The sequence below is a fragment of the Falsiroseomonas tokyonensis genome, assembly GCF_019024325.1.
GTDB lineage: Bacteria > Pseudomonadota > Alphaproteobacteria > Acetobacterales > Acetobacteraceae > Falsiroseomonas > Falsiroseomonas tokyonensis.
In genome coordinates this window covers 1-54,088 of the sequence record NZ_JAFNJS010000010.1, presented here as the reverse complement: position 1 = coordinate 54,088, position 54,088 = coordinate 1, and the positions used below count along the sequence as shown (strand labels likewise).

The window sequence follows — 54,088 nt, the reverse complement described above, 5'->3', positions numbered from 1 at the left end:
AGCGATTTCATGGCTGGCCCCGCAACCGCACCAGCTCCGGCGTCAGCGCCAGGGCGCAGGACAGATGCTCGGCCAGCAGGTGGGAAGCGCGGGGGCGGTCGTCCTGCTCCAGCGCATCGAGGATCGCCAGGTGCTCCGTCGCATTCTGCCGCACGCGGCCAGGGCCGAGCACCCAGCCGTAATTGGTCAGGCGGCGCAGCTGGTTGTGCTGTTCCGTCGCCGCCTGGAAGAACCGATTGCCGGAGGCGGCGACGATGCCGAGGTGGAAGGCGGCGTTCAGCTCGAAGAACTCCACGGCGCGGGAATCCTGCCACGCCTCCTCCAGGAACTGCTGGTGCCCCTCGCGCATCTCCCTGGCGAAGCCCCGGGGCAGGGCATAACCGGGCTCCAGCAGGGCGGCGGGTTCCATGACGATGCGGAAGCGATAGGCGGCATCGCGCTCGGCCGGCGTCGCCAGGTCCGGCGCGAAGCGCCAGCCATGGCCACGGTTGCGGCTGACGATGCCCAGCTCCTCCAGCCGCCGCAAAGCGCGGCCGAGGTCGCCGCGGGCGGCGCGCGTATGGCGCTGCAGCTCCGCCTCCGTCATCGAATCCGGCAGGCGGCCGGCGGCGCGGTCGCGGGCGATGGCGACCATCAGCGCCGCCACCGGATCCTCCGCCGCCGGCTGCGGGATCGGCACCTGGGCATCGCGCAGCACCAGGGTGCGGCCACGCTGCTCTACGCTGCCGGCGGCCGCCAACACCGCCAGCGCGCCGCGGATCGGGGTGCGGGAGACGCCGAGTTTCGCTGCCAGCGCGTCCTGCCGCAGCGGCGTGCCGGGCACCGCGCCTTCCTGCGCCAGCAGGTCCAGCACGGCGCGGGCCAGGTCGTGATGCAGGGTCGGGGTCGGTTCCAGGGGGCGCTCTTTTCGCTTGCGGGGCGTAATCTGCCGCCCTACCGTATTTTCCGCAACCAAAAACCAAATGGAGTGCTCGGGCTTGGCCACACCCGCCCCGCTGATCGAGGTTTCCGGCCCGCCGCGCGAACGCGGCCGGCAATACGGGGCGCAGGCGGCCGCCCGGATCCGCCTCGGCATCGCGCATTATTCCGAACAGCTCGGCGCCACCGGCCTGGATACCGCCGGCATCCGCGAGATCGCCCTGTCCTTCGAGCCGCAGATCGCCCGCTTCGACGCCGATATGGCCGAGGAGATGCGCGGCATCGCCGAGGGTGCCGGCCTGCACCCGGCCGATATCCTGCTGCTGAATGCGCGGACCGAGATCCTCAAGCTGGCGAAACGCAAGAAGGATCCGGACCCGGATGGCTGCACCGGCGTGGTGGCGCTGCCGGGCATCACCGCGGATGGCAAGCTGATCCATGCCCAGAACTGGGACTGGAAGCTGGAATGCGCCGAGACCGCGGTGGTGCTGAAGATCCGCCGGGATGACGGGCCGGATGTGCTGACCTTCACCGAGGCCGGTGGCCTGGCGCGATCCGGCATGAATGCCGCCGGCATCGTGGTGACCGCGAACTACCTGGAGAGCGACCGCGACTATCGCAGCGCCGGCGTGCCGCTGGCGCTGATCCGCCGCAAGGCGCTGATGGCGGGCCAGCTCGCGGTGGCCATGCACGCCGTCTACACCACGGCGAAATCGGCCTCGAACAACATGATCGTCAGCCATGCCGGCGGCATCGCGATCGATTTCGAATGCGCCCCGGATGAGAGTTTTCAGGTGCATCCCGACAATGGCCTGCTGGTGCACGCCAACCACTGGGTGAGCCCCGTCGCGTTGTCAAAGCTGCGCGACACCGGAATTTTGGCGACGCCGGACAGCCTGTACCGCGACCTGCGCGTGCGCGACCTGCTGGCGCCGCAGCGCGGAAGCATCACGGTGGATGCGGTGAAGGCCGCGCTCTTCGACGACTACCAGACGCCCTGGTCCGTCTGCCGCCCGCCGCGACCCAACCTCTCCAACAACCTGTCCGCCACCGTCGCGCAGGTCGTGATGGTGCCGGCGGATGGGGTGATGGAGGTGGCGATGCTGCCGGCGCTCGATCGCCGCTTCACCACCTATCGCCTGGAACCCATGGAACTGAGGAGCGCCGCATGAAGTTCTTCGCAGTTGCCCTCGCGACACTGCTCGCAGCGGCACCCGTGGCCGCGCAGGAAACGCTGCTGCGCGCCAGGCTGAATTCGGACATCCGCTCCACCGATCCCGGCACCAATCGCGATGCGAATACCGATGCGGTGGTGCTGCATATCGTGGAAGGCCTGGTCGCCTACCGCGAAAACACCTCGGTCGGGCCGCTGCTGGCGGAGCGCATCGACATCGCGCCAGACGGGCTCAGCTACACCTTCACCCTGCGCAACGGCGTGCGCTTCCACAATGGCGCGATGCTGACCTCGGCCGATGTGAAATTCGCCTGGGACCGCTACCTGCGGCGCGAGACCAATTGGCGCTGCCTGCCGGAATTCGATGGCCGCGGCGCCACCAAGGTCACCGGCATCGAGACTCCGGATCCGCGCACCGTGGTCTTCCGCCTGGAACGGCCGAGCGCGCTGTTCCTGGCCAATATGGCGCGCGCGGATTGCGGCGGCAGCGGCATCTGGCACCGCGATTCGCTGAACGCCGATGGCAGCTGGAACACGCCCATCGGCACCGGCCCCTTCCGCATGGGCGAATGGCGCCGCAACCAGTTCGTGGAAGTCACGCGCTTCCCCGACTACAGCGCACGGCCGGGCGAGGTGGATGGCTATACGGGCAACAAGACCGCCTATGTGGACCGCGTGCGCTGGCTGGTGATCCCCGATGCCTCCGCCGCCAAGGCCGCGCTGCTCTCCGGCGCCATCGACATCAACCCCGATATCGCCAACCAGGATCTGGAGGAGCTGCGCGCGCGGCCCGATATCCGCCTTTCCGCCACCACCACCATGGGCATGATGGCGCTGCTGATGCAGACGCGCGATCCGCTTCTGCAGGATGTGCGCATCCGCCGCGCCATCGCGCTGACGCTCGACTACCCCGAGCTGGTGCGCGCGCTGTCCGACGGACAGTCCACCTACAACCCCTCCGTCATCCCCACCGCCAGCGGTGCGCATGGCGCCGTGCAGCAGCAGGGCTTTTCCCGCAATATCGAGGAGGCGCGGCGCCTGCTGCGCGCCGCGGGCTATCGCGGCCAGACCATCCGCATGCTGACCACGCGGCGCTACAATTCGCTGCTGGAAATGGCGACGCTGACCCAGGCCATGGCGCAGGAGGCCGGCCTGAACATCGAATTCGAGGTGCTGGACTGGGCGACGCAGCTCGACCGCTACACGCGCGGCGACTACCAGATGATGGCCTTCACCTATTCCGCCCGCCTCGACCCGTCCCTGTCCTTCGAGATGGTCTCCGGCCCCAAGGCGACGCAGCCGCGCAAGGCCTGGGACAATGCAGAGGCCCTGGCCCTGCTGCAGGAAAGCATGCAGGTGACGGACCCCGCGCGCCGCCAGGCGCTGTTCGATGAGCTGCACCGCCGCTTCATCGCGGAGGTGCCGATGATCGTGCTCTACAACGACGCCAATATCGCCGCGCATCGCACCAGCATGACCGGCTTCCGGTCCTGGGCCACCGGCCAGCCGCGCTTCTGGGGCGTCCGCCTCCAGTGATCGGCTACGCGGCCCGCCGGTCCCTCGCCGCGATCCCGACCCTGCTGCTGGTCGCGATCGCGGTCTTCCTGCTGATGCGCCTGATCCCGGGCGATCCGGCGCAGCTGATGCTGGGCGACGCGGCATCCGCCGAGGAAGTCCAGGCGCTGCGACGGAGCATGGGGCTGGAAGCGCCGCTGCCGCTGCAATTCCTGCACTGGGCGGGTGCCGCGCTCGGCGGAAATCTCGGCCGCTCGATCACGAATGGCGAGCCAGTCCTGCCGCTGATCCTCTCCCGCTTCTCCGTCACCGCCGCCATCGTGCTGCTGGCGGTGGCGCTGGCCACGCTGGTCGCGGTGCCGCTCGGCATGCTGGCGGCCTGGAAGCAGAACCGCGCGACGGATCTCGCCGTGGTCGCCTTCGCCACGCTGATGCTCTCCATCCCCTCCTTCTGGCTCGGGCTGATCCTGCTGCTGGTCTTCGGCGTGAAGCTGGGCTGGCTGCCGGTGGTGGGCTTCGTGACCTTCGCCGAGGACCCCTGGGCGGCCGCCGCCTATATCGTGCTGCCGGTGGCCACCCTGGTGCTGATCGAGCTCGGCGGCATGACCCGCATGGCGCGCGCGGCCACCATCGACGTGCTGCGGCTGGATTACATCAGCCATGCCCGCGCCAAGGGCCTTTCCGAATTCACCGTCATGCGCCGCCACGCGCTGCCCAATGCCTTCGCGCCGACGCTCACGCTGATCGGCCTGGTGCTGGGCAATCTGCTCGGCGGCATCGCGGTGATCGAGACGGTCTTCACCCTGCCCGGCCTCGGCCGCCTGCTGGTCGAGGCGATCTTCCAGCGGGACTATCCCGTGGTGCAGGGCGTCATGCTGTTTGTCGCGGGCATCTATGTGGTGGTGAACCTGCTGGTCGACCTGGCCTATCCGATCTTCGATCCGCGCGTGACCGCCGAATGAGACTTCGCGCCAATCTCGTCATCGGCGGCACGCTGCTGACGGCGGTCACCGCCATCGCCGTCACCGCCGCCTTCTGGACGCCCTATGCGCCGCGCGCGGTCAATCTGCGCCGGCGGCTGAACCCGCCTTCCGACCTGCATTGGCTCGGCACCGACGAATTCGGCCGCGACGTGCTCTCCCGCCTCATGGTCGGCGCGGAGACCAGCCTGACGGTGGCCGCCGTCACCGTGCTGGTGGCCATGGCCATCGGCGTCGCCATCGGGCTGCTCGCCGGCTTCTTCCGCGGCTGGACGGATCGCGCGCTGATGGCGCTGAACGATGCGCTGCTGGCCTTCCCGGGCATCCTGCTGGCGCTCGGCCTGCTGACCGTCATCGGCCCGTCCAAATGGGGCATCGTGCTGGCGCTGGGCCTCGCCTATGCACCCGCCGTCGCGCGCGTCGTGCGCGGTTCCGTCCTCTCGCTGCGCGAGCGCGAATTCATCGAGGCCTCCCGCGCGCTGGGCAATTCGGAGCTCTATACGCTGTGGCGGCATGTGCTGCCGAATTGCGTCTCGCCGCTGACCGTGCTCGCCACCTCCATGTTCGGCTGGGTGATCCTGTCGGAAAGCGCGCTGTCCTTCCTCGGCCTCGGCGTGCCGCCGCCGGCGCCGAGCTGGGGGAACATGCTCTCCACCGCGCGGCCCTTTCTCGAATCCGCCACCTGGCTGTCCATCGCGCCGGGGGTGATGATCGCGCTCTGCCTGCTCGGCACCAACCTGCTCGGCGATGCGCTGCGCGACCTGCTGGACCCGCGGACATGAGCGAGCTGCTGCGCATCGACCGGCTGCGCATCGGCGCGAAGCCGGATTTCACCGCGGTGCAGGATGTCTCCTTCACCCTGGCGCCGGGCGAGATCCTGGCGCTGGTCGGCGAATCCGGCTCCGGCAAGACCGCCACCGCGCGCGCCGTCATCGGCCTGCTGCCGCCGGGCCTCACCGTCACCGGCGGCGGCATCACCTTCGACGGCGCCGTGCTGACGCCGGAGAAGATGCGCCCGCTGCGCGGTCCCGGCATCGGCATGGTCTTCCAGGAACCGATGACCTCGCTGAACCCGGCCCTGCCGATCGGCCTGCAGATGTCCGAAGGCCTGGCGCTGCACACAAAACTGCGCGGCGCCGGGGTCACCAAGGCCTGCGAGGCGATGCTGGCCCGCGTCGGTATCGCCGACCCCGCCGCCTGCCTGCGCGCCTATCCGCACGAATTCTCGGGCGGCATGCGCCAGCGCATCATGCTGGCCTCCGTCATGCTGCTGCGACCCAAGCTGCTGATCGCGGATGAGCCGACCACGGCGCTGGATACGCTGACCCAGGCCGAGGTGCTGGACCTGATGGTGGCGCTGACGCGGGAACAGGGCAGCGCGGTGCTGCTCATCACGCACAACCTCGGCCTGGTGGCGCGCTATGCCGACCGCGCGCTGGTGATGCGCCGCGGCCGCATCATCGAACAGGGTGCCGCCCGCGCGCTGCTCGCCGCGCCGCAGGAAAGCTACACCCGCGCGCTGGTGGAGGCCCTGCCCCGCCGCGGCCCGCCGCCGCCCCTCCGCGCACCTTCCGAACCGCTGTTGCAGGCCCAGGCGCTGACCGTGGATTTCGCCGGCCGCCGCCGCTTCTTCACCCGCGGCCGCGCCGTGCAGGCGGTGCGCGGCGTCGATCTCGCGATCCATGCAGGCGAAGCGGTGGCGCTGGTCGGCGGCTCCGGCTCCGGCAAGACCACGCTCGGGCGCGCTTTGCTGCGGCTGGTCGATCCCAGCGGCGGGCGCATCCTGTTCCGCGGCCAGGATATCTCTCGCCTGAAGGGCGCGGCGCTGCTGCCCTTCCGCATGGCCTGCCAGATCGTCTTCCAGGACCCCTATTCCTCGCTCGATCCGCGCATGCGCGTGGCGCAGATCGTGGCGGAGCCGCTGCGCCACCTGCCACGCCTCGGCGCGGCGGAGCGCGACCGGCGCGTGGAGGCCATGCTGGACCAGGTGGGCCTGGCCGGCTTCGGCGCGCGGCACCCGCATGCGCTTTCGGGCGGCCAGCGCCAGCGCGTCGCCATCGCGCGCGCCTTGGTGCGGGACCCGGATTTCGTCATGGCGGATGAACCGGTCTCGGCGCTGGACATGACCATCCAGAAGCAGATCCTGACCCTGCTGCGGGACTTACAGCAGGCGCGCCGCTTCGCCTGCCTCTTCATCTCCCACGACCTCGCCGCAGTGGGGGAGATCGCCGACCGCGTGGTGGTGATGCAGAACGGGCTGGTGGTGGAGGAGGGCGACCGCGATGCCGTCTTCGACGCGCCGCGCCACGCCTATACCCGCGCCCTGCTGGACGCCGCGCCGCGGCTGGAGGCGTTGGTGTGATTGCGGGCGCGCGCCGCAACCGATAAGGGCCATGGGACGAGGTGGCCGTTCGAGCCGCCCGAATGGGGAATCGTCCGATGATGCTGCACCGCCGCGGCCTGCTGTCTGCCGTCCTTGCCACCGGCCTCGCCGCCCCTGCCCTCGCACAGACCTGGCCGGATCGCCCGCTGCGCGTCATCGTGCCCTTCCCGCCCGGCGGGTCGAACGACATCATCGCGCGGCAGATGGCGGAAGCGCTGCGCGAGCGCCTGGGCCAGCCCGTGATCGTCGAGAACCGCGCCGGCGCCGGCGGCAATGTCGGCGCCGATACGGTGGCCAAGGCCGCGCCGGATGGGCTGACCCTGCTGCTGACGGCGCCCGGCCCGCTCGCCATCAACGAGCATCTGTTCCGAAGCATTCCCTTCAACCCGCAGCGCGACTTCGCGCCCGTGGCGCTGGTGGCCAGCGTGCCGATCGTGCTGATGGTGACCAACAGCCTGACGGTGCGCTCGGTGGCGGAACTGGTGGCGCTGGCGAAGCGGGAGCCGGGGCGGCTGGCCTTCGGCTCCTCCGGCAATGGCAGCACCAACCACCTGGCCGGGGAGCTGTTCAAGTCGATGGCGGGCATCGAGATCGTGCACGTGCCCTATCGCGGCGCGGCGCCGGCAATGACGGACCTAGTCGGCGGCCAGATCCAGATGATGTTCGACAATATGCCCGCCGCCCTGCCGCAGATGCGCGGCGGCCAGGTGCGCGGCCTGGCGGTGGCCGGCGCGCAGCGGGCCGAAGCGGCGCCGGAACTGCCCACTGTGGCGGAATCGGGCCTGCCCGGCTTCGATGCGGAGGCCTGGTTCGGCCTCGTCGCCCCGGCCGCGACGCCGGAGGCGGTGCTGCAGCGGCTGCAGGCGGCCTGCGGCGAGTCGCTGGCCGATCCCGCCCTGCGCGCCCGCTTCGCCCAGGGCGGCGCGGTGCCCGGCGCCCGGCTTGGCGCGGCCTTCACAGCCTTCCTGGCGGAGGAGCGCGCCAAATGGGGCCGGGTGGTCGCATCCTCCGGCGCGCAGGCGAGTTGAGGCGGCGAATCCCCGAGGAAAAACTTTGCCGCGCAAGGCCTTTGCGCGGCACAAGGGCGCTTGTGCCGACACGGCATCACGTCCTAGTTACGTGACCATGACGAGCAGCGGGCGCGCCCTTCTGATCGTGGTCGTGGTCGGTGCCGGCCTCGCCACTTTTGTTGCCAGCCGGTTCGTCAGCCACGAGCCGATGCCGGGCGCCGAGACTCGCGCGGCGCCGGCCACCCCCCCGGCAAGCCAGACGCCCGCGCAGGCGGCAACGCAACAACCCGCCGCGCCGGCGGCGCCACAGCCCCGCGCCGCGCCGGCTGCCCCACAGCCCCGCACCGCATCGGCGGCGCCGCAGCTGCCAGCCGCACCGGCCCCCGCGCCCGGCGCCGCCGTCGCCCCCCCGGCCGCGACGCCCGGCCCACCCGCCGCCGCGCCGGAACCGCCGCGCTTCGATGTGGTGCGCGTCGGCCAGCGGGGCGGCGTAGTCGTGGCCGGGCGGGCGGCGCCCGGCGCGGAGGTGATCCTCTTCGAGGGCGGGCGGGAAGTCGGCCGCGCCCGCGCCGATGCGCGTGGCGAATGGGTGATCCTGCCGAACGACCCGCTGCGGCCCGGCGCGCATCAATTCTCCCTGGTCGCCCGCCTCGGCGGCGCGGAGCTCGCCGGCCCCGACACCGTCGTGGTGATGGTGCCCGAACCCACCGCCGTGGCGGAGGCGCCGCGCCCCGATGCAGGCGAGGCGCAGGCTCAGGCACAGGCCCAGATGCAGGCTGAAGCGCGCGCCCAGGCCGAAGCCACGCGGCTGGCCGCGGCGGAAGCGGCCGCCAGGGCCGAGCAGGCGGCGCAGCGCCAGGCCGCCGCCGCGGCGGAAGCCACCGCCCGCGAATCCGCGCGCCAGGCGGAGATCGCCGCCCGCGCCGAGGCCGCCGCGCGGGCGGAGGCCGCGTCCCTCGCCGAAGCCGCGCAGCAGGCCGAGCGACTGGCCCGCGCCGAGCAGCTGGCCCAGGCGGAACGCGAAGCGCGTGAGGCCGCCGCCGCCCAGGCCGAACGCGCCGCGCAGGAGGCCGCCCGCCAGGCCGAGGCAGCCGCGCAGGCCGAGGCCCTGGCCCAGGCCGAGATGGCCCGCCGCCAGGCCATGGCCGAACAGGCGGCGCGGGAGGCCGCCCGCGCCGCGGAAGCCACCGCCCAGGCCGAGGCCGCGCGCCGCGCCGCGGAGGACGAGACCCGCCGGCAGGCGGCGCTGCGCGCCCAAGCCCAGATCCAGGCCCAGATCCAGGCCCCGCCGCAACCCGCAGCGCCGCCCGCGCCGGAGGCCTCGCCGGCGCGGCCCCTGGTGGTGCTGCTGCCGCCCGCCGATGCGGCGCCGGCCCGCGTGCTGCAGGGCGCCGCGCCCGCCTCCGGCCATGCGCTGGGGCTGGAGGTGGTGGACTACACCGATGCTGGCGCCATCCGCTTCGCCGGCACCGCGACGCCGGGCACCGCCATCCGCGTCTATGTGAACGACCACCATGCGGGCGATGCCCAGGCCGATGCGGAGGGCCGCTGGTCCATGGCGCCGGCGGAGCATGTGACGATCGGCCGCCACCGGCTGCGGGTGGACCAGCTGGCCGCCAATGGCGCCGTCTCCGCCCGCATCGAACTGCCCTTCCAGCGCGACCAGCTGCCGGAGGGCAGCGTGCAGGAGGGGCGCGTGGTGGTGCAGCCGGGGAACAACCTCTGGCGCCTGGCGCGCGCCGCCTATGGGCGCGGGATCCGCTACACCGTGATCTTCGAGGCCAACCGGGACCAGATCCGCAATCCGAACCTGATCTTCCCGGGTCAGGTCTTCACGGTGCCCGCGGCCTCCGCGCCCGCTTCCATCCCGGCGGATTCCAGCCGGTCCAGATAGGGATCCAGCGCCAGGGCGAAGCCCACCATGGCGGAGACCAGCGTGGTGGCGGTGACGGTATCGGGCAGGTCCACCGCCGCCTCCAGCCGCACCTTGTGGTCCGGCATCAGCCGCAGCCGCCAGCCTGGCGGCAGTTCCCGCGGCATTTCCTCCAGCGCCGCGAAGGCGCCGGGCCGCGCCTGCGGCCGCTCCGCCGTGAAGGGCACCCAGCCGGCCTGTGCCGCAAGGTTGATCTGGCCGTCACCCAGCGAGGCCTCGCAACCACGGCCGCGCCAGGCGAAGCGCAGCGCATGCTCCCGCATGGCCGAGAGCGACCCGTCGAGTGCGACCAGGAACGGTCCGTGCGGAAGGTGGTCCATGGATGCATGTTGTCCGGGAAGGATGAACATACCATAACCGCGCGCATGGCCCTGATCTCCAGCCTCCGCCTCGTCCTGTCCAAGCCGCATCCGGCTGGGCGTCCCTTCATCTATGGCGGCCTGGCCGTCGCCGTGGTTGGCGGCCTGCTGCTGGGCGGCTGGCTGTTCTGGCCCGGCGCCATCTTCACGCTGTTCTGCCTGTATTTCTTCCGCGACCCGGAACGGGTGCCACCGTCCCGCGGCCAGGTGGTGCTGGCGCCGGCCGATGGGCGGGTGGTGCTGGCCGGCATGGCCGTGCCGCCGGAGGAGCTGGGCCTCGGCCCCGCCGCGCGCTACCGGATCTGTATCTTCCTGTCCGTGCTGGACGTGCATGTGAATCGCCTGCCGGTCGATGGCGTGGTCACGCGCATCGCCTATCGCGCCGGCGCCTTCCTGAATGCCAGCCTGGACAAGGCCAGCGTGGACAATGAGCGCAATGCGCTGGCCATCCGCATGCCGGATGGCCGCGACGTGGCGGTGGTGCAGATCGCCGGCCTGATCGCGCGCCGCATCCTCTGCCATGTGCGGGAGGGCGACCAGGTGCAGGCGGGCGACCGCTTCGGCATCATCCGCTTCGGCAGCCGCACCGATGTCTACCTGCCGGAGGGCAGCCGCCCCCTGGCGCAGATCGGCCAGCTGATGATCGGCGGCGAGACGGTGGTGGCGGAACTGCTGCCCATGTCGAACACCGCGGCGCCGTCGGCATGAGCGAGGAGCCCGGCCTGCCGCCGGCGCCGCCCCGCATCGGCCGGCTGCGCCGCTTCCGCCCGCGCAGCCGCCCGCGCTTCGAAGGCCTGTCCTTCAACCGGCTGATCCCGAATATCCTGACCATGCTCGGCCTCTGCGCCGGGCTGGTGGCGATCCGTGCCGCCATTGAGGACCGCTTTGCGCTGGCCGCCGCGCTGATCGTGGTGGCGGCGGTGATCGACGGGCTGGACGGGCGCCTGGCACGGCTGCTGAAGGCGACATCCCGCTTCGGCGCCGAATTCGACAGCCTGGCGGATTTCCTGTCCTTCGGCGTCGCGCCGGCCATGGTCCTGTACCTGTGGTCCATGCATACGGTGGGGCCGCTGGGCTTCGTGCCCTGCCTGCTGTTCGCCGTCTGCTCCGCGCTCAGGCTGGCACGCTTCAATGCCTCGCTGGATATCGGCCCGGCGCCGAAGCCCGCCTATGCCTACAACTTCTTCACCGGCGTCCCCGCCCCGGCCGGCGCCGGCTGCGCCCTGTTCCCGCTGTTCGGCGCCCTGGCCTTTTCCGAATGGGGCTGGCTGAACACCGGCGCCGCCATCCGCCACCCGATCCTGGTGGGCGTGGTGCTGGTGGCGGTCGGCGTGCTGATGGTCAGCACCCTGCCGACCTGGTCCTTCAAGAACTTCCGGGTGCCGCGCGCCATGGTGCTGCCGCTGCTGCTGGGCGTCGGCCTCTATGTCGCGCTGCTGGTGGCGGAGCCCTGGGCGGCGCTGGCGGCGGGCGGGCTGATCTATCTCGGCATGCTGCCCTTCTCCGTGCGGTCCTACATCCTGCTGAAACGGGACGCGGAATCGGGCGATGCGGCGGAGCCGGAGGCTGCCCCCGCCCCTTGACCTGCCCCGATCCCGCCGCATCTGCCAGCGGGGTCTCCGGCGAGGTTTGGGCATGGCACGCGCGATCTGGAACGGCACGGTGATCGCCGAAAGCGACCGCTTCGAACTGGTCGAGGGCAATGTCTATTTCCCGCCCGAGACGGTGCGGCCGGACCTGCTGCGCCCTTCCGCGAAAACCACGGTCTGCGGCTGGAAGGGCCTGGCGCGCTACCATGACGTGGTGGTGGACGGGCAGGTGAACGCCGCGGCCGCTTGGTACTATGCCGAGCCCAAGGCCGCCGCCTCGGCCATCAAGGACCATATCGCCTTCTGGCAGGGCGTGCGCATCGAACGCTGAGGCCGCGCCTCACGCCGAATTCACGGCGCCCGGACCCCGCCGGGGCGCGGCGGGCCTTTCTTGGAGCAGGCGAGACGCCGGTGGCCGCTTGTCGCTGCCCGGCCGCTGGGGCAGGTTTCGCGCCGGGATCGTATCATCCGGGGGAAGTTGTCCATGCGTGTCTCGCTGCGCGCCGCCGCCCTGGCGGCTGGCTTGCTGGCTTCAGGCCCAGGGCCGGCCCTGGCGCAGGATGCGGCGCTGCTGGAGCGGGGGCGTCACCTGGTGGAGGTCACCGGGGCCTGCGGCAATTGCCACACGCCGATGGGCCCGCAGGGGCCGGTGCCGGGCAAGACCCTGGCCGGTGGGTCGGTCTTCGACGAGCCGCCCTTCCGCGCCGTCGCCCCCAATATCACCCCGGACCCCGAGACCGGCATCGGCCGCTGGACCGATGCGCAGCTGGCCCGCGCGATCCGGGAAGGGATCCGCCCGGATGGCCGCCTGATCGGCCCGCCCATGCCGATGACGCTGTATCGCGGCCTGTCGGATCGCGACGTGGCGGCGATGGTCGCCTATCTGCGCACCGTGCCGCCGGTGCAGAACCGGGTGGAGCGCAGCGTCTATCGCATCACCCTGCCGCCGGCCTATGGCCCGCCCGTCACCAGCGTGCCGGAGCCTGCGAACACCCCCGTGGCGCGGGGCGAATATCTCGCCAATGCGGTCGCCCACTGCATGGAATGCCATACGCCGATGCTGCCCACCGGGCAGAATGACCGCAGCCGGCTGGGCGCCGGCGGCATGGAATTCCGCGGCCCCTGGGGCGTTTCCGTGGCGGCGAACCTGACGCCGCATGCCAATGGGCTGGGCGGCTGGACCGATGCACAGATCATCCGCGCGGTGACGCAGGGCATCTCCGCCACCGACCGGCCGCTGGCGCCGCCCATGGCCTTCTGGGCCTATCGCAACATGACGCAGCAGGAGCTTTCGGACCTGATCGCCTATCTGCGCAGCCTTCCGCCCCAGCCGTGACGGTGCGGGGACGGCTGCCGCTGACGGTCGCCGGTCGGGCCGTGACCATCACCGGCAGGCCTTTCGATTCCATCCCGCCGGGCGCCTACGGCGTCTGCCTGGAGATGGAGGCGCAAAAGGCCTGGCTGGCGGATGTGAAGCTGCCCACCGCGGATTTCGGCCTGCCGGATCCCGTGGCGCTGCGCCAGGCGGTGGGCGAGGTGCTCCGGCAGTTGGAGGCGGAGCCGGAGCGCCCCGTGCATATCGGCTGCCGCGCCGGTGTCGGCCGCACCGGCCTGTTCATGGGCTGCCTGGCCAAGGCGGCGGGGGTGCCCGGCGATGCGCTGGCGCATGTGCGCGCGCACTACCTGCCGCATGCGGCGGAGACGGCCGCGCAGGAAGCCTTCGTGCGCGACTTCCGCTGGCCCTGATCGATCAGACGTAAAGGTCGAGCAGCCGCTGCGGCACCCCGGCCGCGGCGGCGGCGGCCACCCAGGCGGGCTCCGGCTTCGGTGCCGCGCCCTGTTCGGGCTTCGCCGGGTCGATGTTCTTCTTCGCCCGCGCCACATCGGTGCAGTCGCGGCAGGGATAGCCGTTGACGATCTCCATGCGGGCCATGCTCGCAGGCCAGCCCTCAACGGGCGGTGAAGACGCGGCGCAGCAGCCGCCCATCGATCGCCAGCAAGCCGAGGCCGATCACCGCCATGCCGGCCAGGTGCCGCGGTGCCAGCGCCTCATCCAGCACCAGCCAGCCCAGCAACAGCGCCGTCACCGGCACCAGCAGCGTCACCAGCATGGTATTGGTGGCGCCGGCCCCGGCCAGGATGGCGAAGTACAGCGCATAGGCCAGCGCGGTCGCCAGCAGGCCGAGCGCCAGCAGCGCGGCCACCGCCTCCGCCGGCGGGGTGGGCAGGGTCCAGGGTCGGTCGAAGCCCAACGCCAGCGGCAGCATGATGAGGCTGGAGGCCAGGCACTGCCCCGCCGCCGCCGGCAGCGGCGCCAGGCCCGCGCGCTTCAGCCGACGCGACCAGACACCCGACAGGCCATAGGACAGGCAGGCGCCAAGACATAGCGCTATGCCCAGCGCCTCATTGGCCGCGCCGCGGCCGAAGGCGGCGGGGCCGGCCAGGATGGCCACCCCCACCAGGCCGAGCAGCGTGCCCGCCAGCCGGTTCGGCTTCAGCTTCTCGTCGGTGGTCAGCCAATGCGCCGCCAGCACGGCGAAGACAGGCGTCGCGGCATTCACCACCGCGGCGAGGCCGGAGGGGATGTACTGCTGGCCCAGCACGATCAGGGTGAAGGGGATGGCATTGTTCAACAGCCCCATCCCGGCGCAGGCGATCCAGGCCGAGCGCCCGGCCGGCAGGCGCAGGCCGAGGATGCGGCAGGCCAGCGCCAAGGTGAGGGCGGCCAGCGCCACGCGCACCAGCACGATGGTGAAGGGCGGAAAGCCGCGCAGCGCGACGGCCATGAAGAAGAAGGACCCGCCCCAGATGACCGAGAGCGCCAGCAGCAGGATCCAGAGGCGGGCGGTCATTTGGGTCGGCATGCGGCTGGATAGGCCGCGGCGCGGGCCGGACGCCATCCGGTGCTTGCGCGGGTCTGCCGCGCGCGCCCTCTCCCGGCTTGGGGAGAGGACTCACGATCGAAGCTACGGCAGAATTGCACGACCTGCGGCCGCCATCGGCGGCCGAGGCCGCGAATGCGGCGAGCCAAGGCCGCGGAGCGGCCGCCCGGCGCGTCAGGGCACGAAAAGAAGATCAACGCGCCGCCGAAGGCGGCCGTTGATCTCAGGCGAAGCCGAACTTCTCGGTCGCCGCCGTCTGGCGGGCGATGGCATCCGCGGTCTGCTGGCGGATCACCTCGGGCGTGGCGGAAAGATCCGCCACCAGCTGGTACAGCCGGCGTTCGGAGGGGGCGCCGCGATGCACGCCGGGGGTGACGTAGAAGGGCGCCTCCTCCGTCACCTGGGCGATCTCGGCGGCGGAAAGCGAGGCATCGGCCGGGGCCCGCTTCACATACCATTGCCGCAGCAGCACCGGGACGCCGTCCCGCATGGCCAGCGCGCCCTGGTTGCCGTGGTCGAGGCGCCAGCGCTCGGAGCTGACCTCCTCCAGGCAGATATTCATCTCCAGCCCCGAAACCTTGGCCTGCCACAGGGTGCAGCCGGCCTTGCGGCCGGTCGCGGCCGGGCGCAGCCGCGGCCTGGCGCGGGCCGGGATGGACTTCTCCTCGAAGGCGGCGGCCCAGAGGGCCAGCAGGCGCTCGATCTCGGCCGGCTGCTCGATGGCGCGCAGGCTGCGCGGGGCATCTGGTCTCGTCGTGCTCATGTCCGGCGTACCGCCACCACAATCCCCTTCGCTTTCAACGCATCCACCTCCTCCGCCGTGAAACCGTGGCGGGCGAGGATCTCTTCGCCATGTTCATTGAAGCGGGGCGGGGCGGCGCGGGTGCCGCCGGGCGTCCGGCTCATCTTGATCGGCGTGCCGAGGCCCCGGTAGCTGCCGAGCTCCGTGACCATCTGGCGATGTGCGGTATGGGGCGCATTCATCGCCTCGTCCACATGCATCACCGGCCCGGCCGGCACGCCGGCCTTCAGCAGCAGGTCACAGAGCGCGTGCCCATCCTCCGCCGCCAGCCGCGCTTCCAGTATTTCCGTCAGCGTATCGCGATGCGTCAGGCGGTCGCCATTGGTCTTGAAGCGAGGATCGTCCGGCAGGCTGTCCAGCGACAGGAACTTGCAGACCTTCCGGAAGGTGGGGTCATTGCCAACGGCCAGGAAGATCTCGCAGGTCTTGGTCCGATACTTGGAATAGGGCGAGATATTGGGGTGTGGATTGCCCGTGGCCTTCGGGCGCTTGTCATTCAGGAAGTAATTTGCGGCCTGGGGGTGCAGCAGGGCCATGCCGCAATCATGCAGGGACATGTCGAGGAACTGGCCCTGGCCGCTCTTCGTGCGCTCCTGCAGCGCCATCAGGATGGCGATGGCGGAATACAATCCGGTGGCCAGGTCGACGATCGGCGTGCCCATGCGCAGCGGGCCGGTCGTCTCATTGCCATTGATCGACATGAGCCCGACCATGGCCTGGATCACCGCGTCATAGCCCGGCAGGGCGCCGAGCGGCCCATCCGGCCCGAAGCCGGAGACGCGGCAATGCACCAATTTGGGAAAACGCTTAGACAGGACATCGGCATAGCCCATGCCCCATTTCTCCATGGCGCCGGGCTTGTAGTTCTCGATCAGCACATCGGCGCCTTCGAGCAGGCGCATCAGCACGTCCCGCCCCTCGGGCTTGCCGAGGTCCAGCGCCAGGGACTGCTTGTTGCGGTTCACGCCGATGAAGTAGCTGGCGGAGCCCTCCACGAAGGGCGGGCCCCAGTCGCGCACCTCGTCGCCCTGCGGCGGCTCGATCTTCACCACCTCCGCCCCGTGGTCGGAGAGGATCATGGTGCAATAGGGGCCGCCGAGGACGCGGGTGAGGTCGATGACCTTGAGGCCGGCCAGCGCGCCGGGGGACAGGGCCAGGCCCTTGCCCTGGGTCATGGGGACAGCGTCGGTCATGCCGCCAATTTCCTGTCGAACACGCGGGCACAGAACTCCGGATAGGTTTCCAGCATCTCGTCGCAGATCGGGCCGCGCAGCAGCGCCAGCTCGGCCTCGGTCGGATCGGGGGTCTGCGGCACATCGGCCGGCACATCGAAGTCGAAGCCGGTGGCGGCGCGGATGCCGTCGACCGTCTCGCCCGGATGCAGGCTGGTCAGCGAGAAGCGGGCGCGGTCCGGATGGAAGGCGAAGACGCATTTGCCCGTCACCAGCGCCTGCGCCGTGCCGCGCCGGAAGACGCCGGGCTCGGAGACGCCGGGGGCGGAGATATTGTCCACCTGCGGCACCAGCACGCGGGGCGAATGCTCCTCGCGGAACAGGATGGTGCGCGGTGTCATGAAGTACATGAAGGCGCTGCCGAAACTGCCGGGGAAGCGCACGCCGCCTTGGGGAGATCCGCCCGGCCATTCGCCGGTGCCAACCAGGTTCAGGTTCGCCTTCCCGTCGATCTGCCCGCCGCCGAGGAAGAACAGGTCGATCCGCCCCTGCCCGGTCAGGTCGAAGAGCTCGCGCGAGCCCTCGGAGAAGGGGTTGCCCGTGCGCTTGTGCAGCAGGGAGAGCCGCACCGGATGGCCCTGCTTCTTCACCAGCCAGCAGGCGGCCGCCGGAATCGGGCTGGCCGCCCCCACCGCGATGTGGCGCGCCGGCGGCGCCGCCGGGTCCAGGATCAGCCGCGCCAGGCTGGCGGCGAGGCGCTCTTCGAGCTTGATCATTATTCTGCCGCCTGCGCGCGGGCGTTGAAGACGTAGCGGTCCAGGTATTCGGCGAAGCCGGCCTCGGTCTTGGCCAGGCGCGCATATTCGGCGACATGCGCGGCGTCGAAGGCGTACTCGTCCAGCAGCGCCACGGGCCAGGCGCCACGCTCGGCCACCGCCACCTTCTCGATATAGGTGCCGCTGATGACGCCGGGGGCGAGGCGCTCATCCTCCAGCATGTCGCCCTTCACCAGGCGCTCCACCGTGGCCAGCACGCGCTGGCTGGCATGGGCCAGCGTCGCGCATTCGCGGCGGCGGCCGACCCAGACGTTGCCCGCCTCATCCGCCATCACGCCATGGATCAGCGCGACATCGGGCGACAGCGCCGGCAGCAGCACGATGGGGTCCGAGACGCCATCGCCCAACGGGTTCGGCACCACCTTCCAGTCGGGACGGTTTCGCAGAATGTCGCTGCCGATGATGCCGCGCAGCGGCATGAAGGGAATGCCCTTCTCCGCCGCCTGCAGCATGGAATGGATGGCCGGGCAGGTGGCGTCCCGCACCGTGATCTGGCCGGCCTTCAGCGCCGCGGTGAAGCGCGGCGCGAAGCCGGCCTCGCCGAGGGAGACGGCGCTGGTCTGCACCTCCGCCACGCAGCCGGCGCCGATCAGCAGGTCCGTCGCGAAGCCGGAGACCGGCACGCCGAGCAGCCGCAGATCCTTTGCACCGCGCCGCACCAGGGCGCGGGCCAGCGCCACGGAGGGCAGCGAATTGTCGGGGGGAAGCGCCACCAGCGCGCCATCCGGCACGCTGGCGGCCAGGCTGTCCGGGGTATGTGGGATCATGTGACGGTCCTCATTCCCCCCTACCTACGCCGGCTTGCCGCGAACGCGAAGAGGGCCGATGGCAAGCCCGTCATGCCGGCGATAGGATCGGCCCATGCATCTGCACGGCCCTCGCCTCACGCTCCGCCCCCTGGCTCCCAGCGATGCCGAGGCCGTCTTCGCCCTGAACGGCGACCCGGCCGTGATGCGCCACTTCGCCGCGCCCATGACCCGCGAGGAGAGCGATGCCTGGGTGGCGCGGCTGATCGCCCATCAGCGGGACCGCGGCTATTCCTTCGGCGCGGTGGAGCTGCCGGGGGCCGGCTGCATCGGCGTGGTCGGGCTACTGGAGATCCCCTGGCAGGCGCCCTTCACCCCCGCCGTCGAGATCGGCTGGCGCATCGCCCCCGCGTACCAGCGCCAGGGCTTCGCCGAGGAAGCGGCGCGGCTGGCGCTGGCCCATGGCTTCGGGCGGCTTGGCCTGGAGCGGATCGTGGCCTTCACCCCACCGGTGAACGAGCCCTCCTGGCGGCTGATGGAACGGCTGGGGATGCGGCGGCAGGGCGAATTCGACCACCCCCGCCTGCCGAAGGACCATCGGCTGCGCCGCCATCTCTGGTACCGGGTAACCCGCCCGGACTGGCTGGCCGTGCGCGGGCTGGCCGAGGGGGGCGCCCAGGGGACCGACTGACGGTTGCGCCCTTGTTTCAGGCGCCGGGGGCACTCACTTAACGAGACATGAAGCGTCTCGCCCTGGCGCTGGGCCTGGCCTGTGCCGCCCCCCTGCTCGCCGCCGCCATCGCCCCCGGGCGGACGGCGCCGGAGCTTGAGCGGCTGGGCTGGCGCAAGGTGCTGTGGCAGGGCATCCCGCCCGCGCGCTTCGAAGCGACGCCCACCGGCGGGGTCCGTTTGCTGGGCAGCGGAGAGGCCGCCTTCCTCTACCGGACGCTTAGCGGGCCGGCGACCTGCCTTGCCTGGCGCTGGCGCGTCGATGCCGGGCCGCCCGCGACCGACCTGACCCGCAAGGGCGGAGATGACCGGGCCGTTTCGCTGACCGTGGGCTTTTCCGACTACGGGCCCAATGCCGGCATCGCCGCGCGGGCGCAGATGGCGGTGGCGCAGGCGGTGGCGGGGGATCACCGGCTGCCGCGCAGCACCCTGTCCTATGTCTGGGGCGGCACGGGGCAGGAAGGGGCGGGCCGGTTCTTCGCCAGCCCCTACGGCCCTGCCATCTCCCGCGTCCGCATCCTGCGCCCGGCCAGCACGCCGCAGGGACGGTGGGTGGAGGAGCGGGTGGACCTCGGCGCCGATTGGCGCGCGGCCTTCGGCGGGGCCAATGTGCCGCCGCTGCAGGAGGTGGCGATCTCCACCGATGTGGACGATACCGGCAGCCGCATCGATGCGCAGGTCGAGGATATCCGCCTGGTCCCCTGCTGACCGCCGCTTCCCAATCCGACGACGGCAACCCATCTTGCGCGCTGACTGAAGGTGCCTGACCCCGATGACGACAAGCCGATGACCGTAAGCCGGGACGAATTTCGCGACGCCATGGCGCGGCTGGGCGCGGCGGTGAATGTGGTGACCTCGGCCGGCGTGGCGGGCCGCGGCGGCTTCACGGCGAGCGCCGTCTGCAGCGTGACGGACGACCCGCCCACCCTGCTGGTCTGCCTGAACCGGACCTCCTCCGGCAATGCGCTGCTGAAGGCGAATGGGGTGCTCTGCGTGAACACCCTGGCGGCCGGGCAGCGTCCGATCTCGGACGCCTTCGCCGGAATCGGCGGGCTGAAGGGCGAAAGCCGCTTCGTGCATGGCGACTGGTCCAGGCTGGTCACCGGCGCCCCGGTGCTGGAAGCCGCGGCGGTGTCCTTCGACTGCGAGATCGCCGATGTCGTGGAGAAGGGCACGCATAGCGTCTTCTTCGCGGAGGTGCGGGCCATCCGCCAGGGCGCGCCGGGCCGCGCGCTGATCTGGTACGGGCGCGGCTACCACCCCGTCGGCCATGACGAGGTGGTCGGCTAGCCTTTCACGGCCCCGGCGGTCAGGCCGGAGACGATGCGGCGCTGGAAGACCAGCACCAGGCCGATCAGCGGCAGGGTGACGATGACGCTGGCGGCCATGATGCGGCCCCAGGGCAGTTCGAAGCTGCTGGAGCCGCTGATCAGCGCGATGGCCACCGGCACCGTCCGCATCTCATCCGTCAGGGTGAAGGTCAGCGCGAACAGGAACTCGTTCCAGGCGGCAATGAAAGCCAGCAGGCCGGTGGTCGCCATGGCCGGGCCCATCAGCGGCAGGAAGATGCGGGTCAGCACCACGAAGGGGCTGGCGCCATCCATCATCGCCGCCTCCTCCAGCTCCATCGGCATCTCGCGCATATAGGTGGTCAGCACCCAGACGGTGAAAGGCAGGGTGAAGATCAGGTAGCTCAGCGTCAGGCCGAACAGGTTGTTGTAGAGGCCGAGCGCGCGGATCAGTTCGAAGAGGCCGGACAGCACTGCCACCTGCGGGAACATCGAGACGCCGAGGATCACCAGCAGAAGAAAGCCCCGCCCGCGGAACTGCACGCGCCCCAGCGCAAAGGCCGCGGTGACGCCGAGGAACAGCGACAGCGCGACGACCGAACCCGCGACAATGACGGAGTTCAGGATGTTGCGGCCGAAGGGCTGTTCCTGAAAGACGGCCGTGTAGTTCGACCATTCCGGCGCGCTGGGCCAGGCCTCCACGCTGAACAGCGCGGCGCCGCCCTTCAGCGAGGAGACGATGGCCCAGTAGAAGGGAAAGACGGTGTAGGCGACGATCGCCAGCACCAGCAGGAAGAAGCCGGCGCGACCGAGGATGCGCATCGGCTTCATCTGCTGCAGAGTCATCGGCCCGCCTCCCCGCCCAGCCGCACGCGACCGAAGGTGATGAACAGCGCGGTCACCACCGCGATCACCAGGAACAGTCCGGTGGCGGCGGCGGAGCCGTAGCCGACATCCTGGAAGTCCACCAGTTGCTGCCGCGCATAGACGGACATGGAGGCGGTGGCGCGGCTATTGCCGGTCAGCACGAACATCAGGTCGAAGACCCGCAGCGCATCGAGGGTGCGGAAGATGATGGCCACCATCAGCGCCGGCCAGATCAGCGGCAGGGTGATGCGAAAGAATTGCCCGACTGGGCCGAGGCCATCGATCTCGGCCGCCTCGTACAATTCATCCGGCAGCAGTTGCAGCGCGGCCAGCGTCAGCAGCGCCATGAAGGGCGTGGTCTTCCAGACATCGACGGCGATGACGGCGGCGAGCGCCGTCGAATAATTCGCTGTCCAGGCGCGGGGTTCCGCGATGAGGCCGACCGCCATGAGCATCTCGTTGATGACGCCGTACTGGTCGTGCAGCATCCAGCCCCACATCTGCGCGGACACCACGGTGGGGATCGCCCAGGGAATCAGCATGGCCGCGCGCAGCACGCCGCGGCCGCGCATCTTCGCATTCAGCACCAGCGCCACGATGATGCCGAGCAGCGTTTCCAGCGTCACGGAGACGCCCGCAAAGACCAGCGTATTGCGCACGGCGACCCACCATTCGGGATCGCGCGCGAGCCACAGGTAGTTCTCCAGCCCGATGAAGCGCGTGGCCTCCATCTCGTCCAGCCGCGCATCGGTCAGCGAGAACCAGATGGTGCGCCCCAGCGGCCAGCCGGCGATGGCGGCGATGGTGATCAGCACCGGCAGCAGGAAGATCCAGGCCGATCGCTGCCGCTGCTGCTGGATGGTGCCCGCGCGTTCTACCACTGGCCGTCCCGTCCGATGCGAAGCAGGTTGCGCTCCAGCCGATCGAGCGCCGGCCCGGCCTCCATCTGCCCGGCCAGCACGGCGTGCACCGCGTTCCAGAATTCGGCGGAGACCTGGTTATAGCGGCGGCCTGTCACCGCGGAGGGCCGCGGAACGGCATTGGCAAAACTGTCGTAGAGCGTGCCGAAGAAGGGATTGGCCGCCAGCACCTCGGCATCCTCGTACAGCGGGCGCAGCGCCGGGTTGAAGCCGCCGACAATGGCGCGGCGCTTCTGCTCCGCCGCGCTGGTCAGGTAGCGGATCAGGGCGATGGCCTGTTCCGGATGGCGCGAATGGCGGGAGACGGCGAGCTGCTCGCCGCCCAGCGTCGCGCTGTGCTGGCCATCCTCACCCCCCTTCGGCAGCAGCGCCACGCCGACGCGGCCGCGCACGGTGCTGTCCTCCGCATTCAGCAGCGGCCAGGCATAGGGCCAGTTGCGCATGAAGACGGCGTTGCCGGATTGGAAGACGCCGCGCGCATCCTCCTCGGCATAGTTCAGCACCCCGCGCGGCGCGATGGTGCCGACCCAGCCGGCGGCCTGGCGGATGGCGGTGACGGCCTGCGGCGTATTCACGGTGATCTGGCCATCCGGGTTCACGATGCGACCGCCGCCGTGGCTGTGCAGCCATTCCAGCGCATTCACCGTCAGCCCCTCATAGGCGCGGCCCTGGAAGACGTAGCCCCACATACGATCGGCGCCGGCCGCGCGCTCCGCCTGCATGATGAAGGCGGCCGTCTCGGCCAGCTCAGCCCAGGTCTCCGGCACCGGGCGGCCATATTTCTCCAGCAGGTCGCGGCGGCAATACAGAACGCCGGCATTGGTGAACCAGGGCAGCGCCACCAGCCGCCCGTCGACCGTGTTGTTCTCCACCAGCGCAGGGAAGACCGGCTCCAGCGCCTCCCGCGGCACATGGGGCGACAGGTCCAGCAGGTTACGCGCCAGGATGCCGGGCCAGACGACGTCGAGCTGCAGCACGTCGATATCGGCGGAGCCCGCCGAGAGAAGCTGCTGGTACAGCGCCAGGCGCTCCGTGCTGCCGCTGGGCGTCGAGACCAGCTGCACCTGGTTGCCCGTCTCGCGCGCCCAGGCCTCGGCGGCCTCGCGGCACATCTGGAATTCCACGCCGACGGCGCCGCAGGAAATCGCGATGGTGACCTGCGCCCGGGCCGGCGCGGCGCAGAGCAGCGCCAGGATGGCGGCGATCAGCCGGATCATCGTCCCCTCCCCTGCCTTGTGCCCTTCCCCGGCACAACGCGGAAAGGACGGGATCGTTGCCTGGCTACCACTCCCCGTAGAAGACACCGGCCGCCTTGTGCCGGTCGGTGCGCAGCTCCGCCTCCGCCCAGGTCAGCGTGGTGCGGCGCTTGAGGCCGGTGAACCAGGTGAGCAGCCTTTCGCGCATCGCCAGGCGCACCGCCTCATGCGCGGGATCGGCGCCGAGGTCGAAGAACTCCTGCGGGTCGGCTTCCAGGTCGAAAAGCTGCGGTCGGTAGCCGCTGGTCCAGTGGATGTATTTCCAGCGCGCATCGCGGATCATCCAGGCGTGGTGCTGCCCGACCTTCTCGCCCAGCCGCCGCCGCGCCCCGCGAAAGGTCCAGTCGAGCTCGGAGACCACCGCATCGCGCCAGCCCTCCGCCGTGCCGCGCGTCAGCCCCAGCAGGGAACGTCCCTCCAGCAGATGCGGCGCGGGATCGAGCGCCAGCGCATCGAGGAAAGTCGGCACCAGGTCGATCGCCTCGACGAAGCGGCCGTCCACCGTGCCGCGCGTGGCATCGGCCTCGGGCGAGGGGTCGTAGACCAGCATCGGCACGCGCTGCACGCAGTCGTGGAACAGCTCCTTCTCGCCGAGCCAGTGGTCGCCGAGATAGTCGCCATGGTCGGAGCAGAAGACCACCAGCGTGTCGCGCCAGCGCCCCAGCCGCTCCAGCGCCTGCCACACCCGCCCCAGATGATCGTCGAGCTGCGTGATCAGCCCCTGATAGGCCGGGCGCACCGTCGTGATGCAATCCTCCTGCTGGAAGCTCTGCGACACCTCCTCATTCTGCCATTCGCGCAGCAGCGGATGCGCGCCCGGGCCGCGTTCGCCGGGGTGGCGGGAGACGGGCAGGCATTCATTGGCGGAATACATCGCGTGGTAGGGCGCGGGCGCGACATAGGGCCAGTGCGGTTTCACGAAGGACAGGTGCAGCACCCAGGGCGTCTCGCCCTGCTGCTCCATGAAGGCGATGCCCTGATCCGCCGTATAGGCGGTTTCGCTGTGTTCCTCCGCCACGCGCGCGGGCAGGCGGGCGTTGCGCATCTTCCAGCCGTTATGGACCTGGCCCGCCGAATCCTGCACGGCGATCACGTAGTCGGTCCAGGGATCGGCGCTGTCATAGCCCTTGCTGCGCAGCCAATGCGCATAGGCGCTGTCGGGCTCCGCATGATGGCCGTCATGCCGGTCCACCAGCGTGAACCAGCCCTCCCGCAACAGCGCGGCCAGGTCGTGCTGGCCATCCAGCTGCAGCCGCTTCATGCCATGCGCATCCGGCAGCACATGCGTCTTGCCGGCGAGCGCCAGCGTCCGCCCTGCTTCGCGCAAATGCCAGCCGAGCGTGACCTCGCCGACCGAGAGCGGCACGCGGTTATGCGTGGCCCCGTGCGAGGAGACGTAGCGCCCCGTATAGTAGGACATGCGCGAGGGCCCGCAGATGCCGGACTGCACATAGGCCTGGCTGAAGCGCACGCCGCGCGCGGCCAGCGCATCCAGGTTCGGCGTCTTCAGGAAGGGGTGGCCGGCGCAGCCCATATGGTCCCAGCGCAGCTGGTCGCACATGATGAACAGCACGTTCCGCACGGCCATCGGCCTTGTCCCCCCTCATCCGCCCCGGCAGCCTAGATTGGCAGCATAGGCAGCAAGCACCAGCCTGGGGAGGACCGGATGACCATTTCCCGCCGCGGCGGCCTCGTCGCCGCGCTCGCCTTGGCCGCCGCGCCGGCGCGGGCGCAGGCCGAGATGCTGCGCATCATCGCCGCCTTCCCGCCCGGCGCGGCGCTGGACGGCATCGCGCGCCTGCTGGCGGAGGCCGCGCCGCGGCACGGAATGGGCAATGCCCTCGTCGACAACCGCCCCGGCGCCAATGGCAATATCGCGGCCGCCCTGGCCGCCCGCGCCGCGCCGGATGGCCGCACCCTGCTGCTGGCGATTGACAGCAGCTTCACCGTGAACCCGCACCTGTACCGCAACCTGGGCTTCGACCCGGCGGCGCTGCGGCCGGTGGCGGTGGCCGGCACCTATCCGGTGGTGCTGCTGGTGCATCCTTCCGCCAGCATCACCACGCTGGCGGAATTTTTGGACCGCGCCCGGCGCCAGCCGCTGCAATACGCCTCCGCCGGCTATGGCTCCCCGGGACACTTGGCGATGGCCCATCTCAGCCATGCGCTGGGCCTGCCGCCGGCGGCGCTGGAGCACATCCCCTTCCGCGGCAATGCGGAGGCAGTGACGGAGCTGCTGGCGGGCCGCGTGCAGGCCGGCTTCATCGCCATCTCGGGCGGCGCCGAATTCGTCAAGGATGGCCGGCTGCGTGCGCTGGCCATCTCCGGCCCGCAGCGCCTGCCGATGCTGCCCGATGTGCCGACGGTGGCCGAGCAGGGCCATGCCGGCTTCGACATCCGCTTCGCCTATCTGCTGATGGCGCCGAAGGAGGTGCCGGAGCCGGCACGGGAAGCCGCCGCCCGGCTGGTCGCCTCGGTCTTCGCGGACCCCGCGGCGCAGGCGCGGCTGGCCAATTGGGCGGTGACGCCGGAGGCCGGGGACGGCGCCGCGGCGGAAGCCTGGGTCGCTCGCGCCTCCGCCCGGTGGCGGGAGGTGGTGCAGGCCACCGGCATGCGGGTGGAGTGAGGGGCGGCGCGGTGCCGCCCCCCGCCCCGCTCACATCTCGGCGTAGGTGCCGTTGCGCCAGACGTAGAAGACATAGTCCGGCACGGTGACATCGCCCTTCCGGTCAAAGCTGATGTCGCCCAGCACCGTGGCCCAGGGGCCGCCGGACTTCAGCAGCGCGGCGATGCGCCGGGCATCGGTATTGCCGGCGCGCGTGGCCGCCGCCGCCCAGATCTGCAGCGTGGCGTAGGTGTAGAGGACATAGCCCTCCGGATCGATGTTCTTGGCGCGGAAGCTCTGCACCACCTGGGCGGCGCTGGCGCGCTTGCGCGGGTCGCTGCTGAAGGTCATCAGCGTGCCCTCGCCCGCCGCGCCGGTGATCTGCCAGAACTCGTTGGTCACCAGCGCATCGCCGCCGACGAGCGTCAGGTTCATCCCGACCTCCTTCGCCTGGCGCAGGATCAGACCCGATTCGGTGTGGTAGCCGCCGACATAGACCACGCCGATATTCGCCTGCTGGAGGCGGGAGACGATGGCCGAATAGTCGCGCTCGCCCGGCGTATAGGCGGAATACAGCGCCTCCGTCACGCCGGCCGCGTTCAGCGCCTTCTTGGTCTCCTCCGCCAGGCCGCGGCCATAGGCGGTGTTGTCGTGCAGGATGGCGATGCGGCGGTCCTTCATGTTCTGCGCCATGTAGCGCCCGGCGACGAGGCCCTGCTGGTCGTCGCGGCCGCAGACGCGGAAGGTGTTCCAGTCGCCGCTATCGGTATAGGTCGGGTTGGTCGAGGCCGGGCTGATCTGCAGGAGCCCTTCCTCGGCATAGACCTTGCTGGCCGGGATGGAGCTGCCCGAGCAGAAATGCCCGGCCACCATCACCACGCGGCGCGAGGCGAGCTGGTTGGCCACCGAGACCGCCTGGCGCGGATCGCAGGCATCGTCGCCCACTTCCAGCGCCAGCTGCCGGCCGAGCACACCGCCGGCGGCGTTCAGATCCGCCACGGCCTGCTCCGCACCGGCGCGGAACTGCGCGCCGAAGCTGGCATATTGGCCCGTCATCGGGCCCGCGGTCGCCACCCGGATGGGGCCGGAGCCCTGCGCGAAGGCGCCACGGCCACCCGCCAGCAGCATCGGCGCAGCCAGGCCGGCCCCCAAGATCGTCCTGCGTTGCATCATCCCACCCACTCCCTTGTCGTGGCGCCTGCGGCGCGGTGGCGGAAGGGTAGGCGAGAGCAACGGTCGCTGACCAGCGATCTCGGGCCGGTTCCCTACACGATCCGCCCCGGTTCGATCGCGTCGATCGCCTGGGCCATGGCGACGTCGCGCGCCGACAGGCCGCCGGCATCATGGGTGGTCAGCAGGATCTCCACCCGGTTCCAGGTATTCGACCATTCCGGATGATGATCGAGCTTCTCCGCCAGCAGGGCGACCCGGCCCATGAAGCCCCAGGCGGCGGAGAAATCGGCGAAGCGGAAGCGGCGGATGATGGCGTCCCGCCCCTCCGCCAGGCTCCAGAGCGGCAGGGTACGGGGCAGCTCTGCCCGCGACTGGGCATCGAGGGGGCGGATCATCTTGCATCTCCCGGCAGCCTGGTGCGCCGGGCTTGACGCGGGGCGCGGCGGCGGGAAGGAAGCACGGGATGACCCGATTCAGCCACCCCCCGACGCTGGAGGATATCGTGGAGATGGCCGAGCAGGCCTTCGCCGCCATCCCCAAGGAACTGCGCGACCTGGTCCGCGGCGCCGCCATCGTGGTGGAGGAGGTGGCGGATGACGAGACCGCCGCCGAGTTGGGCTTCGAAAGCCCCTGGGCGCTGACCGGCCTGTATCGCGGCACGCCGCTGACGCAGAAGAGCGTCTTCGACGCGCCCGGCGAGCCGGACAGCATCACCCTGTACCGGGAGCCCATCCTGCTGGAATGGGTGGAGACCGGTGAGGACCTGTTCCGCCTGGTCCGCAATGTGCTGATCCATGAGATCGCGCATCACTTCGGCTTCTCGGACGACGACATCGACCGGCTGGAAAGCGACTAGCCCCCCTTCCCTGACGCCGTCTTCATGATGGCGCGGGCCGATCCTCCATGCGGCCGGGACAAGGTTTCCCTGCTCAGAGAGGAGACATCGGGTCGTGTCCGAAACCGCCATTCGTCCCGGCCTGTCGCGCAGCCTGTTCCTGCCGCTGGCGCTGGCCACCGCCGCGCTGACCACGGGCTGCGCGGCCCCCGTCGCCCTGGCGCAGGGCACCTATCCGCCCATCCCGCCGCTGCGGGCCGAAGTTCGTCCCGTGGCGCCGCGCGGCGAGCATTGGGCCTGGCAGCCCGGCCACTGGCGCTGGGCCGGCCATGGCTATGAGTGGATCCCCGGCGAATGGGTGGAACGGCCCGATGCCCGGCTGGAATGGGCGCATGGCCACTGGGCCTGGCGCCGGCCGGAGGGCTGGGTCTGGGTGCCGGGCCATTGGCGCTGAGGCCGGCCGCCGCGCCGGGGGTCCGGGCGCGGCGGCGTGGGTTCAGGCCTCGACCGGCACCTTCACCGGGCTCATCCAGCCATGCGCATCGGGCAGGCGGCCGTACTGGATGCCGATGATGCTGTCATACAGCTTCTGCGTCAGCGCGCCGGTGTGGCCGTTGCCGATGCTGATCCGGTCGCCCTTGTAGCCGAGCTCCCCGACCGGGGAGACCACGGCGGCGGTGCCGGTGCCCCACATCTCGGTCAGCTTCCCCTCGCGCCCGGCCTGCATCACTTCCTGGATGCTGACGGGGCGTTCGGAGACGGTATGGCCCCAGTCGCGTAGCAGGGTCAGGATGGAGTTGCGGGTCACGCCGTCCAGGATGGTGCCGGCCAGCGGCGGGGTCACGATCTCGTCGCCGATCTTCATCATGATGTTCATGGTGCCGACCTCGTCGATCCAGCGCCGCTCCACGCCATCCAGCCAGAGCACCTGGGTGAAGCCCTGGCGCTCCGCCTCCTGCTGCGCGGAGAGCGAGGCGGCGTAGTTGGCCGCCGCCTTGGACTCGCCGAGACCCCCCTGCACCGCGCGCACATGCGTGTCCGTCGCCAGGATCCGCACCGGCTTCACGCCTTCCTTGTAGTAGGCACCCACGGGCGAGCAGATGACGAAATAGGTGTAGCTGTGCGAGGGGTGCACGCCGAGCATCACATCCGTCGCGATCACGGTCGGGCGGATATAGAGGCTGGTGCCCTCGGTCCGCGGCACCCAGTCATGGTCCACGCCGACGATCGCCTCGAAGCTCTGGCGCACGAGGTCGGCCGGGATCGGCGGGATGCAGAGGCCGGCGCAGGACTTGCCCAGGCGCTCCGCATGCCGCTGGGCGCGGAACAGGCGGATGGTGCCATCGGCGCCGCGATAGGCCTTGAGGCCGTCGAACACCGCCTGGGCGTAGTGCAGCACCGTGGTGGCCGGGTCCATGGACAGCGGGCCATAGGGGACGATGCGTGGATCGTGCCAGCCCTTCCCCTCGGTGTAGTCCATTAGGAACATATGGTCCGTGAAGGACTTGCCGAAGGCCAGGGCATTGTCCGGCTGGCGGGGCTTCGGGTTGCGGGTCAGGGTGGTGGGGAATTGGGTCATGGCGTCTGTCGCTCTCGGTTTTTATTGCGTGTGACCCGATGCTATCGCAACACCCATGCGCAAGGGAGCCACCGAAGCTAACAATGCACCCATGCGCGCGGGGCATGATAGGTCAGCCCCACTGCCGTAGTGGGAGGGGCGCCGAAGCGCCCCTCCGGTCTCAATTGCCCATGCGCACGAAGCGCAGCGGGAACCAGTTGTCGGCCAGCTGCTGCAGCTGGACGTTGCTGCGCGCCGCCCAGATCACCGTCTGCTGGTGCAGCGGCACATGGCCCGCCTGCTCGGTATGGATGCGCATGGCTTCCTCGATCATGCCATTGCGCTTGGCGGTGTCGGTTTCCACCGCCATCAGGTTCACCAGCTCGTCGAAGCGGGCATTGTTGAAGCCGCCGACATTGAACATGCCGCGGTTGCCCTCCCGCGACGCCATCAGGTTGAAGAAGGCGTTGTGCGCGTCGTAGGTATTGGGGGTCCAGCCCAGCATGTAGAAGCTGGTGTTGTAGCGCGGGCCCAGGATCTCGGCGAAGTAGCGGGCGCGGGTCTGGGCGTTCAGCGTGACCCGGATGCCGACGCGGGCGAGCATGGAGACGGCCGCCGTGCAGATCGCCTCGTCATTCACATAGCGGTCGTTCGGGCAGTCCAGCGTCACGCCGAAGCCGTTCGGATAGCCGGCCTCCGTCAGGAGGCGGCGGGCGAGATCCGGGTTGTATTCGGGGATCTGGTCGCGCGCCTCGGTATGCCCGTTCACCCCCGGGCCGATCATCAGCCCGGTGGCGCGCCCCTGGCCGCGCATGACGGTGCGGACGATGCTGGCGCGGTCGATCGCGTGGTTGAAGGCGCGGCGCACCCGCACGTCCTGGAAGGGGTTGCGGCCGCGCACATCGGACTTCAGCAGCTCCGCTCGGCTCTGGTCGAAGCCGAGGTAGATGGTCCGCAGCTCCGCCTGCTGGTGGATGGTGATGCCATTGGTGCGGGACAGGCGCTGGGTGTCCTGCGGCGGCACGGTATAGACCATGTCCACCTCGCCCGAGAGCAGGGCGGCGACGCGCGTCGCGTCATTGGAGATGACGTTGAACTCGACGCGGGTCAGGTTGTGCTCCGGCCGGTCCCACCAGTTGGGGTTCGGCGCCAGCACGGTGCGGCGGTCCGGCTCCCGGCTCACCAGGCGGAAGGGGCCGGTGCCCATGGCGTTGCGCGTCGCGAAATTCTCCGCGCCCGTGGTCAGGTCGGCGCTACGGGTGGCGTTGTTCGCCTCCGCCCAGCGCTGCGACATGATGCCGATGCCGGTGATCTCCTCCAGGAAGATCGGGTTGGGCGCGGTGGTCTCGATCTCCAGCGTGTGGTCGTCGATCGCGCGCGCTTCCTTCACGCTGGCCAGGCTCCCGCCGACATTGCTGCCCTGGGCCTTGGCGCGGGTGTAGGAGAAGACGACGTCCTGCGCGGTGAAGGGCGTGCCGTCCTGGAAGGTGACGCCGCGGCGCAGCTCGAAGCGCCAGACGGTCGGGCTGGGCTGGGTCCAGCTGACGGCGAGCGACGGCTCCACCTGCAGCTGGCGGTTCCGGCGTACCAGCGGCTCGTAGATGTTGCCGTTGAACATCAGCAGGAAGGTCTCCTGCCGCGCATAGGGATCCATCGAATTGACGTCGCCGTCATTGGCCCAGCGGAAGAGATTGGCCTGGGCTGCGACGGGAAGTGACAGGGCGGTGCCGGCGAGCAGGGCGGCAGCCAGAATATGTCGGCGCACGAAGGTCTCCTGAAGGAATTCGTGCGCGGAGACTAGGACCTGCGGCCACAAAGTAAACCGGGACCGGCGAGGTGACAGCGGTTCGCCGGACGGCGCGAAAACGAAAACGGGGACCCCTGGGGGTCCCCGCTCGGCAGGCGCGAAAAGGCGGAGGCCGTCAGGCCGCGCGAAGCGCGCGGGGGAGGTCGGCCACCGCGCGGTCGATCAGCGCGGCGTCCTTCTCGGCATTCATGGTCTGCGCCAGCACGTCGCGCGCCGCGGCGGCGGCGACCTCGGCGGCGGCGTTGCGCACCTCGGCCAGGGCGCCGGCCTCGGCGGCCGCGATACGGTCGAGTGCCATGCGCTCGCGTCGCTTGGCGGCGTGCTCGGCCTCCAGCGCCGCGGCCTCGGCCACGCGGCCGGCTTCGGCGCGGGCGCGGGCGATCATGTCCTCGGCCTCGGCCAGGGCGGCGGCACGGTCGGCTTCGGCCTGCTTGCGCAGCGCCTCCGCCTCGGACCGCAGCCGCGCGGCTTCCGCCAGCTCAGCCTGGATGCGGGCGCCGCGGGCGTCCAGCATGGCGGTGATCCGGCCCCAGGCCATCTTGCCGACCAGCAGCACGAACAGCACGAAGGAGACGGCGACCCAGAACTTCGGGTCGAGCCAGAAATGCTCGTAGTGGTGTTCCATGGCGGCGCTCCTCAGCCCTGGCCGCGCGCGGTCAGCGCGCGATCGACGGCGGCGGCCACGGCGGCCGATTCGGATTGGCCGGTCAGGCGTTGCAGCAGCGCCTCCGCGGTTTCCGTGGAGACCTGGCGCAGCGCGCCCATGGCCGAATCCCGCGCCGCGGCGATGCGGGCCTCGGCGGCCGCGACCTGCTCGGCCAGCCGTGCGGCCAGCGCTTCGGACCGCTGTGCGGCCTCCTGCGTGGCGGACTGCATGGCGGCGGCGATGGCCGCCTGCGCCTCGGCCCGCGCCTTGGCGGTGGCGTCACGATGCGCGGCGATGGCCGCATCGGCCTCCGCCTTCGCAGCCTGCGCGGCTTCGAGGTCACCCTCGATCCGGCGCCGGCGATCCTCCAGCACCTCCTCCACGCGCGGCAGCGCATAGGTGGAGAGCACGAAGTAGAGGACCCCGAAGATGATCAGCAACCAGACGATCTGGGCGATCATCAGCGGATTGCCGAAATCGAGCTGCGGCATGGTGTTCCTCGTCAGCTTCCCTGTGGCGCGCCACCGAAGGGTGGCGCGCTCCGTCGCGAAATTCCCGGCCGGCGGTTGCCGGCCGCGAAACTCAGGCGAACAGGATCAGGAAGGCGATCAGCAGCGCGAAGAGCGCGACGGCTTCCGTGAGCGCGAAGCCCAGGATGCCGATCGGGAAGACCGCATCGCGGGCCGCCGGGTTGCGCGCCACGCTGGTGATCAGCGAGGAGAAGATGTTGCCGATGCCGAGGCCGACGCCGAACAGCGCGATCACGGCGATGCCAGCCCCGAGGGCCTTAGCGGCAAGCACCAGTTCCATCTGGGTAATCCTTCCGTCTTGAATGAAACGTCTTGGGGTGGAGGCTGAGCGACGCAGGCCAAGCTGGCCTTAGTGCAGGTGCACCGCGTCGTGCAGGTAGATGCTGGTCAGGATGGCGAAGACATAGGCCTGCAGGAAGGCCACCAGGACCTCGAACCCAACCAGGGCGATATTGACCGACAGCGGCAGCACCGCCACCAGCGGCCCGATCGCGCCAAGCCCGCCGAGCAGCACGACGAAGGTGGCGAACACCTTCAGCATGACGTGGCCGGCCACCATGTTCGCGAAAAGTCGGATGGACAGGCTGACCGGCCGCGACAGGTAGGAGACGATCTCCACCGGGATGATGATGGGCGCCAGCCACAGCGGCGCCCCTTCCGGGAAGAAGTAGCCGAAGAACTTGCGGCCATGCAGGGACAGCGCCACCACCGTGATCAGCACGAAGACGATGGCCGCCAGGCCGAAGGTCACCGCGATATGGCTGGTATAGGTGAAGGCGTAGGGGAACAGCCCCAGCATATTGCCGAAGAGCACGAACATGAACAGCGTGAAGACGAAGGGGAAGAAGCGCTTGCCCTCGTCGCCCACCTGGCCGACCACCAGGTCGTGCACGAATTCGTAGGAGGCCTCGGCCAGGGATTGCAGGCGCCCCGGCACCACCGCGCGGGCCGACATGCCGAACATGATCAGCGCCGTGATCAGCCCCGCCGCCAGCAGCATATGCGCATTGGACTGCGAAAAGCCCACGGCCGCGCCCACCGGGCCCAGCACGGGGGTGAGCTGGAATTGGCTCAGCGCGTCGATCGTCCCGGTCTCGGCGGCCACTCGCAATCTCCCGTCCCCCGGGTGGCGGGGAACCCTCAAACGCCGCGGATGCGGCAGCCTCTAATCCTGCTTCCTGGCGGCACCGCGCGGACTGAACAGCCGATAGACGTTCATCACCCCGGCGACGCTGCCGAATACGAAGAACAGCAGGAAAAGCCACGGCCAGGTGCCGAGCCAGCGGTCCAGGAACCAGCCGGCGGCAACACCCACGATCAGCGCCGAGACGACCTCGACACCCGCGCGAAACCCGATGCCCCAGCCGCTGGCCGGCAGCGCGCCCTTGCGGCCCGGCGGAGGATCCATCCCCTGCCGCGCCCGGGCTTGCCGGAGCCTCTGCTCGAAGCCGTCGTCTTCCGCCATCCGTCGCTCTCCTTGCGGTCGCCCCGCCCGGAAGGCGGCCCGCTCCTACGGCTTGGGGGCAGGAGTGTCAAGGTGATGAACGCGCTGCAACATGGTTCATGAAGCCTTGGCCGCCGGCGTCAATCGCCGATGAAGCCGCCGGACTGGCGCTGCCACAGCCGCGCATAGACCCCGCCGGCGGCCAGCAGCTCCGCATGGCTGCCGGATTCGGCCACCCGCCCCTCATGCAGCACCACCAGCCGGTCCATCCGCGCCAGCGTCGACAGGCGGTGCGCCACGGCGATCACCGTCTTGCCGGCCATCAGCCGCTCCAGGCTTTCCTGGATCGCCGCCTCCACCTCCGAATCGAGGGCGCTGGTCGCCTCGTCCAGCAGCAGGATGGGCGCGTCCTTCAGCAGCACCCGGGCGATGGCGATGCGCTGCCGCTGCCCGCCGGAGAGCTTCACGCCACGCTCCCCCACATGGGCGTCATAGCCGCGGCGGCCGCGCCAATCGGCCAGGGCCATGATGAAGTCATGCGCCTCCGCCCGCCTGGCCGCCGCCTCCACCTCCGCCGGCGTCGCCTCCGGCCGGCCGTAGCGGATGTTTTCGAGGATCGAGCGGTGCAGGAGGGCGGTGTCCTGCGTCACCACCCCGATGGCGCCGCGCAGGCTTTCCTGGGTGACGGAGGAGATATCCTGGCCATCCACCAGGATGCGGCCGGCCTCCGGCGTGAAGAAGCGCAGCAGCAGGTTGATGGCGGTGGTCTTGCCCGCGCCGGAATGGCCGACCAGCCCCACCCGCTCCCCGGGCGCGATCGCCAGGTCGAAATCATGAAGGACGGCGCCGCGGGAGGGCAGGCCGGGGACCTCGGCCCGGCCATAGCCGAAGCGCAGATCCTCGAAGCGGATGGCGCCCTGCGTCACGGCCAGCGGCCGCGCACCCGGCGGGTCGGGGGCGGTCTGCGGCACGGCGATGCTGCCCATCGCCTCCTGCACCACGCCGATGTTCTCGAAGATGCCGGCCACGTTGAAGGCGACCCAGCCGGAGATATTGGCGATCTGCCAGGCCATCGGCAGGGCGGAGGCCACGACGGCCAGCGGGATCTCGCCCTGCGACCACAGCCAGATGGCCAGCGCGGCGGTGGAGGTCAGCATCAGGGCGTTCAGCGTCGAGAGCAGAAAACCGTTCAGCGTCACCAGCCGGGTCTGCCGGGCAAAGTCGCGGTTTAGCTGCTCCACCCCCTCCCGAACCCAGGCATCCTCCTGCTCGGCGCGGGCAAAGAGCTTGACCGTCACGATGTTCGTGTAGCTGTCCACCACGCGGCCGGTCAGCAGGGACCGCGCCTCGCTCGCCTTGCGGGCGCGGTCGCGCATGCGCGGCACGATCAGCCGCAGCAGCGTGGCATAGAGGCCGAACCAGACCAGGATCGGCACCGCCAGGCGCCAATCCGTACTGGCCAGCACCAGCACCGCCCCGGTGCCATAGACGAGGATGTACCAGACGGCATTTACCGACTGCACCACGCTTTCCCGCAGCGCCGGCCCAGCCTGCATCACCCGGTTGGCGATGCGGCCCGCGAAATCCTCCTGGAAGAAGGCCCAGCCCTGGCGCACCACCTGCCAGTGGCTCTGCCAGCGGATCATGGAGGTGACGGCCGGGATGATGCCCTGCTGGGTCACCAGGTTCTGCAGCAGGATGGCGGATGGCCGCGCCAGCAGCAGCACCGCCGCCATGCCGGCCAGCGTCCAGCCGGCCTCCGCCCAGATCCGCTCCGGCCCGTGCTGTTCCAGCAGCCCCACCGCCCGGCCGATGAAGATCGGGATCAGCAAGTCGAGCAGCGCGACGGTCAGCCCGGTGGCGAAAAGCAGCCCGAACAGCGCCCGCGCCTGGCGGACGAAGTGCCAGTAGAAGCCGGGCAGGCTGGCCGGCGGCGGCTGGTCGGGCACCGGCTGGCCGAACCAGCGGGAGGCCTGGCGGCCAGGCGCCGCCACCGGGTCGACGGCGGTCTCGAAGCTTCGGAACAGGCGCATCGGCCAAGAACGCGCCGCCCCGCCGCCGGCGTCAACCGGCCGGACGATGACGATGCTTGGGCCTTGGGCCTTGGGCCTCAGGCCAAGCCGAGCAGGGCATAGAGGCGCTGCGAAGGTGGCCAGGCCTCCATCACCTCCGCGCGCCAGGCGAAGCCGGCATAGGCGGCGAGGACCAGAACCAGCAGCGTGACCAGCCAGCCGGCCAAAGCGAAGCGGTCCGGCGGGCTGGCCGGGGCATCGCTCAGCCGGTCCTGCGCCAGGCGGGCGGGCTCGGGCGGCGGCGGCGGCGCGGGCTCGGCGGCGGGGGTTTCCGCCGGGGCGGGCTCCGCCGGCGTTTCCGCGGCAGCCGCCGGCGGCTCGGCGGCGGGCTCCGCCACGGCCTCCGGCAGGGCGGCGGTGAACTTGTGCTCGCAGCGGGCGCAGCGCAGCAGGCGCGGCCCGGCGGCCAGCGCCGAATCGGGCACATCGTATTCGGCGGCGCAATTCGGGCAGGAAATTCGCATCAAGCGCAGTCTTGCGGCCCGCGCGCCCCGCGTCCAGCCACTCCCGCCCTGCGGCTCCCGCCCGCGACTCGCCAGGATCATTTGGCGTGGGGCCGCCCGCGTGGCAGACAGCGCGGATGGTGCGCTTCGAGGCGGTCGGCCTCCGCTATCCCGGCGGCGGCCCGCATAGCGGATCCTGGGGGCCCGAGGCGCTGGTCGACGTGACCTTCGCCCTGCCCCAGGGGTCCTTCACGTGGCTGCTCGGCCCCTCCGGGGCGGGCAAATCCTCCGTGCTGCGCCTGATGCACCTGGCGCTGCGCCCGACGCGGGGGGAGGTGGAGGTGCTCGGCCTGCGCACCGCCCGCGCCAGCCGCGCCGCCCTGGCGCCGGTGCGCCGGCGGATCGGCGTGGTCTTCCAGGATTTCCGGCTGCTGCCCTATCTCTCCGCCTTCGACAACGTCGCCCTGCCGCTGCGCCTGGCCGGACGGCCGGAGGCCTCGCTGCGCGCCGATGTCACGGAAATCCTGCGCTGGGTCGGCCTCGGCGCGCGGGCCGAGGCGCTGCCGCAGGAGCTTTCGGGCGGCGAGCAGCAGCGCATCGCCATCGCCCGCGCCGTGGTGCACCGCCCGGCACTGCTGGTGGCGGATGAGCCGACTGGCAATCTGGACAGCCACCAGGCCCGCCGCCTGCTGGCCCTGCTGCGGGAGATGAACCGGCTGGGCACCACGGTGGTGGTGGCCACCCATGACGAGGACCTGGTGGCGCGCTTCCCCGCCCCTTCCCTGCTGCTGCATGACGGCCGGCTGCATGACGTGGAAGGCGTGCGCGGCGCCGCCTCGGCGGTCGAATCCGACCCCACCATCTGGCCCGAGGCGCCCCAGGGTGAGGCGGCCTACCCCGAGGACCGCTTCGCCGAACCCCCGCCGGAGGAAACCTATCCCCCCGCGGACTATCCCCCTCCGGACTATCCCCCCGCGGACTATCCGCCCGAGGAGTTTCGCGAGGAATTTCCCGAGCCGCCGCGCCAGGCGAATCGCCCGCCCCCCTATATCCAGCGCCCGCCCGATCCGCGCCGGGCGCCGCCCAGGGGACCAATGCGGCCGCCACCCGACCATGGCTAGGCGCCGGCGCTATTCGCGGGATCCGCTGGGGCTGCGCCGCGCGCTCTCCGGACTGCTGCTGCCGGGCCTGGTGGCCGCCATGGCGCTGCTTGCCGCCCTGGCGCTGGCCGGGGCGCAGGGCGCGGCCGCGCTGGCGGAACGCTGGCAGCGCGGCGCCGCCGCCGCGGTCACGGTGCAGATCCCGGATGCCGATGCCACGCGGCTGCAGCGCGCCGTGGCGGCGCTGCGCGCCATGCCGGAAGTGGCCTCCGCCCAGGCGATGGAGCCGGAGCGGCTGACCGCGCTGCTGCGCCCCTGGCTCGGCGATGCGCCGGCCATTTCGGTCCCGGGCGTGATCGAGCTGCGGCTGCGCAATGCCCGCACCGACCCGGTGCTGATCGGCGACCGCCTGGCCGACCAGGTGCCGGGCGCGCTGGTGGAGGCGCATGGCCTCTGGGTGCAGCGGCTGGCGGCGCTGGCGCGCAGCCTGCAGGCCATCGCGCTGGGCGTGCTGGTGCTGGTCGCGGCCGTTGCCGCCGCCGTGGTGGCGGTGGGCACCCGCGCCGGCCTCGCCGCCCGGCGCGACGCGATCGAGGTGCTGCACGGCCTCGGCGCCCGGGATGGCGATATCGCCGGCCGCTTTGCCCGGCGGCTCGGCGTGCTGGCGGCCACCGGCGCCGTGGTGGGCACCGTGGTGGCGGTGCCGGCGCTGGCGCTGCTGGCGGATCTCGCAGGACCCTGGGTGGGGGCCGATGGCCGGCTGGACAGCCTGGCGGGGCTGCCCTGGGCCGGGCTGCTGACCCTGCCGCCGGTCGCCTTCCTGGTGGGCTGGGGCACCGCGCAATTCACCGTGCGGCGCTGGCTGCGCCGGCTGCCGTGAAGCGCCCGCTGCGCCTGCTGGGTGTTGCGCTGCTGGCCGGGCTGCTGGCGCTCGGCTGGGGCTTCGTCGCCTTCCTGGACGGGGTGGACAGCGCGGTGGACGACCCGCTGCGCCCGACCGAGGCCATCGTGGTGCTGACTGGCGGCGGGGACCGGGTGGAAACGGCGCTGCGGCTGCTGGAACAGGGCGCGGCGCCGCTTCTGCTGGTCTCCGGCGCGCATCAGGAGCTGACCCTGGCCGAGCTCGCCCGCGCCCATGGGCGGGATCCGGCCGCGCTCGCCGGACGGGTGACGCTGGGGCGCGCGGCGGCGACCACGCTGGGCAATGCGGTGGAGGTCGCGGCCTATGTGCGGGGGCAGCGCATCGGCTCGGTGCGCCTGGTAACGGCCGGCTACCACATGCCGCGCGCCCTTCTGGAATTGCGCCGCGCCGCGCCGGGGCTGGAGGTGGTGCCGCATCCGGTGATGCCGGCGGTGCTGCGCGCCGAGCCCGGCAGCCCGGTGGAGGCCACCGCCCCAGCCGGACGAGGCGCCTGGGCCAATACGCCGCCGGCGCCGGGTGCCTCCGGCGCTTCGGCCGGGGGCCAGGGCGGACGAGGTCGCGGCGTGCCGGGATTGCGCCGATGGACCCTGCTATCCGGCGAATATCTGAAGTATGTGGCCGCAGCGGCCGGGCTGACGCGCTTCCTGCCGGCAAAGGAACAGGTTTCGCGATGATCTGGCTGCGGTCACTTGTCTTCAACATCCTGTTCTTCAGCCTCACAGCCTTCATCGGCATCCTGGCCCTGCCGGCCCTGTTGCTGCCGGTCGAGGCCATGCGCTGGGTGACGCGGTTCTGGGCCCAATCGGTGATGCTGGCGCTGCGCCATGTGGTGGGCGTGCGGCTGGAGGTGCGTGGCTGGCACCACCTGCCGGAAGGCGGCGTGGTGATCGCGGCCAAGCACCAGTCGGCCTTCGATACGCTGATCTGGCTCAGCCTGCTGTCACAGCCCGCCTATGTGATGAAGAAGGAACTGCTCGCGATTCCCATCTATGGCTGGCATGCCCGCAAGGCGGGCATGATTCCGGTGGACCGTGCCGGCGGGGGCGCGGCGCTGCGCGGCATGCTCCGGGCGGCGACCACCGCGGTGGCGGAGGGGCGGCAGGTGGTGATCTTCCCGGAGGGCACCCGCACGGCGGTGGGCCAGCGCGTCGCCTACCAACCCGGCGTGGTGGCGATCGCCGCCGGCACCGGGGCGCCGGTGGTGCCGGTGGCCACCGATAGCGGCCGCGTCTGGGGCCGCCGGCATTTCCTGAAGCGGCCGGGCGTGATCCGGATTTCCGTTTTGCCGCCGCTGCCGCCGGGCCTGAACCGGGCGCGGATGCTCTCCGCGCTGGAGACGCAGATCGAGGAGGAGACCGACCGGCTGATGGCCGAGCCGCAGCAAGGCGCCCGGGACAACCCTGTGGATAAATCTGTGGGTTGACAGAGCCTCTTTATCGGATCTTCGGGCGCGCCCCTGCCATAATTTATTGTCTTGCCGTCCCAAACCATTGATCAGACGTCAATATCCTCGGCGCTGCCTCGCCTTAAACCATTGAATTTGCTGATAGTGGAATTTCGGGGCTGGACTTGGTTTTCGGCAGCTGGCTGCAACAGCTTGGCCCTCGGGCGCAAGTGGGGGCCTGCGAAGACGCGGTGGATTATTCGTAGTCAAGGCCTTTGAACGCAGCGTGCCGAACCTGTATCGCATCATTCTGATATTGCATCTTTGGCCGTCGGAAGCAGGGCCGCGAGCCGCGCCAGGCCGCGATCCCGCACCCCCATCTCAGCCAGGTGCCGCAGGGTGTTGAGCAGATAGTCGCGGTTCGGGCCCATCTGCCCGTGGCCCTGGGCGATGGCCCGCGCCGCCTCCGCCTCCGGCAGGCCGCGCACGTAAAGCCGGCAGGCGCGGTTGGCCACATAGGTGATGGCGGGCACCGGCGGGCCGGCCGGGGCATCCAGCCGCCGCACCGGCAGGACCCGGCGGTGATAGACCACCTCCGCCCCATCCGGCAGTTCGCGGTCGTCCAGGTAACGCAGCACCTCCGCCGCCTCCGCCGCCGGCACGCGGTAGACCACCCCACGGCAGGCGCCGCCGCGGTCCAGCCCGAGCACCAGGCCCGGCGCCTCCGGCGTGCCGCGGTAGCGATGCGACCACAGGCAGAAGCGGCGGTGGTAGCCGGACAGCAAGGCGGGATGGCTGCCGGCATGGGCGAAGCCGGGCCGCCAGATCAGCGATCCATAGGCGAAGACCCACATCGCCCCGTCATGCAGCGGGGGCGCGGCGGCGGCTGGCAGACGTTCGGGATCGGGGGGAAGGTCGCGGGGGATGGGGGGATGCCTGCACGGGATGGCCGCTTCGCGCTATATCCTCGCCCCGCATGCCAGTGAAACCCCCCGCCACCCCCCGCCGTCGCCCGATCGGGCCCCGCCTCGCCCTGGGCGCCGTGCTGCTGCTGGTGGCGCTCGGCGCCGGCCATGCGGTGCTCTGGCAGTTGATGGCGAGCCAGCTGGAGGCCGGGCTCGCCACCTGGGTGGAGATCCGCCGGGCGCAGGGCTGGCGGGTGGACCATGCACAGCCGGTGCGCGGCGGCTGGCCCTTCTCGGCCACGCTGACGCTTGGCTCGGTGCGGCTGGAGGGCGGCGGCGCCACCCTGCCCGGCGGGATGGCGCTGGATGCGGAGCGTGTGGTGTTGCGGGTCACCCTGCCCCGGCTGAACCGGCTGCGGGTCGAGATGCCCGGCGCCCAGCGCCTGCGCCTGGCCGGCGCGGAATACCGCTTCGCAGCGGACCAGCTGGTCGCCCTGGTGCCGCTGGAGGAAAACACCCCGCCGCGGGAGGCTGTGGTGCTGGCCGAGCGCCTGCGCCTGTCCACCCCCGGCGGCCCGATGGAGGTGGCCAGCGCCAGGCTTTCCGCCACCTCCTCCTCCACCGCGACGGAGGATGAGCCGGCGCTGCTGCTCGACCTCTATGCCGAGGCGATCGACCTGCCCATGGCCGCCGATGCCGCCGCCGGCTTCGGCCGCCGGATCGAGGCCCTGGCGGCGGAGGCCGCACTCAGCGGCCCGGTGCCGCCGGGGCGGGAGCCGGCGCGGCGGGCGGAGGCCTGGCGCGACGGCGGCGGGTCCCTGGAGCTGCGCCAGTTCTCCATCCGTTGGGGCCCGGCCGAGCTGGCCGCCGCGGCGACGCTCGCGCTGGACGAGGCGCTGCAGCCGATGGGCGCCGGCACGCTGCGCCTGACCGGCGCCACCCAGGCGCTGCAGGCATTGACCGATGCCGGGCTGGTCGGGCGGCGGGCGGCGGGGACGGCGCGCATCATGCTGCCGCTGATGTCCCGCCCCGGCCCCAATGGCGCGACGGAGATCGAGGTGCCGGTGACGGTGGAGGACCGGACGCTGGCCATCGCCCGCATCCCGGTGCTGCGCTTCCCGCCCTGGGACTGGCCGGTGGGCAGCGCGGCGGCCCGCTGAGGCCCCCATGGCCGCGCCTATCGCCCGCATAGGCGGCGGCGACCTGGAGCAGGGGCGGGATCACGCCTAGCCTCGGATCCATCGCGGAACGAACATGCTCCGCCCCGCCGAAGGAAGCCTGCGATGTCGCGCGTGACGCTGACTGCCCCGAGCCTAGCCATCGCCCTGGCCGCCGCTTTCGCCCTGCTGCCGGCGACCGCGCCGCAGGCGCAAGGCGCGGCCTGCCGCGGGCGCGTCCATGTGGACTCGGTGTACCAGAACGGCACGGGCGGCAATCGCTACGACTACATGGTGCAGATCCGCAACAGCACCGGCGGGCCGCTGACCTTGCAGCTGGCCTTTGCCGGCTTCGGCACGAACGTGACGCTGTTCAGCCCGCAGCTTGCCGGCATCAGCCTGCAGCCCAATGCCAGCCAGACCATCCGCTTCGGCAATGGCACCAACGGCAATATCAACCTGGGCAGTGTCGCCGTGGTCTATGACACCGCGGCCGCGGCCGGCCGCGCCACCGTGGCCGTCACCAATTGCCAGTGATGCCGGGCCGCGCCCGCGGCCTATGCCTTGGCGCCCGAAGCGTTTAGATCGGCGGGATGCTCGAACTGGTCGATATCGGCCGATCCTTCCGCGTCGGCCCAGGCGAGATGCACATCCTGCGGCATCTGTCGCTGACGGTGGCGGCCGGGGAGCTGGTCTCCATCATGGGCGGCTCGGGTTCGGGCAAGACCACGCTGATGAACATCATCGGCCTGCTCGACAAGCCGACCAGCGGGCAATACCGCATCGACGGCCAGGACGTGCTGCGCGCCGAGGCGCGGGAGCTGTCGCGGCTGCGCAACCGGCTGATCGGCTTCGTTTTCCAGTCCTTCTTCCTGCTGCCCCGGCTGAATGCCTGGCGCAACGTGGCGCTGCCGCTGATGTATCGCGGCACGCCGGAGGCCGAGGCACGGCGCCGCGCTTTGGCCATGCTGGAACGCGTCGGCCTGGCGGAACGCACGGAGCATATGCCCGCCATGCTTTCCGGCGGGCAAAAACAGCGGGTGGCCATCGCCCGCGCCCTGGTGGGGGAGCCGCGCGTGGTGCTGGCGGATGAGCCGACCGGCGCGCTGGATCCGAAGGTGAGCCAGGAGATCATGGACCTGTTCCTGGAGCTGAAGCGCGAATTCGGCGTGCTGATCCTGATCATCACGCACGATCCCGGCGTTGCCGCGCAATGCGAGCGCCAGGTGGTGCTGGCGAATGGCGCGCTGACGGAGACCCTGCGCGCATGCTGAAGCGCGTGCTGGCGGAAGCGGTGGCCAATCTTCTGGCCTCGCGCCAACGCTCGGCCCTCGCGCTGCTCGGCATCGTCATCGGCGCCGCGGCGGTGATCGCCATGCTCAATGTCGGCGCCATCGCGCGCAACGAGACGATCCGCCAGTTCCGCCAGCTCGGCACGGATATCCTGATGCTGCGCCTCGATTCCGACAGCGGCCTCGGCAATTTCCAGCTGGCGGATGTGGAGGCGCTGCCGGGGGAGGTGCCGATGGTGACGGAGGTGGCGCCCTTCGTCATCGGCGGCGGCAGCGTGCTGCATGAGGGGAATGTCTCGAACGGCTCGCATCTCGGCGTCACCGCCGATTTCGCCAGCGTCGCGCGGCTTCGCACGCAGTCCGGCCGCTTCATCTCGAATCTCGACCGGTACGAGCTTTATGCCGTGCTGGGCCAGGGCATGGCGCAGCAGCTCTCGACGCCCTATGCGCCGGTCCGCGTGGGTTCGAACCTGCGCATCGGGCGCTATGTCTTCACCGTCATCGGCATCCTGGAACCGGTGCTGCAGAGCCCGATGATGCCGGTGGATATCGACAATACGCTGTTCGTCTCCGTGCCGAATGTGCGCCGCATCATGGCCAATCCCGCGATGTCCATGGCGGTGGCGCGGATCCGGCCGGATGCGGAGGCCGAGGCCGCGGTCCGCCAGGTCGAGCGCTACTTCGCGCCAAAGATCCGCGACCAGCGGCTGTCTGTGCTGTCTGCCCGCCAGCTGATCGCCGGCATGCAGAACCAGATGCAGCTCTTCACCCTGCTGCTGGGCGCGGTGGGCGCCATTGCGCTGGCGCTGGGCGGCGTCGGCGTGATGAACATCATGCTGGTCTCGATCGCGGAGCGGCGGCGGGAGATCGGCGTCAGGCTCGCGATCGGCGCGGAGCCCGGCGATATCCGCACGCTCTTCCTGGCGGAGGCGGTGATCCTTTCGGTGGCCGGCGGGATCATCGGCATCTTCCTGGGCATCGGCGGCGCCTGGTTCTTCGCCTGGCTTTCGGGCTGGGAGTTCGTGCTGTCGCCCAGCGCCGTTCCGCTCGGCGCCGGGGTCTCCGCCGCCGTCGGCATCTTCTTCGGCTTCTACCCGGCGGTCATGGCATCGCGGCTGGATCCGATCGAAGCCCTGCGGGCAGAGTAGGCGCGATGGGCGTGGGATCCGGCAGGGTGATGGCGGGCTCGCCGGTCGGCTCCGCGATGGCCGGGATGGGCAGAGACTCGCGCTGCTCCATGCTGGCGGCATCGGGCGGGCGGCGCAGCACTTCGGGCGTCGCGCAGCCGGCGAGCAACAGGAGCAGGGACAGGTTGGGCCGCATCGCCATCGCCTCTGCCTCCGTGCTCGCCACGGTTGCAGGGTGCCGCAAGCCAGGGCGCCCGTCCATGCGGCGCAGCCGATGCGGTTCATAGGCAGGCCCCATGCGGCCGCGCATTGCCTCCGCCAGCTTCCAGGTGAGATAGTTGCATCCGCATTGCGCTGCACGAGAAGAAGGGTCAGCCGCGTGGCATGGGAGGTTGAGGCTGGGGCTGGAGCCCTTCGCAGGGATGCATCCCGCGCAGCGCGCGCCATCTGCTTTTTGAGGCGAGGTCGCGGCTGGATCGCCGCCGCGCTGATCCTGCTCGCGTCGCCGGCGGTGGCGCAGCCCCGCCCGCCGGCGGGCGCCGTGGCGCTGACACTGCCGGAGGCGGTCTTCCTCGGCCTGCGCAACAACCGCGGCATTCGCGGGGAATACCTGCAGCGCATCGCGGATCGTTTCGCGCTGCGCGTGGCGGAGGACAGCTTCACCCCGCGCCTGACCCTGGCGGCGGAGGCCACGCGCCAGCGCAATGCCGGCGTGAATTCGACGCAGCTCGCGCTCGGCCCCGTGGTCAGCGTGGATACGCCGACCGGCGCGCGCTTCATCATGTCCTGGCTGGCGACGCAGACCAATGTGCGCGGCCAGCCGGGCCAGGCGCCGTCCGAGATCGGCTTCCAGGTGGAACAGCCGCTGCTGGCCGGCGGCGGCGTGGACTACGCGCTGGCGCCGCGGCGCATCGCACGCATCTCCGAACAGGGCGCGCAGCTGCGGCTGAAGGCGCAGGTCATCGACCAGATCTCGCAGATCATCCTGGCCTATCGCGCGCTGCTGCAGGCGCAGGAACAGACCCGCATCGCCGAGGACAGCCTGCGGCGCGCGCGCGACCTGGTGGAGGTGAACCGCGCGCTGATCGCCGCCGGCCGGCTGGCGGAGGTGGAGCTGATCCAGTCCGAGGCCTCCATCGCGCAGCAGGAGCTGCAGCTGATCGGTGCCCGCAACAATGGCGAGGCGGCACGGCTTTCGCTGCTGGTGCTGATGGGGGTCGATCCCGCCTCCCGCATCTGGGCCTCGGAACGTCCCTCCGCCCCCGCGGTGCGAATCGACATGGACCGCGCTTTGGCCACGGCCTATGCGAAGCAGCCGGCCTATCTCTCGCGCCTGCTCACCATCGAGATCAACCGCATCAACCTCGACATCGCGCGCAACCAGCGGCTCTGGGACGTGTCCATCGTGGCCGGCGCCGGGCAGCAGGCGTTGCGGTCCCAGGTGCTGGAGACGATCGGCGCGCTGTCCACCGTGCGGTCCGACTTCAATATCGGCCTGCGCGTGAACATCCCGATTGGCGGCCTGTCGCGGGAACAGCAGGAGGTGAACGCAACGGTCGCGCTGCGCCAGTCCGAGGTGCAGGTCGAGGAAGCGCGCGACCAGCTGCGCCAGCAGGCCGAGAATGCCGTGCGCGGCATCGAGGCGCAGCGCCGCCAGGCGCAGCTCGCCCGCCGCGCGCGCGAATTGACGGCGCAGCAGCTGGCGGCGGAGCTGGTGAAGCTGCAGGCTGGGCGGTCCAGCAACTTCCAGGTGGTCTCCTTCCAGACCGCGCTGCAGCAGGCGGAAAGCACGGAACTGGCCGCGGTGATCGCCTATCTCAATGCGCTGACGGCGATGGACCAGGTGCTGGGCACCACGCTGGAGACCTGGCGCATCAGCCTGAACGAGCGGTGATGGGCGGAGCCCTGCCTGCCGAGGCGCCTGCCGCGCTCGACGACATCGCGCGCCTGGCCGCCACGCTGACCGGCTGCGCCAGCGGGCGGATTTTCGTGCAACCGCCGGCCGAGCCGGCCCTGGCCGAGGCATGGGCCGAGACGATGGCCGCGCCGGGCCTGCTGGTGCTGCCGCAGCTTGCCGAAGGCGGCGGATTCTTCGCAGGCGCGCCGCTGCGGGATGTGCGGGGCCAGGCGCGGGGCGTGCTCTGCGTGCAGGATGCCGCGCCGCGCGACCTGGCGCCGGCGAAGCGGGAGGGGCTGCTGCTGCTGGCGGCGCGCGCCGCGGCGGAGCTCGCGCTGCGCGAAAGCCATGATCGCCTGCAGCTGGGCTTCGGCGCGGCGCTGGACGGGCTGGCCGATGGCGTGCTGACGCTGGGCAGCGATGGCGCCGTCATCACGCTGAACAGCGCGGCGGCCGCCATGCTGGGCCTGGATCCGGCCACCGCCCCCGGCGCCACGCTGGCCGCGCTGCTGCCGCAGGATGGCCGCGCCGATGCGCTGCTGGATGCGCTGCTGGAACCGATCGGCGCGGCGGCGCCACCGCCGCGCCTGGTGGTGGATTTCGACGGGCGGCGCCTGGCTGTCAGCAGCCGCGCCTATCGCTTGCGCGTGGGCCCCGAAGCCGGGCGCCTCGGCCTGACCGCCTCCCTGACCGATGTGACGGAGGCGGAGCGCCTGGCGGCGGCGGAGGCGGCGCTGAGCCGCGACCTGGCCGAGCAGCACCGCAAGCTGCAGACCGCCTATCTGCAGCTGGAGCAGGGCGCGATCCGCGACCAGGCCCAGGCCCGCCGCATGCGCCTGGCGCGCCTGGGCGGGGCGGCCGGCGTGGCGCTGCTGCTGCTGGCCACCGGCGCCTATGCCTGGCTGCCGCTGCCCACGGGCTGGAGCGGCGCGCCGGAGGCGAATGCCGGCGGAATGCCGCCGATCACGCTGACGCCGCAGCCCATCTCCTCCCGCATCGCGGTGGTGGGCATGCTGGATGCAGGGTCGCTGGTCAGCGTCGTCGGCCCCTTCGACGGGCTGGTGCAGGAAAGGCTGTTCCAATACGGCAGCCAGGTGGAACGCGGCCAGCCGCTGCTGCGGCTCGACCTGAACGATGTCGAGGTGCGCCTGCGCGATGCGCGCAGCGCGGAAATCCGCGCCCGGCAGCGCGTGGCGGAGCTGCGCGGCTGGGCCACCGGCTTCGAGGTGGCGCGCGCCCGCCGCGCCCTGGCCCAGGCGCGTCTGGAGCTGTCCGACATCACCGCGCGCGTGGCGCAGACGCGCATGCTGCTCTCGCGCGGCATCATCGCGGCGGATGAGCATCGCGCCCTGGTGCAGCAGCAGCGGAACCAGCAGCTGCAGGTGCAGGCGGCGGAGAACGACCTGGAGGCGACGCTGGCGCGCGGCGACGCGCAGACGCTGCGCATCGCGGAGCTCGAGCTCGCCAATGCCGAGGTGAAGGTGCGGGAGCTGGAGGCGGATCTCGCCAATGCCACCGTGCTGGCCCCGGTGGCGGGCGTGGTGCTGATGCCGCCCGAAGGCCCCGGCGGCCGCCGCGCCGAGACCATCGAGCCCGGATCGCGCGTGCAGCGTGGCCAGACCATGTTCACCCTGGGCGCGCTGGAGACCTTCCAGGTGCGTGCCACGGTGGACGAGATTGACGTGAACAAGCTGCGCATCGGCCAGAAGGTGACGGTGACGGGCGACGCCTTCGGTGACCTGGTGCTGGAAGGCCGCGTCACCAGCGTGGCCGCCCAGGCCGGCAGCGAGGCCAGCAGCCGCAGCGGCATGCCGAGCTTCCCCATCTCCGTGGCGGTGGAGGGGCTGTCGCCAGAGCAGCGGCGGATGCTGGCCGTCGGCATGTCCGCCAGCCTGTCCATCATCATCTACGAGAAGCCGGATGCGCTGGTGCTGCCGCCGCACGCCATCCAGGGCGGGCCCGGGGGCCGCGCCGTCCGGGTGCGCCGCGGCGGGCGGGAGGAGGTGGTGCCCGTCACCCTCGGCATCAGCACCCCCGGCGGCGTCGAGATCCGGGAGGGGCTGGCGCCGGGGGACCTGGTGCTGCCCTGAAGGCTACGCGGCCCGCCGCGCCCGCCAGGCGGTCGCACGCTCGAAGGCATGACCGGCGCGCAGCACCGTGGCGTCCTCAAAGGGTCGGCCGATGAGCTGGGCGCCGACGGGCAGACCACCCTCCCCGAAGCCGGTGCAGACCGCCAGCGCCGGCTGGCCCGTCAGGTTGAAGGGGATGGTGAGGCCGGGCGATTCCAGGCTGGCGAATTTGCTGACGCGATCGATCGGCAGCGCCTCCGTCGGCTGCGCCGCGGTCAGCAGCAGGTCCACCCCTTCCATCGCCGCGGCAACCTGCTGGCAGAGCCGGCGGCGCTGGCGCTGCGCCTGCAGGTAGTCCGCCGCCGAGACCAGAGTGGCGAGCGCCAACCTTTCCCGCAGGATCTCGCCATAGTCGTGGAAGCGGGTGCGCAGCCAGGGCTCGTGCACCGCATGCGCCTCCGACATCAGGATCAGCCAGCCGGCGGCGTGGAAATCCAGCAGCGGCGGCAGCGTGACCTCCGACAGGATGGCGCCCTCGGCGCGCAGCACCGCCGCCATATGGTCGACGCCGGCGCGGACGGCGGGGCTGGCGACCAGGTCGGACTCATGAAAGTGGCGGATGAGGCCGATGCGCAGGCCGCGCACGCCGCCGCCGAGGCCGGAGATTAGGTCCGGCACCGGGCGGTCGGCGGAGGAGGGATCCTCCGGGTCATGCCCGGCCATGGCCTGCAGCAGCAGGGCGCAATCCTCCACCGTCCAGGCGATGGGGCCGGTGGTGTCCAGACTATGCGCCAGCGGCAGCACGCCGCTGCGGGAACACAGGCCATAGGTCGGCTTGATGCCGGCCAGGCCACAGAGCCCGGCGGGGCCGCGAATGGAGCCGCCGGTGTCGCTGCCCGTGGCGCCCAGCACCAGCCCGGCCGCAACGGCCGCGCCGGCGCCGGTGGAGGACCCGCCGGTGAAGCGCGTCGTGTCCCAGGGATTGCGGGCGGGCGGCCAGGGCAGGTCGAAGGAGGGGCCGCCCCAGGCGAATTCATGCGTCGCGGTCTTGCCGATGGTGACCGCCCCGGCCTCCGCCCAGGCGCGGACCACCGCCGCATCCTTGGCCGGCACATGGTCCGCGAGGATGCGCGAATGCCCGGTCGTCGGGATGCCGGCGGTCTCAAAGATGTCCTTGTGGCCGATCGGGATGCCGTCCAGCGGACCCTTCAGCGCGCCGGACATCTGCCGCGCCTCCGCCGCCCGGGCCTGGGACAAGGCGAGGTCGGGGGTCAGGCGGATGAAGGCGTGCAGCTCCGGATTCCGGGCCTCGGCCCGGGTCAGGGCACATTCGGCCAGTTCGACCGGGGAAAGCTGCTTCGCCGCGATCAGCCGGGCGGCCTCGGCCAGGCCGAGAGGGAGTTCGCCCATGCCACTCATGGCCGAAACACCGTGGCGGGTTCCAATGCCACCTGGGCCTGCGGGCGCAGCCTTTCGGTGAGCGCCGCGATATGCCGGGACGCGGCGCGCACGCTGTCCCGCTCGGCGGGCGTCAGGGGAAGGCCGGCACGGGCGATCAGCGCGTCGAAAAGCGGCTCGGGCAGGGGATCCGGCATGGGGCGCCTCCTTGGCTGCGGAGGGCATCATGGGGATATTGCGGGCGGGCTGTCATCCCACCCCCTCGCAGGCGCCGCGGGGGCTGTGGTAACCTGAGGCCACGTCTCCGTAGCTCAGCCGGATAGAGCACCAGATTCCTAATCTGGGGGCCGTGGGTTCGAATCCCGCCGGGGACGCCACTTCCGCACTTCGCTACCTGTCTCTCCCCGGGGTAGGCCCGCCGGGAACCGCCGGTTCCGCGGGGTTCTCGGGGACAGGTTGGTGGTTGCGCGCCCGGGAAAAGGCGGTGAGGTCCCTCTCTTCGGCCCCAATTTCTCCGAACCTGGCGACTTGGACGATCAACCAGCCGAGCTGAACGCCCCAGGAAGTCCTTATTTTCCCGCGCCACAAGTGCGGCGGAGTTAGCGGGGCGCATGCCCCGCCGTGAGACGCCTACCCGTTCTAGCGTCAGTGTGCGACCGGAAGCAGCCCTTGCAGCCCGGTGTGCGCTAACGCTGGCGCTACCGGTGCAACCAGGGTCAGGTCAGAACTGAACCGCACGCTTCCTACACCCGACGGCAAGTCGCCTCGAATGGCTGGCACGTGCCGGAGATCGAACCACCTCAAGCTTGCCCGGCAGGTGGCCTCGTCGAACGTTGCGTCCAGTGTTTCCGGCAACGCGGCCCCCATTGTTGACGCGACCGTCTCGCGCAGCTTCACGGCCGCCTCCGGCACTGCCGAAAGGCGTGCCTCGATCCGATCGAGGAGTTCGCGCACCGTGGTGCCGCCACCGGTTGCCTCGACGAACAGCGAGGCGACGAGTGCAGGGCCAACCGGAGGATTGCACTGCTCCCAAGAGAACGAGTGAATCCGGAGCCCGGGCGAGGCCGCCTTGCATTCTACCCTGGCATCCGGCGCGACAAAGTCGAACTTGTCGCCCGCCGAGCGCCGCCAGCAAGCGATCGCGGTCGCCGGGTCCGCGGCGAGCAGCAAGACCATCAACTCTCCGATCAGCCCCGTGACGCTCTGGCGCGAGGGGCGGGTCAAGGACGACAGGAGCGCTGCAAAACGCGCGACAGCTAACGAAGCTTGCTCCATCGTCGGCAAAGGTCCGACCAGACGCAGAAACGTGCCGCCGAACTCAGCGAACAGCGGCCTGACATCAGCGCCCGCCGTGCATGAAAGCACGGTCATGCGCCGCTCCTCGGGCACGCCCCCAGCAACCGATACAGCGCATGGCACACCGAACATCGCGTCTAGGCCAGACAGCCGGATACGAGGCGGGCGCGGCCCATCGCCGGACGTACTCAACAGTAAGCCGGGCGTACCGGTCGCCGAGAGGAAAGCCATGTGGCCACCCGAGCCGGGCACCTCCAGCGCAGCGAACGTGCCTTCTGCGGGCGCGGCGTTGCCCGCAAGGCGCTGGAAGAGACGGCGCAGTTCGGCCGCGTTCACCCCTCACCCTCTTGGCCGAGCACCGGCTGGTTGGGTTGCGTTTGGAAGACCATCGGCTGAGCCTGCCCCGCCGGCAGACGCAATGCGAGGAACGGCACGTTGGACGCGACGGGCGCTCCGCCCTCAGCGCGCAGCGTCAGATCCAACTCGTGGATTTGAACGGTGACCACGCCCTCGATGAACATGCTCTTGTCACCCCGGTAGATCGTCCCCCGACGATCTGGCGGGTTAACCGGGTACTCGCCTTGGTAGAGATACTTGAGTCGGCCAGTGTCATAGATGGCGCGCTTGCGCGCTTCGGCGGGACTCATTCGGTAGACAACGGCGCGAGCGTTGGAATCTTCGTCCAGCATACGGCCGAGTTGGGCGAGCAACAGGCCCCAGCGTTCTGCCTCGCCCGGATCGCGGAGACGGTAGTCGACAAGCAGTGTCTCAATCACGTCGCGCAGCGGAAGCAAGTCCGTGATCTCGTGACGCTGGTACACAGTTCGATCGGGGTGACCATCGTCCGGGCGGAATGCGTGCCCCGTGACAAAGCGCGCAATGATCCCTCTGTTGTGCTCCTCGAACCCACCACGCCCGAGGTACGCCTGCGCCAAGAACCAGTCGTCCGGAACGGCCGGCGCACGCATATAGCCGTGCTCCAAAACGTTGTCGCGGCAGGGCTTCAGGGCTGGGCTGAGCACGAAGCGCCGCGGCCACGTATCAAGCGGCTGCCTGGCCTGTTGAACCTCTACCAGGTCGCGCCGCATTGCTTCCTCGTGCAGGACGTAATCCTCGAAGGCTCGCTTCACGTCGCGTGGCAGGAAAACTCTGCAGAAACCAAGATAGCGGCCCTTGTAGCCGAAGAAGCGAGCGCGCTGTTGCAGGCTATCCGCGTTGCCGCCGCCAAGGCTCCTCGGCATATAGGTGACGGTCAGGCCCTCGACGGTGAAGCCGCGGTCCATCGCCAAGCCGCCCACCAGGATCCAACCCGTGCGCTGTCCCCACTCAATGATAACTGGGGGACCGCCAACTCGGCGGTTTACCTCCTTAATCTCGGTTTCATTGAACGCTTGCCGAAAGCGGCTCTTGATCGCATCGAAGGTCGGCATGGTCTCACCGACCGATGCTGCCAGATCGTCGTAAGCAGGCCGGAACTCCTCAGCCAGAGCCTGGGCGATAGGGTCCGCGTCGCCGCGCCTGAAAGTAGCCTGCCAGCCATGGAACAGGTCGCGGATCCAATTCACGTACATTTGGTGATCTGCCGTTCGAACCGACGGATGGACCAGCATCGAGCGATTGCCGTCCTGGTCGAGCACGAAGGCTGCGGCGACGCCAACCATAAACAGGCGGAGCGCGAACTGGAGCGTCTGTGGAGCCGCCTGTGGCTGGTTGCCCGCCGCCGGGATCTCAGCCGCAGGTATCAGCCGCACGAGCTGCTGCGGCGTTGGCGGCGCCTGTCGCGGCGGTGGCGGCGGGAAGAAGGTCTGCCCGCCAGTGTAGCCGCCGCCCGGCTCCAGCACCTCTACCCAGTTCGGCGACAGCGTGTCGATGATGCTGATCAGAAGCGGAGCTTGCGGCGTCGCGGTGTATTGGAGAAATGTGTGGGAGCCTACGGCCTGTCGGATCTCTAGGATGCGCCGATAGGTCGTGCTCATCCGGTTCTGCTGGAGGCGCGCTGCTTGCTGCGCCATGGTGTTCAAGCTCGCCTGGTCGGCTTCATCGTCGATGATCAGCGTTGGTATATCTTGCAGGGAGAGCTGCTGAAGCAGCCGTGCGAGGTGCCGCAGGTTCGCGAACTGCTTCATCACCGCTAGCACGACTGTCTTGCGCTGGTTCGGCGGCACGTTCGGATCGCGCCACTGATCCAGCATGCCGGCGATCCCGTCAGCCTCTGCAGCCCGCGGATTTGGGTAAAGCGCCCAGGGCCGGCGACCGTTGACGCTGATACGAAGATCGTCGCGAAGGCGCTTGAAGGACTGGTCCGACAGCTGAGTCGAGGACCCTGCAATCAAGATGATGAGCGGGAAGCCGTTGTCGCGCGCGAGGGCCATCACGGACATGAACGAGAGAGTCTTGCCGCTCTGCACATAGCCCACCACGAGGCCGGTCTCGGTTCCGCCCTCGCCCGGTGGTACCCCCTTGCCGAGAATGGATCTGGCCGACGCAAGGACCTGCAGCCGCGCTTCCGGCGGTTTGTCGCCGAGCTTGTGGGCCAGCAGGCCTTCCGCCTCCGATCCTGGTTGCGGCGACCAACGCATGTCCTCGGGGTCTTCGGCGAAGTCCGGCATGGGTGTTACCGTTGCTATGGGCTGTTCATCCGGCACGGCTGCTCGCCTCAAGTCGTCGAGAAGACGTCGCGCAGAAGGTCGTTGGTGGTTCGCCGGATCGCTCCGGGGTTTGCCCCGCCCGCGCTGCGCAACAGCGCCTCCGACAGAGCCATCGCAGCAGCGACCCGCACCAGGGCCTGCATCACCTCCGGGTCTCGGTGCGCGAAGCGAGTCATGAACGGGTGCACGCCGGCGACCCGGATCTCAATGCGCCGCACGCCCGTCGCCGCAGATGTCTCGACGTCGCCTACGTCCAACCAGTCACTCTGAGCATCGGCGTCTGCGACACGTACAACGACGACCCAGCGCGATCCCCAGAAATCGAAGCTCATTTCTGCATCCGCTAGTGGACTGCCCCATTCAGAGGATTCCCTGAACGGGTAGGCTGGTTCAAGCTCTTGGGATGAGAGCAGGCATCGT

59 protein-coding genes and 1 tRNA gene (1 of these 60 cut by a window edge) are annotated in these 54,088 nt (G+C 70.6%); 29 read left to right on the top strand and 31 right to left on the bottom strand.

Going from position 1 to position 54,088, the window contains the following annotated elements:
• Together J3S20_RS25175 and J3S20_RS25170 are read right to left on the bottom strand one after the other, a co-directional pair.
• Positions 1–11, bottom strand: partial view of an NAD(P)/FAD-dependent oxidoreductase gene (locus tag J3S20_RS25175; RefSeq protein ID WP_216839676.1) — the 5' end (the start) only. It extends 1,255 nt beyond the left edge of the window; only the first 11 of its 1,266 coding nucleotides appear in the window; its start codon is at positions 9–11; its stop codon lies off the left edge, out of view.
• Positions 8–853, bottom strand: a complete 846-nt coding sequence (locus J3S20_RS25170; RefSeq protein ID WP_216839675.1) for a GntR family transcriptional regulator — start codon at positions 851–853, stop codon at positions 8–10. Before J3S20_RS25170 ends, J3S20_RS25175 begins: the two co-directional genes overlap by 4 nt.
• 124 nt (positions 854–977) lie before the next feature.
• On the opposite strand from J3S20_RS25170, the gene J3S20_RS25165 reads away from it, so the two are divergent.
• The 7 genes from J3S20_RS25165 (at position 978) to J3S20_RS30985 (ending at position 9,874) form a co-directional block, all read left to right on the top strand.
• The gene (locus J3S20_RS25165; protein WP_246603254.1) at positions 978–2,090 is read left to right on the top strand and encodes a C45 family autoproteolytic acyltransferase/hydolase; all 1,113 of its coding nucleotides are present in this window, start codon (positions 978–980) and stop codon (positions 2,088–2,090) included.
• The gene (locus J3S20_RS25160) at positions 2,087–3,628 is read left to right on the top strand and encodes an ABC transporter substrate-binding protein (protein WP_216839673.1); all 1,542 of its coding nucleotides are present in this window, start codon (positions 2,087–2,089) and stop codon (positions 3,626–3,628) included. The genes J3S20_RS25165 and J3S20_RS25160 overlap by 4 nt, the downstream gene beginning before the upstream one ends.
• On the top strand, positions 3,625–4,569 hold the full coding sequence (locus J3S20_RS25155) for an ABC transporter permease (RefSeq protein WP_343215301.1): 945 nt from the start codon (positions 3,625–3,627) through the stop codon (positions 4,567–4,569). Before J3S20_RS25160 ends, J3S20_RS25155 begins: the two co-directional genes overlap by 4 nt.
• Positions 4,566–5,369 carry an ABC transporter permease gene (locus J3S20_RS25150; RefSeq protein WP_216839672.1) on the top strand — a complete coding sequence of 268 codons (804 nt, stop codon included), beginning with the start codon at positions 4,566–4,568 and terminating at the stop codon, positions 5,367–5,369. The genes J3S20_RS25155 and J3S20_RS25150 overlap by 4 nt, the downstream gene beginning before the upstream one ends.
• The gene (locus tag J3S20_RS25145) at positions 5,366–6,949 is read left to right on the top strand and encodes a dipeptide ABC transporter ATP-binding protein (RefSeq protein WP_216839671.1); all 1,584 of its coding nucleotides are present in this window, start codon (positions 5,366–5,368) and stop codon (positions 6,947–6,949) included. The genes J3S20_RS25150 and J3S20_RS25145 overlap by 4 nt, the downstream gene beginning before the upstream one ends.
• Positions 6,950–7,026: 77 nt before the next feature.
• Positions 7,027–7,998 (top strand): Bug family tripartite tricarboxylate transporter substrate binding protein, encoded by a 972-nt coding sequence (locus tag J3S20_RS25140; RefSeq protein ID WP_216839670.1) that lies wholly within the window; start codon positions 7,027–7,029, stop codon positions 7,996–7,998.
• A 91-nt stretch (positions 7,999–8,089) separates the two neighbouring features.
• On the top strand, positions 8,090–9,874 hold the full coding sequence (locus J3S20_RS30985) for a LysM peptidoglycan-binding domain-containing protein (RefSeq protein ID WP_216839669.1): 1,785 nt from the start codon (positions 8,090–8,092) through the stop codon (positions 9,872–9,874).
• Here J3S20_RS30985 and J3S20_RS25130 read toward each other — a convergent pair.
• Positions 9,805–10,233: a hypothetical protein gene (locus tag J3S20_RS25130; protein WP_216839668.1), complete on the bottom strand. Its 429-nt coding sequence runs from the start codon at positions 10,231–10,233 to the stop codon at positions 9,805–9,807. The genes J3S20_RS30985 and J3S20_RS25130 overlap by 70 nt on opposite strands.
• Before the next feature lie 45 nt (positions 10,234–10,278).
• Between J3S20_RS25130 and J3S20_RS25125 the strand changes: the two genes are divergently transcribed.
• From J3S20_RS25125 to J3S20_RS25105, 5 genes are all read left to right on the top strand, one after another.
• Positions 10,279–10,980, top strand: coding sequence for a phosphatidylserine decarboxylase (locus tag J3S20_RS25125; protein WP_216839667.1), 702 nt, complete (start codon positions 10,279–10,281; stop codon positions 10,978–10,980).
• The gene (gene pssA, locus J3S20_RS25120) at positions 10,977–11,855 is read left to right on the top strand and encodes a CDP-diacylglycerol--serine O-phosphatidyltransferase (protein ID WP_216839666.1); all 879 of its coding nucleotides are present in this window, start codon (positions 10,977–10,979) and stop codon (positions 11,853–11,855) included. The genes J3S20_RS25125 and pssA overlap by 4 nt, the downstream gene beginning before the upstream one ends.
• Positions 11,856–11,907: 52 nt before the next feature.
• The gene (locus J3S20_RS25115) at positions 11,908–12,192 is read left to right on the top strand and encodes a DUF427 domain-containing protein (protein ID WP_216839665.1); all 285 of its coding nucleotides are present in this window, start codon (positions 11,908–11,910) and stop codon (positions 12,190–12,192) included.
• 153 nt (positions 12,193–12,345) lie between these two features.
• Complete coding sequence (locus tag J3S20_RS25110; protein ID WP_216839664.1) at positions 12,346–13,197, top strand: c-type cytochrome; 852 nt, start codon at positions 12,346–12,348, stop codon at positions 13,195–13,197.
• On the top strand, positions 13,194–13,607 hold the full coding sequence (locus J3S20_RS25105) for a protein-tyrosine phosphatase family protein (RefSeq protein WP_216839663.1): 414 nt from the start codon (positions 13,194–13,196) through the stop codon (positions 13,605–13,607). Before J3S20_RS25110 ends, J3S20_RS25105 begins: the two co-directional genes overlap by 4 nt.
• A gap of 4 nt (positions 13,608–13,611) precedes the next feature.
• Here J3S20_RS25105 and J3S20_RS25100 read toward each other — a convergent pair whose 3' ends face one another.
• The 6 genes from J3S20_RS25100 to J3S20_RS25075 form a co-directional block, all read right to left on the bottom strand.
• Positions 13,612–13,794: a hypothetical protein gene (locus tag J3S20_RS25100; protein WP_216839662.1), complete on the bottom strand. Its 183-nt coding sequence runs from the start codon at positions 13,792–13,794 to the stop codon at positions 13,612–13,614.
• Between the two features lie 16 nt (positions 13,795–13,810).
• Positions 13,811–14,713: a DMT family transporter gene (locus J3S20_RS25095; RefSeq protein ID WP_246603253.1), complete on the bottom strand. Its 903-nt coding sequence runs from the start codon at positions 14,711–14,713 to the stop codon at positions 13,811–13,813.
• 253 nt (positions 14,714–14,966) lie between these two features.
• Entirely contained in the window at positions 14,967–15,506 is a 540-nt protein-coding gene (locus J3S20_RS25090) for a hypothetical protein (protein WP_216839660.1), read from the bottom strand.
• Positions 15,503–16,738, bottom strand: a complete 1,236-nt coding sequence (locus tag J3S20_RS25085) for a CaiB/BaiF CoA transferase family protein (protein ID WP_216839659.1) — start codon at positions 16,736–16,738, stop codon at positions 15,503–15,505. The genes J3S20_RS25090 and J3S20_RS25085 overlap by 4 nt, the downstream gene beginning before the upstream one ends.
• Positions 16,735–17,493: a CoA-transferase gene (locus J3S20_RS25080; RefSeq protein ID WP_246603252.1), complete on the bottom strand. Its 759-nt coding sequence runs from the start codon at positions 17,491–17,493 to the stop codon at positions 16,735–16,737. The genes J3S20_RS25085 and J3S20_RS25080 overlap by 4 nt, the downstream gene beginning before the upstream one ends.
• Complete coding sequence (locus J3S20_RS25075) at positions 17,493–18,320, bottom strand: CoA transferase subunit A (protein ID WP_216839658.1); 828 nt, start codon at positions 18,318–18,320, stop codon at positions 17,493–17,495. The genes J3S20_RS25080 and J3S20_RS25075 overlap by 1 nt, the downstream gene beginning before the upstream one ends.
• Positions 18,321–18,414: 94 nt before the next feature.
• Here J3S20_RS25075 and J3S20_RS25070 point away from each other — a divergent pair, with 94 nt between their 5' ends.
• From J3S20_RS25070 to J3S20_RS25060, 3 genes are all read left to right on the top strand, one after another.
• Complete coding sequence (locus tag J3S20_RS25070) at positions 18,415–18,990, top strand: GNAT family N-acetyltransferase (RefSeq protein ID WP_216839657.1); 576 nt, start codon at positions 18,415–18,417, stop codon at positions 18,988–18,990.
• Positions 18,991–19,037: 47 nt separating this feature from the next.
• A complete protein-coding gene (locus tag J3S20_RS25065; RefSeq protein ID WP_216839656.1) occupies positions 19,038–19,736 on the top strand; it encodes a DUF3047 domain-containing protein in 699 nt (232 codons plus the stop codon).
• A 78-nt stretch (positions 19,737–19,814) separates the two neighbouring features.
• On the top strand, positions 19,815–20,318 hold the full coding sequence (locus J3S20_RS25060; protein WP_216839766.1) for a flavin reductase: 504 nt from the start codon (positions 19,815–19,817) through the stop codon (positions 20,316–20,318).
• On the opposite strand, the gene J3S20_RS25055 is transcribed toward J3S20_RS25060, so the two are convergent.
• The 4 genes from J3S20_RS25055 to J3S20_RS25040 form a co-directional block, all read right to left on the bottom strand.
• Positions 20,315–21,163, bottom strand: coding sequence for a carbohydrate ABC transporter permease (locus tag J3S20_RS25055; RefSeq protein WP_246603251.1), 849 nt, complete (start codon positions 21,161–21,163; stop codon positions 20,315–20,317). The genes J3S20_RS25060 and J3S20_RS25055 overlap by 4 nt on opposite strands.
• Positions 21,160–22,065, bottom strand: a complete 906-nt coding sequence (locus J3S20_RS25050; protein WP_216839655.1) for a carbohydrate ABC transporter permease — start codon at positions 22,063–22,065, stop codon at positions 21,160–21,162. The genes J3S20_RS25055 and J3S20_RS25050 overlap by 4 nt, the downstream gene beginning before the upstream one ends.
• Positions 22,059–23,321, bottom strand: a complete 1,263-nt coding sequence (locus tag J3S20_RS25045; protein ID WP_216839654.1) for an ABC transporter substrate-binding protein — start codon at positions 23,319–23,321, stop codon at positions 22,059–22,061. The genes J3S20_RS25050 and J3S20_RS25045 overlap by 7 nt, the downstream gene beginning before the upstream one ends.
• Positions 23,322–23,385: 64 nt before the next feature.
• A complete protein-coding gene (locus tag J3S20_RS25040; protein ID WP_216839653.1) occupies positions 23,386–24,948 on the bottom strand; it encodes a sulfatase-like hydrolase/transferase in 1,563 nt (520 codons plus the stop codon).
• A 78-nt stretch (positions 24,949–25,026) separates the two neighbouring features.
• Between J3S20_RS25040 and J3S20_RS25035 the strand changes: the two genes are divergently transcribed.
• Positions 25,027–25,986, top strand: a complete 960-nt coding sequence (locus J3S20_RS25035; protein ID WP_216839652.1) for a Bug family tripartite tricarboxylate transporter substrate binding protein — start codon at positions 25,027–25,029, stop codon at positions 25,984–25,986.
• Between the two features lie 30 nt (positions 25,987–26,016).
• Here the strand turns inward: J3S20_RS25035 and J3S20_RS25030 are convergent, their stop codons facing one another.
• Entirely contained in the window at positions 26,017–27,138 is a 1,122-nt protein-coding gene (locus J3S20_RS25030) for a branched-chain amino acid ABC transporter substrate-binding protein (protein WP_216839651.1), read from the bottom strand.
• Positions 27,139–27,230: 92 nt separating this feature from the next.
• Entirely contained in the window at positions 27,231–27,533 is a 303-nt protein-coding gene (locus J3S20_RS25025) for a 4a-hydroxytetrahydrobiopterin dehydratase (RefSeq protein WP_216839650.1), read from the bottom strand.
• A gap of 68 nt (positions 27,534–27,601) precedes the next feature.
• Between J3S20_RS25025 and J3S20_RS25020 the strand changes: the two genes are divergently transcribed.
• Together J3S20_RS25020 and J3S20_RS31200 are read left to right on the top strand one after the other, a co-directional pair.
• Entirely contained in the window at positions 27,602–27,994 is a 393-nt protein-coding gene (locus J3S20_RS25020) for a metallopeptidase family protein (protein WP_216839649.1), read from the top strand.
• A 94-nt stretch (positions 27,995–28,088) separates the two neighbouring features.
• Positions 28,089–28,427 (top strand): YXWGXW repeat-containing protein, encoded by a 339-nt coding sequence (locus tag J3S20_RS31200; protein WP_216839648.1) that lies wholly within the window; start codon positions 28,089–28,091, stop codon positions 28,425–28,427.
• Between the two features lie 42 nt (positions 28,428–28,469).
• Here the strand turns inward: J3S20_RS31200 and J3S20_RS25010 are convergent, their stop codons facing one another.
• The 9 genes from J3S20_RS25010 to J3S20_RS24970 all read right to left on the bottom strand — a co-directional run bounded on the left by J3S20_RS25010 (position 28,470) and on the right by J3S20_RS24970 (position 36,494).
• Entirely contained in the window at positions 28,470–29,552 is a 1,083-nt protein-coding gene (locus J3S20_RS25010) for a branched-chain amino acid aminotransferase (protein ID WP_216839647.1), read from the bottom strand.
• 160 nt (positions 29,553–29,712) lie between these two features.
• Positions 29,713–31,296 (bottom strand): ABC transporter substrate-binding protein, encoded by a 1,584-nt coding sequence (locus J3S20_RS25005; protein WP_343215300.1) that lies wholly within the window; start codon positions 31,294–31,296, stop codon positions 29,713–29,715.
• Between the two features lie 157 nt (positions 31,297–31,453).
• Entirely contained in the window at positions 31,454–31,963 is a 510-nt protein-coding gene (locus J3S20_RS25000; protein ID WP_216839646.1) for a F0F1 ATP synthase subunit B family protein, read from the bottom strand.
• 11 nt (positions 31,964–31,974) lie between these two features.
• The gene (locus J3S20_RS24995; protein ID WP_216839645.1) at positions 31,975–32,475 is read right to left on the bottom strand and encodes a F0F1 ATP synthase subunit B family protein; all 501 of its coding nucleotides are present in this window, start codon (positions 32,473–32,475) and stop codon (positions 31,975–31,977) included.
• Positions 32,476–32,566: 91 nt separating this feature from the next.
• On the bottom strand, positions 32,567–32,794 hold the full coding sequence (locus J3S20_RS24990) for an ATP synthase subunit C family protein (protein ID WP_168047977.1): 228 nt from the start codon (positions 32,792–32,794) through the stop codon (positions 32,567–32,569).
• Positions 32,795–32,863: 69 nt separating this feature from the next.
• Complete coding sequence (locus tag J3S20_RS24985; RefSeq protein ID WP_216839644.1) at positions 32,864–33,619, bottom strand: F0F1 ATP synthase subunit A; 756 nt, start codon at positions 33,617–33,619, stop codon at positions 32,864–32,866.
• 60 nt (positions 33,620–33,679) lie between these two features.
• The gene (locus tag J3S20_RS24980; protein ID WP_216839643.1) at positions 33,680–33,979 is read right to left on the bottom strand and encodes an AtpZ/AtpI family protein; all 300 of its coding nucleotides are present in this window, start codon (positions 33,977–33,979) and stop codon (positions 33,680–33,682) included.
• Positions 33,980–34,098: 119 nt separating this feature from the next.
• Entirely contained in the window at positions 34,099–35,991 is a 1,893-nt protein-coding gene (locus J3S20_RS24975) for an ABC transporter ATP-binding protein (RefSeq protein ID WP_216839642.1), read from the bottom strand.
• A 77-nt stretch (positions 35,992–36,068) separates the two neighbouring features.
• Positions 36,069–36,494 carry a zinc-ribbon domain-containing protein gene (locus J3S20_RS24970; RefSeq protein ID WP_216839641.1) on the bottom strand — a complete coding sequence of 142 codons (426 nt, stop codon included), beginning with the start codon at positions 36,492–36,494 and terminating at the stop codon, positions 36,069–36,071.
• Positions 36,495–36,580: 86 nt separating this feature from the next.
• Here J3S20_RS24970 and J3S20_RS24965 point away from each other — a divergent pair, with 86 nt between their 5' ends.
• The 4 genes from J3S20_RS24965 to J3S20_RS24950 are packed head-to-tail and all read left to right on the top strand — an operon-like array spanning position 36,581 to position 39,918.
• The gene (locus tag J3S20_RS24965; protein WP_343215299.1) at positions 36,581–37,594 is read left to right on the top strand and encodes a cell division ATP-binding protein FtsE; all 1,014 of its coding nucleotides are present in this window, start codon (positions 36,581–36,583) and stop codon (positions 37,592–37,594) included.
• The gene (locus tag J3S20_RS24960; RefSeq protein ID WP_216839640.1) at positions 37,587–38,453 is read left to right on the top strand and encodes a cell division protein FtsX; all 867 of its coding nucleotides are present in this window, start codon (positions 37,587–37,589) and stop codon (positions 38,451–38,453) included. The genes J3S20_RS24965 and J3S20_RS24960 overlap by 8 nt, the downstream gene beginning before the upstream one ends.
• Positions 38,450–39,169, top strand: coding sequence for a YdcF family protein (locus J3S20_RS24955; protein ID WP_216839639.1), 720 nt, complete (start codon positions 38,450–38,452; stop codon positions 39,167–39,169). The genes J3S20_RS24960 and J3S20_RS24955 overlap by 4 nt, the downstream gene beginning before the upstream one ends.
• Complete coding sequence (locus J3S20_RS24950; RefSeq protein WP_216839638.1) at positions 39,166–39,918, top strand: lysophospholipid acyltransferase family protein; 753 nt, start codon at positions 39,166–39,168, stop codon at positions 39,916–39,918. The genes J3S20_RS24955 and J3S20_RS24950 overlap by 4 nt, the downstream gene beginning before the upstream one ends.
• Positions 39,919–40,184: 266 nt before the next feature.
• Here the strand turns inward: J3S20_RS24950 and J3S20_RS24945 are convergent, their stop codons facing one another.
• A complete protein-coding gene (locus J3S20_RS24945) occupies positions 40,185–40,733 on the bottom strand; it encodes a gamma-glutamylcyclotransferase (protein WP_216839637.1) in 549 nt (182 codons plus the stop codon).
• A gap of 122 nt (positions 40,734–40,855) precedes the next feature.
• Here J3S20_RS24945 and J3S20_RS24940 point away from each other — a divergent pair, with 122 nt between their 5' ends.
• The 4 genes from J3S20_RS24940 to J3S20_RS24925 all read left to right on the top strand — a co-directional run bounded on the left by J3S20_RS24940 (position 40,856) and on the right by J3S20_RS24925 (position 44,381).
• Positions 40,856–41,944 carry a DUF2125 domain-containing protein gene (locus J3S20_RS24940; protein ID WP_216839636.1) on the top strand — a complete coding sequence of 363 codons (1,089 nt, stop codon included), beginning with the start codon at positions 40,856–40,858 and terminating at the stop codon, positions 41,942–41,944.
• 123 nt (positions 41,945–42,067) lie between these two features.
• Positions 42,068–42,478: a hypothetical protein gene (locus J3S20_RS24935; RefSeq protein WP_216839635.1), complete on the top strand. Its 411-nt coding sequence runs from the start codon at positions 42,068–42,070 to the stop codon at positions 42,476–42,478.
• 56 nt (positions 42,479–42,534) lie between these two features.
• A complete protein-coding gene (locus J3S20_RS24930; protein ID WP_216839634.1) occupies positions 42,535–43,215 on the top strand; it encodes an ABC transporter ATP-binding protein in 681 nt (226 codons plus the stop codon).
• Positions 43,209–44,381: an ABC transporter permease gene (locus J3S20_RS24925; protein WP_216839633.1), complete on the top strand. Its 1,173-nt coding sequence runs from the start codon at positions 43,209–43,211 to the stop codon at positions 44,379–44,381. The genes J3S20_RS24930 and J3S20_RS24925 overlap by 7 nt, the downstream gene beginning before the upstream one ends.
• Here J3S20_RS24925 and J3S20_RS24920 read toward each other — a convergent pair.
• Entirely contained in the window at positions 44,335–44,586 is a 252-nt protein-coding gene (locus J3S20_RS24920; RefSeq protein ID WP_216839632.1) for a hypothetical protein, read from the bottom strand. The genes J3S20_RS24925 and J3S20_RS24920 overlap by 47 nt on opposite strands.
• 228 nt (positions 44,587–44,814) lie before the next feature.
• Here J3S20_RS24920 and J3S20_RS24915 point away from each other — a divergent pair, with 228 nt between their 5' ends.
• Both J3S20_RS24915 and J3S20_RS24910 read left to right on the top strand, forming a co-directional pair.
• On the top strand, positions 44,815–46,254 hold the full coding sequence (locus J3S20_RS24915; RefSeq protein ID WP_216839631.1) for a TolC family protein: 1,440 nt from the start codon (positions 44,815–44,817) through the stop codon (positions 46,252–46,254).
• On the top strand, positions 46,254–48,347 hold the full coding sequence (locus J3S20_RS24910; protein ID WP_216839630.1) for an HlyD family efflux transporter periplasmic adaptor subunit: 2,094 nt from the start codon (positions 46,254–46,256) through the stop codon (positions 48,345–48,347). The genes J3S20_RS24915 and J3S20_RS24910 overlap by 1 nt, the downstream gene beginning before the upstream one ends.
• A 3-nt stretch (positions 48,348–48,350) precedes the next feature.
• On the opposite strand, the gene J3S20_RS24905 is transcribed toward J3S20_RS24910, so the two are convergent.
• Complete coding sequence (locus J3S20_RS24905; RefSeq protein WP_216839629.1) at positions 48,351–49,736, bottom strand: amidase; 1,386 nt, start codon at positions 49,734–49,736, stop codon at positions 48,351–48,353.
• Between the two features lie 5 nt (positions 49,737–49,741).
• Complete coding sequence (locus J3S20_RS24900; protein ID WP_216839628.1) at positions 49,742–49,921, bottom strand: hypothetical protein; 180 nt, start codon at positions 49,919–49,921, stop codon at positions 49,742–49,744.
• A gap of 103 nt (positions 49,922–50,024) precedes the next feature.
• Here J3S20_RS24900 and J3S20_RS24895 point away from each other — a divergent pair.
• Positions 50,025–50,101 (top strand) — tRNA-Arg (locus tag J3S20_RS24895).
• Positions 50,102–50,369: 268 nt separating this feature from the next.
• On the opposite strand, the gene J3S20_RS31195 is transcribed toward J3S20_RS24895, so the two are convergent.
• The 3 genes from J3S20_RS31195 to J3S20_RS24880 form a co-directional block, all read right to left on the bottom strand.
• Positions 50,370–51,356, bottom strand: a complete 987-nt coding sequence (locus J3S20_RS31195; RefSeq protein ID WP_216839627.1) for a PD-(D/E)XK motif protein — start codon at positions 51,354–51,356, stop codon at positions 50,370–50,372.
• Positions 51,353–53,629, bottom strand: coding sequence for a Z1 domain-containing protein (locus J3S20_RS24885; protein ID WP_216839626.1), 2,277 nt, complete (start codon positions 53,627–53,629; stop codon positions 51,353–51,355). Before J3S20_RS24885 ends, J3S20_RS31195 begins: the two co-directional genes overlap by 4 nt.
• 47 nt (positions 53,630–53,676) lie before the next feature.
• The coding region (locus tag J3S20_RS24880) for a hypothetical protein (protein WP_216839625.1) at positions 53,677–54,088 on the bottom strand (412 nt) is incomplete at its 5' end.

Excerpts from the sequence above, each read along its gene's own strand:
- J3S20_RS24905 (WP_216839629.1), bottom strand. The coding sequence starts at position 49,736 with ATGGGCGAACTCCCTCTCGGCCTGGCCGAGGCCGCCCGGCTGATCGCG.
- J3S20_RS25160 (WP_216839673.1), top strand. The coding sequence starts at position 2,087 with ATGAAGTTCTTCGCAGTTGCCCTCGCGACACTGCTCGCAGCGGCACCC.
- J3S20_RS25035 (WP_216839652.1), top strand. The coding sequence starts at position 25,027 with ATGACCATTTCCCGCCGCGGCGGCCTCGTCGCCGCGCTCGCCTTGGCC.
- J3S20_RS25075 (WP_216839658.1), bottom strand. The coding sequence starts at position 18,320 with ATGATCCCACATACCCCGGACAGCCTGGCCGCCAGCGTGCCGGATGGC.
- J3S20_RS25100 (WP_216839662.1), bottom strand. The coding sequence starts at position 13,794 with ATGGCCCGCATGGAGATCGTCAACGGCTATCCCTGCCGCGACTGCACC.
- J3S20_RS24900 (WP_216839628.1), bottom strand. The coding sequence starts at position 49,921 with ATGCCGGATCCCCTGCCCGAGCCGCTTTTCGACGCGCTGATCGCCCGT.
- J3S20_RS24935 (WP_216839635.1), top strand. The coding sequence starts at position 42,068 with ATGTCGCGCGTGACGCTGACTGCCCCGAGCCTAGCCATCGCCCTGGCC.
- J3S20_RS25010 (WP_216839647.1), bottom strand. The coding sequence starts at position 29,552 with ATGACCCAATTCCCCACCACCCTGACCCGCAACCCGAAGCCCCGCCAG.
- J3S20_RS25150 (WP_216839672.1), top strand. The coding sequence starts at position 4,566 with ATGAGACTTCGCGCCAATCTCGTCATCGGCGGCACGCTGCTGACGGCG.
- J3S20_RS25020 (WP_216839649.1), top strand. The coding sequence starts at position 27,602 with ATGACCCGATTCAGCCACCCCCCGACGCTGGAGGATATCGTGGAGATG.
- J3S20_RS24995 (WP_216839645.1), bottom strand. The coding sequence starts at position 32,475 with ATGCCGCAGCTCGATTTCGGCAATCCGCTGATGATCGCCCAGATCGTC.
- J3S20_RS24925 (WP_216839633.1), top strand. The coding sequence starts at position 43,209 with ATGCTGAAGCGCGTGCTGGCGGAAGCGGTGGCCAATCTTCTGGCCTCG.
- J3S20_RS25055 (WP_246603251.1), bottom strand. The coding sequence starts at position 21,163 with ATGACTCTGCAGCAGATGAAGCCGATGCGCATCCTCGGTCGCGCCGGC.
- J3S20_RS25045 (WP_216839654.1), bottom strand. The coding sequence starts at position 23,321 with ATGATCCGGCTGATCGCCGCCATCCTGGCGCTGCTCTGCGCCGCGCCG.
- J3S20_RS24970 (WP_216839641.1), bottom strand. The coding sequence starts at position 36,494 with ATGCGAATTTCCTGCCCGAATTGCGCCGCCGAATACGATGTGCCCGAT.
- J3S20_RS25025 (WP_216839650.1), bottom strand. The coding sequence starts at position 27,533 with ATGATCCGCCCCCTCGATGCCCAGTCGCGGGCAGAGCTGCCCCGTACC.
- J3S20_RS25060 (WP_216839766.1), top strand. The coding sequence starts at position 19,815 with ATGACCGTAAGCCGGGACGAATTTCGCGACGCCATGGCGCGGCTGGGC.
- J3S20_RS25040 (WP_216839653.1), bottom strand. The coding sequence starts at position 24,948 with ATGGCCGTGCGGAACGTGCTGTTCATCATGTGCGACCAGCTGCGCTGG.
- J3S20_RS24990 (WP_168047977.1), bottom strand. The coding sequence starts at position 32,794 with ATGGAACTGGTGCTTGCCGCTAAGGCCCTCGGGGCTGGCATCGCCGTG.
- J3S20_RS25140 (WP_216839670.1), top strand. The coding sequence starts at position 7,027 with ATGATGCTGCACCGCCGCGGCCTGCTGTCTGCCGTCCTTGCCACCGGC.
- J3S20_RS25080 (WP_246603252.1), bottom strand. The coding sequence starts at position 17,493 with ATGATCAAGCTCGAAGAGCGCCTCGCCGCCAGCCTGGCGCGGCTGATC.
- J3S20_RS25030 (WP_216839651.1), bottom strand. The coding sequence starts at position 27,138 with ATGATGCAACGCAGGACGATCTTGGGGGCCGGCCTGGCTGCGCCGATG.
- J3S20_RS24980 (WP_216839643.1), bottom strand. The coding sequence starts at position 33,979 with ATGGCGGAAGACGACGGCTTCGAGCAGAGGCTCCGGCAAGCCCGGGCG.
- J3S20_RS24940 (WP_216839636.1), top strand. The coding sequence starts at position 40,856 with ATGCCAGTGAAACCCCCCGCCACCCCCCGCCGTCGCCCGATCGGGCCC.
- J3S20_RS25065 (WP_216839656.1), top strand. The coding sequence starts at position 19,038 with ATGAAGCGTCTCGCCCTGGCGCTGGGCCTGGCCTGTGCCGCCCCCCTG.
- J3S20_RS24960 (WP_216839640.1), top strand. The coding sequence starts at position 37,587 with ATGGCTAGGCGCCGGCGCTATTCGCGGGATCCGCTGGGGCTGCGCCGC.
- J3S20_RS24950 (WP_216839638.1), top strand. The coding sequence starts at position 39,166 with ATGATCTGGCTGCGGTCACTTGTCTTCAACATCCTGTTCTTCAGCCTC.
- J3S20_RS24930 (WP_216839634.1), top strand. The coding sequence starts at position 42,535 with ATGCTCGAACTGGTCGATATCGGCCGATCCTTCCGCGTCGGCCCAGGC.
- J3S20_RS24975 (WP_216839642.1), bottom strand. The coding sequence starts at position 35,991 with ATGCGCCTGTTCCGAAGCTTCGAGACCGCCGTCGACCCGGTGGCGGCG.
- J3S20_RS25130 (WP_216839668.1), bottom strand. The coding sequence starts at position 10,233 with ATGGACCACCTTCCGCACGGACCGTTCCTGGTCGCACTCGACGGGTCG.
- J3S20_RS25095 (WP_246603253.1), bottom strand. The coding sequence starts at position 14,713 with ATGACCGCCCGCCTCTGGATCCTGCTGCTGGCGCTCTCGGTCATCTGG.
- J3S20_RS24945 (WP_216839637.1), bottom strand. The coding sequence starts at position 40,733 with ATGTGGGTCTTCGCCTATGGATCGCTGATCTGGCGGCCCGGCTTCGCC.
- J3S20_RS25090 (WP_216839660.1), bottom strand. The coding sequence starts at position 15,506 with ATGAGCACGACGAGACCAGATGCCCCGCGCAGCCTGCGCGCCATCGAG.
- J3S20_RS25000 (WP_216839646.1), bottom strand. The coding sequence starts at position 31,963 with ATGGAACACCACTACGAGCATTTCTGGCTCGACCCGAAGTTCTGGGTC.
- J3S20_RS25070 (WP_216839657.1), top strand. The coding sequence starts at position 18,415 with ATGCATCTGCACGGCCCTCGCCTCACGCTCCGCCCCCTGGCTCCCAGC.
- J3S20_RS24885 (WP_216839626.1), bottom strand. The coding sequence starts at position 53,629 with ATGCCGGACTTCGCCGAAGACCCCGAGGACATGCGTTGGTCGCCGCAA.
- J3S20_RS25125 (WP_216839667.1), top strand. The coding sequence starts at position 10,279 with ATGGCCCTGATCTCCAGCCTCCGCCTCGTCCTGTCCAAGCCGCATCCG.
- pssA (WP_216839666.1), top strand. The coding sequence starts at position 10,977 with ATGAGCGAGGAGCCCGGCCTGCCGCCGGCGCCGCCCCGCATCGGCCGG.
- J3S20_RS25085 (WP_216839659.1), bottom strand. The coding sequence starts at position 16,738 with ATGACCGACGCTGTCCCCATGACCCAGGGCAAGGGCCTGGCCCTGTCC.
- J3S20_RS25145 (WP_216839671.1), top strand. The coding sequence starts at position 5,366 with ATGAGCGAGCTGCTGCGCATCGACCGGCTGCGCATCGGCGCGAAGCCG.
- J3S20_RS25115 (WP_216839665.1), top strand. The coding sequence starts at position 11,908 with ATGGCACGCGCGATCTGGAACGGCACGGTGATCGCCGAAAGCGACCGC.
- J3S20_RS24910 (WP_216839630.1), top strand. The coding sequence starts at position 46,254 with ATGGGCGGAGCCCTGCCTGCCGAGGCGCCTGCCGCGCTCGACGACATC.
- J3S20_RS25110 (WP_216839664.1), top strand. The coding sequence starts at position 12,346 with ATGCGTGTCTCGCTGCGCGCCGCCGCCCTGGCGGCTGGCTTGCTGGCT.